The 57,523-nt window shown below is 71.3% G+C and carries 47 protein-coding genes (2 of these 47 running past the window's edge); 12 read left to right on the top strand and 35 right to left on the bottom strand.

All coding sequences use genetic code 11. The features are described 5' to 3' along the window. Positions 1–1,446 carry the final stretch of an ATP-binding protein gene (locus tag AC1ROY_RS21200; protein WP_493150872.1) on the top strand. The gene continues 1,476 nt to the left of window position 1, outside the view, so the window shows 1,446 of its 2,922 coding nt (coding positions 1,477–2,922); its start codon lies beyond the left edge, outside the window; the stop codon is at positions 1,444–1,446. A 136-nt stretch (positions 1,447–1,582) separates the two neighbouring features. Then, positions 1,583–2,683 (top strand): alkene reductase, encoded by a 1,101-nt coding sequence (locus tag AC1ROY_RS21195; protein WP_493150871.1) that lies wholly within the window; start codon positions 1,583–1,585, stop codon positions 2,681–2,683. A gap of 120 nt (positions 2,684–2,803) precedes the next feature. Here AC1ROY_RS21195 and AC1ROY_RS21190 read toward each other — a convergent pair whose 3' ends face one another. After that, positions 2,804–4,192, bottom strand: a complete 1,389-nt coding sequence (locus AC1ROY_RS21190) for an aldehyde dehydrogenase family protein (protein WP_493150870.1) — start codon at positions 4,190–4,192, stop codon at positions 2,804–2,806. Between the two features lie 507 nt (positions 4,193–4,699). Then, a complete protein-coding gene (locus AC1ROY_RS21185) occupies positions 4,700–5,515 on the bottom strand; it encodes an IclR family transcriptional regulator (protein ID WP_493150869.1) in 816 nt (271 codons plus the stop codon). A gap of 95 nt (positions 5,516–5,610) precedes the next feature. On the opposite strand from AC1ROY_RS21185, the gene AC1ROY_RS21180 reads away from it, so the two are divergent. From AC1ROY_RS21180 to AC1ROY_RS21155, 6 genes are all read left to right on the top strand, one after another. After that, positions 5,611–7,176, top strand: coding sequence for an acetate--CoA ligase (locus AC1ROY_RS21180; protein ID WP_493150868.1), 1,566 nt, complete (start codon positions 5,611–5,613; stop codon positions 7,174–7,176). A gap of 28 nt (positions 7,177–7,204) precedes the next feature. Further along, entirely contained in the window at positions 7,205–8,359 is a 1,155-nt protein-coding gene (locus tag AC1ROY_RS21175; protein WP_493150867.1) for an FAS1-like dehydratase domain-containing protein, read from the top strand. Between the two features lie 72 nt (positions 8,360–8,431). Next, complete coding sequence (locus tag AC1ROY_RS21170; protein ID WP_493150866.1) at positions 8,432–9,388, top strand: Bug family tripartite tricarboxylate transporter substrate binding protein; 957 nt, start codon at positions 8,432–8,434, stop codon at positions 9,386–9,388. 102 nt (positions 9,389–9,490) lie between these two features. After that, complete coding sequence (locus AC1ROY_RS21165; RefSeq protein WP_493150865.1) at positions 9,491–10,714, top strand: CaiB/BaiF CoA transferase family protein; 1,224 nt, start codon at positions 9,491–9,493, stop codon at positions 10,712–10,714. 13 nt (positions 10,715–10,727) lie between these two features. After that, complete coding sequence (locus AC1ROY_RS21160) at positions 10,728–12,335, top strand: carboxyl transferase domain-containing protein (RefSeq protein WP_493150864.1); 1,608 nt, start codon at positions 10,728–10,730, stop codon at positions 12,333–12,335. Positions 12,336–12,480: 145 nt separating this feature from the next. Next, positions 12,481–14,520, top strand: coding sequence for an acetyl/propionyl/methylcrotonyl-CoA carboxylase subunit alpha (locus AC1ROY_RS21155; RefSeq protein ID WP_493150863.1), 2,040 nt, complete (start codon positions 12,481–12,483; stop codon positions 14,518–14,520). A gap of 280 nt (positions 14,521–14,800) precedes the next feature. Here AC1ROY_RS21155 and AC1ROY_RS21150 read toward each other — a convergent pair whose 3' ends face one another. Genes AC1ROY_RS21150 through AC1ROY_RS21110 form a run of 9 tightly spaced genes read right to left on the bottom strand, consistent with a single transcriptional unit; the run spans position 14,801 to position 26,128 of the window. Then, a complete protein-coding gene (locus AC1ROY_RS21150; RefSeq protein WP_493150862.1) occupies positions 14,801–17,572 on the bottom strand; it encodes a hybrid sensor histidine kinase/response regulator in 2,772 nt (923 codons plus the stop codon). Between the two features lie 40 nt (positions 17,573–17,612). After that, complete coding sequence (locus AC1ROY_RS21145; RefSeq protein WP_493150861.1) at positions 17,613–18,254, bottom strand: chemotaxis protein CheC; 642 nt, start codon at positions 18,252–18,254, stop codon at positions 17,613–17,615. Next, a complete protein-coding gene (locus AC1ROY_RS21140) occupies positions 18,251–18,634 on the bottom strand; it encodes a response regulator transcription factor (RefSeq protein ID WP_493150860.1) in 384 nt (127 codons plus the stop codon). The genes AC1ROY_RS21145 and AC1ROY_RS21140 overlap by 4 nt, the downstream gene beginning before the upstream one ends. 46 nt (positions 18,635–18,680) lie before the next feature. After that, the gene (locus tag AC1ROY_RS21135; RefSeq protein WP_493150859.1) at positions 18,681–18,944 is read right to left on the bottom strand and encodes a hypothetical protein; all 264 of its coding nucleotides are present in this window, start codon (positions 18,942–18,944) and stop codon (positions 18,681–18,683) included. Further along, positions 18,941–20,842 (bottom strand): chemotaxis protein CheA, encoded by a 1,902-nt coding sequence (locus AC1ROY_RS21130; protein WP_493150858.1) that lies wholly within the window; start codon positions 20,840–20,842, stop codon positions 18,941–18,943. Before AC1ROY_RS21130 ends, AC1ROY_RS21135 begins: the two co-directional genes overlap by 4 nt. Continuing rightward, on the bottom strand, positions 20,832–21,680 hold the full coding sequence (locus AC1ROY_RS21125) for a CheR family methyltransferase (RefSeq protein ID WP_493150857.1): 849 nt from the start codon (positions 21,678–21,680) through the stop codon (positions 20,832–20,834). The genes AC1ROY_RS21130 and AC1ROY_RS21125 overlap by 11 nt, the downstream gene beginning before the upstream one ends. Beyond that, positions 21,677–22,765 (bottom strand): protein-glutamate methylesterase/protein-glutamine glutaminase, encoded by a 1,089-nt coding sequence (locus AC1ROY_RS21120; RefSeq protein ID WP_493150856.1) that lies wholly within the window; start codon positions 22,763–22,765, stop codon positions 21,677–21,679. The genes AC1ROY_RS21125 and AC1ROY_RS21120 overlap by 4 nt, the downstream gene beginning before the upstream one ends. Continuing rightward, the gene (locus AC1ROY_RS21115; RefSeq protein ID WP_493150855.1) at positions 22,762–24,195 is read right to left on the bottom strand and encodes a chemotaxis protein CheW; all 1,434 of its coding nucleotides are present in this window, start codon (positions 24,193–24,195) and stop codon (positions 22,762–22,764) included. Before AC1ROY_RS21115 ends, AC1ROY_RS21120 begins: the two co-directional genes overlap by 4 nt. A 4-nt stretch (positions 24,196–24,199) precedes the next feature. Continuing rightward, the gene (locus AC1ROY_RS21110; protein ID WP_493150854.1) at positions 24,200–26,128 is read right to left on the bottom strand and encodes a methyl-accepting chemotaxis protein; all 1,929 of its coding nucleotides are present in this window, start codon (positions 26,126–26,128) and stop codon (positions 24,200–24,202) included. A 272-nt stretch (positions 26,129–26,400) separates the two neighbouring features. Here AC1ROY_RS21110 and AC1ROY_RS21105 point away from each other — a divergent pair, with 272 nt between their 5' ends. Beyond that, a complete protein-coding gene (locus AC1ROY_RS21105; RefSeq protein WP_493150853.1) occupies positions 26,401–26,775 on the top strand; it encodes a response regulator in 375 nt (124 codons plus the stop codon). A 190-nt stretch (positions 26,776–26,965) separates the two neighbouring features. On the opposite strand, the gene AC1ROY_RS21100 is transcribed toward AC1ROY_RS21105, so the two are convergent. The 14 genes from AC1ROY_RS21100 to AC1ROY_RS21035 form a co-directional block, all read right to left on the bottom strand. Then, a complete protein-coding gene (locus AC1ROY_RS21100; RefSeq protein ID WP_493150852.1) occupies positions 26,966–28,141 on the bottom strand; it encodes a M24 family metallopeptidase in 1,176 nt (391 codons plus the stop codon). Continuing rightward, positions 28,138–29,238 (bottom strand): enolase C-terminal domain-like protein, encoded by a 1,101-nt coding sequence (locus tag AC1ROY_RS21095; protein ID WP_493150851.1) that lies wholly within the window; start codon positions 29,236–29,238, stop codon positions 28,138–28,140. Before AC1ROY_RS21095 ends, AC1ROY_RS21100 begins: the two co-directional genes overlap by 4 nt. A gap of 18 nt (positions 29,239–29,256) precedes the next feature. Further along, positions 29,257–30,006: an amino acid ABC transporter ATP-binding protein gene (locus AC1ROY_RS21090; RefSeq protein WP_493150850.1), complete on the bottom strand. Its 750-nt coding sequence runs from the start codon at positions 30,004–30,006 to the stop codon at positions 29,257–29,259. After that, entirely contained in the window at positions 30,003–30,728 is a 726-nt protein-coding gene (locus AC1ROY_RS21085; protein ID WP_493150849.1) for an amino acid ABC transporter permease, read from the bottom strand. The genes AC1ROY_RS21090 and AC1ROY_RS21085 overlap by 4 nt, the downstream gene beginning before the upstream one ends. A gap of 13 nt (positions 30,729–30,741) precedes the next feature. Beyond that, positions 30,742–31,572 (bottom strand): ABC transporter substrate-binding protein, encoded by an 831-nt coding sequence (locus AC1ROY_RS21080; protein ID WP_493150848.1) that lies wholly within the window; start codon positions 31,570–31,572, stop codon positions 30,742–30,744. A gap of 81 nt (positions 31,573–31,653) precedes the next feature. After that, positions 31,654–32,997 carry an NtaA/DmoA family FMN-dependent monooxygenase gene (locus AC1ROY_RS21075; protein WP_493150847.1) on the bottom strand — a complete coding sequence of 448 codons (1,344 nt, stop codon included), beginning with the start codon at positions 32,995–32,997 and terminating at the stop codon, positions 31,654–31,656. A gap of 73 nt (positions 32,998–33,070) precedes the next feature. Further along, positions 33,071–34,063, bottom strand: a complete 993-nt coding sequence (locus AC1ROY_RS21070) for a Bug family tripartite tricarboxylate transporter substrate binding protein (protein ID WP_493150846.1) — start codon at positions 34,061–34,063, stop codon at positions 33,071–33,073. Positions 34,064–34,163: 100 nt separating this feature from the next. Next, entirely contained in the window at positions 34,164–35,900 is a 1,737-nt protein-coding gene (locus tag AC1ROY_RS21065) for a hydantoinase B/oxoprolinase family protein (RefSeq protein WP_493150845.1), read from the bottom strand. A gap of 13 nt (positions 35,901–35,913) precedes the next feature. Further along, positions 35,914–37,974 carry a hydantoinase/oxoprolinase family protein gene (locus AC1ROY_RS21060; RefSeq protein WP_493150844.1) on the bottom strand — a complete coding sequence of 687 codons (2,061 nt, stop codon included), beginning with the start codon at positions 37,972–37,974 and terminating at the stop codon, positions 35,914–35,916. Between the two features lie 87 nt (positions 37,975–38,061). Next, positions 38,062–39,528 (bottom strand): M81 family metallopeptidase, encoded by a 1,467-nt coding sequence (locus AC1ROY_RS21055; RefSeq protein WP_493150843.1) that lies wholly within the window; start codon positions 39,526–39,528, stop codon positions 38,062–38,064. A 3-nt stretch (positions 39,529–39,531) separates the two neighbouring features. Next, a complete protein-coding gene (locus tag AC1ROY_RS21050) occupies positions 39,532–41,109 on the bottom strand; it encodes an ABC transporter substrate-binding protein (RefSeq protein WP_493150842.1) in 1,578 nt (525 codons plus the stop codon). Continuing rightward, on the bottom strand, positions 41,106–42,398 hold the full coding sequence (locus tag AC1ROY_RS21045) for a 3-isopropylmalate dehydratase large subunit (RefSeq protein WP_493150979.1): 1,293 nt from the start codon (positions 42,396–42,398) through the stop codon (positions 41,106–41,108). The genes AC1ROY_RS21050 and AC1ROY_RS21045 overlap by 4 nt, the downstream gene beginning before the upstream one ends. Next, positions 42,398–42,877 (bottom strand): LeuD/DmdB family oxidoreductase small subunit, encoded by a 480-nt coding sequence (locus tag AC1ROY_RS21040; RefSeq protein ID WP_493150841.1) that lies wholly within the window; start codon positions 42,875–42,877, stop codon positions 42,398–42,400. Before AC1ROY_RS21040 ends, AC1ROY_RS21045 begins: the two co-directional genes overlap by 1 nt. Continuing rightward, on the bottom strand, positions 42,874–43,713 hold the full coding sequence (locus tag AC1ROY_RS21035; RefSeq protein ID WP_493150840.1) for an isocitrate lyase/PEP mutase family protein: 840 nt from the start codon (positions 43,711–43,713) through the stop codon (positions 42,874–42,876). The genes AC1ROY_RS21040 and AC1ROY_RS21035 overlap by 4 nt, the downstream gene beginning before the upstream one ends. Positions 43,714–44,001: 288 nt before the next feature. Between AC1ROY_RS21035 and AC1ROY_RS21030 the strand changes: the two genes are divergently transcribed. Together AC1ROY_RS21030 and AC1ROY_RS21025 are read left to right on the top strand one after the other, a co-directional pair. Beyond that, on the top strand, positions 44,002–45,348 hold the full coding sequence (locus tag AC1ROY_RS21030) for an aminotransferase-like domain-containing protein (RefSeq protein WP_493150839.1): 1,347 nt from the start codon (positions 44,002–44,004) through the stop codon (positions 45,346–45,348). Beyond that, positions 45,335–46,585, top strand: a complete 1,251-nt coding sequence (locus tag AC1ROY_RS21025; RefSeq protein WP_493150838.1) for a M28 family metallopeptidase — start codon at positions 45,335–45,337, stop codon at positions 46,583–46,585. The genes AC1ROY_RS21030 and AC1ROY_RS21025 overlap by 14 nt, the downstream gene beginning before the upstream one ends. Before the next feature lie 412 nt (positions 46,586–46,997). On the opposite strand, the gene AC1ROY_RS21020 is transcribed toward AC1ROY_RS21025, so the two are convergent. Genes AC1ROY_RS21020 through leuB form a run of 4 tightly spaced genes read right to left on the bottom strand, consistent with a single transcriptional unit; the run spans position 46,998 to position 51,097 of the window. Then, complete coding sequence (locus AC1ROY_RS21020) at positions 46,998–47,978, bottom strand: Bug family tripartite tricarboxylate transporter substrate binding protein (protein WP_493150837.1); 981 nt, start codon at positions 47,976–47,978, stop codon at positions 46,998–47,000. Between the two features lie 23 nt (positions 47,979–48,001). Further along, on the bottom strand, positions 48,002–48,586 hold the full coding sequence (leuD, locus tag AC1ROY_RS21015) for a 3-isopropylmalate dehydratase small subunit (RefSeq protein WP_493150836.1): 585 nt from the start codon (positions 48,584–48,586) through the stop codon (positions 48,002–48,004). Position 48,587: 1 nt separating this feature from the next. Then, positions 48,588–49,997 (bottom strand): 3-isopropylmalate dehydratase large subunit, encoded by a 1,410-nt coding sequence (gene leuC, locus AC1ROY_RS21010; protein WP_493150835.1) that lies wholly within the window; start codon positions 49,995–49,997, stop codon positions 48,588–48,590. 5 nt (positions 49,998–50,002) lie between these two features. Beyond that, positions 50,003–51,097 (bottom strand): 3-isopropylmalate dehydrogenase, encoded by a 1,095-nt coding sequence (leuB, locus tag AC1ROY_RS21005; protein WP_493150834.1) that lies wholly within the window; start codon positions 51,095–51,097, stop codon positions 50,003–50,005. A gap of 156 nt (positions 51,098–51,253) precedes the next feature. Between leuB and AC1ROY_RS21000 the strand changes: the two genes are divergently transcribed. Next, on the top strand, positions 51,254–52,147 hold the full coding sequence (locus tag AC1ROY_RS21000; RefSeq protein WP_493150833.1) for a LysR family transcriptional regulator: 894 nt from the start codon (positions 51,254–51,256) through the stop codon (positions 52,145–52,147). Here the strand turns inward: AC1ROY_RS21000 and AC1ROY_RS20995 are convergent. The 6 genes from AC1ROY_RS20995 to AC1ROY_RS20970 form a co-directional block, all read right to left on the bottom strand. After that, a complete protein-coding gene (locus AC1ROY_RS20995) occupies positions 52,142–53,191 on the bottom strand; it encodes an amidohydrolase family protein (protein ID WP_493150832.1) in 1,050 nt (349 codons plus the stop codon). The two genes, AC1ROY_RS21000 and AC1ROY_RS20995, sit on opposite strands and share 6 nt — an antisense overlap. Further along, positions 53,188–54,060 (bottom strand): Bug family tripartite tricarboxylate transporter substrate binding protein, encoded by an 873-nt coding sequence (locus AC1ROY_RS20990; RefSeq protein ID WP_493150831.1) that lies wholly within the window; start codon positions 54,058–54,060, stop codon positions 53,188–53,190. The genes AC1ROY_RS20995 and AC1ROY_RS20990 overlap by 4 nt, the downstream gene beginning before the upstream one ends. 349 nt (positions 54,061–54,409) lie before the next feature. Then, entirely contained in the window at positions 54,410–55,189 is a 780-nt protein-coding gene (locus AC1ROY_RS20985) for an ABC transporter ATP-binding protein (protein WP_493150830.1), read from the bottom strand. Continuing rightward, positions 55,186–56,169: an ABC transporter ATP-binding protein gene (locus tag AC1ROY_RS20980; RefSeq protein WP_493150829.1), complete on the bottom strand. Its 984-nt coding sequence runs from the start codon at positions 56,167–56,169 to the stop codon at positions 55,186–55,188. Before AC1ROY_RS20980 ends, AC1ROY_RS20985 begins: the two co-directional genes overlap by 4 nt. After that, the gene (locus AC1ROY_RS20975) at positions 56,166–57,074 is read right to left on the bottom strand and encodes an ABC transporter permease (protein WP_493150828.1); all 909 of its coding nucleotides are present in this window, start codon (positions 57,072–57,074) and stop codon (positions 56,166–56,168) included. The genes AC1ROY_RS20980 and AC1ROY_RS20975 overlap by 4 nt, the downstream gene beginning before the upstream one ends. Beyond that, on the bottom strand, positions 57,071–57,523 hold the final stretch of the coding sequence (locus AC1ROY_RS20970; protein WP_493150827.1) for an ABC transporter permease. It continues 555 nt past the right edge of the window; 453 of the gene's 1,008 nt are visible here — the last part of the coding sequence; its start codon lies beyond the right edge, outside the window; the stop codon is at positions 57,071–57,073. Before AC1ROY_RS20970 ends, AC1ROY_RS20975 begins: the two co-directional genes overlap by 4 nt.

Genomic DNA, 57,523 nt, shown 5'->3' with positions numbered 1-57,523 from the left:
GAGGCGGGGACGCGGCCGACGGACGAATGGCTGACCGAATACGGACGCCGGATCGACGATGTCCGCGGCGCGCTGAACTGGGCCTTTTCCGAAGGCGGGGAGCCCGGCCTCGGGATCGGGCTCACCATCGCCGCCATCCCGCTCTGGATGCAGCTGTCGCTGTTGGACGAGTGCCAGGGCGGGGTCGAGCGGGCCCTGGCCGCCGGACAGCCTCTCGCCGAACGCGACGAGATGAAGCTCCTGGTGGCCCTCGGCTCGGCGCTGCTCTACACGCAGGGCCCGCTGCCCGAGACGGGGCAGGCCTGGACCCGGGCCCTCGCCATCGCGGAGCGCCTCGCCGACACCGGCTACCAGCTGCGCGTGCTCTGGGGCCTGTCGATCTATCGCGTCTATGTCGGGGAATATCGCTCGACGCTCGATCTGCTGCGGAAATATCGCGCCGTCGCCGCCCGGAAGGGGGACGCAGCGGACCGCCTGAGCTGCGACAGGCTGATGGCGACCGCGCTGTATTATTGCGGCGACCTCGCCCATGCGCGGCGCCGGATCGACCGCATGCTCGCCCGCTACGCCGTCCCGGCCGAACGGTCGCAGATCACCCGCTTCCAGTTCGACCAGCGCGTCGCCGCGCGGGGCACGCTCGCGAACATCCTGTGGATGCAGGGCTTTCCGGATCAGGCGGTCCGCATGGTGCAGGGCGCGCTGGAGGATGCCCTGGCCGCCGGGCACCCGATCTCGCTGTGCACCGCGCTGGGGCATTCGGCCTTTCCGATCGCCCTCTATGTCGGTGACCTCGCGGAGGCCGGGCGCCTGCTGGCGATGCTGCAGAATCACCTCGCGAAGCACGCGCTGACCGTCTGGAGCGCCGTTGCGCTCTGCCTGAAGGGCACCCTGCTGCTCCGGCGCAGCGACGCGGACGGGCTGCCCTTCCTGCGGAGCGGCCTCGACGAGCTTCGCGGGGCGGGGTACCGCCTGCGCTATTCTTCCCATCTCGGCGCCCTGGCCCAGGGCCTGGGCGCGGCCGGACGGATGACGGAGGCGCAGGCCACGATCGGCGAGGCATTCGAGTGGACAAAGCGCAGCGACGAGCTCTGGTTCATGGCGGAACTGCTTCGCATCCGCGGCGAGCTGCTTCAGGCGGAGGGGGCCGACGGGGCGGCCGAGGAGCAATACGGGCAGGCGCTCGACTGGGCCCGCAGGCAGGGCGCGCGGTCCTGGGAGCTGCGGGCGGCGACGAGCCTGGCCCGGCTCTGGCACGGGCAAGGCCATGCGGCCAGGGCGGAGGAGCTCCTGCGCCCCGTCCATGCCGGTTTCGCCGAGGGCTTCGACACGGTCGACCTCCGGACGGCCCGGGGACTCCTCAACGAGGTCCGGGCGCGCGCCCGCCCGAAGGAGCCGTGGGCCGCCTCGAAATCCATGCAGAGGCGAGTTCGGACACCGCCGCGATAGCCGCGGAGATCGCCTGGCCCGCCGGCTTCCGGCGCCGGGAGGCGAGAACCTGTTTTTACCTCCTTTTACCGGCCCCTGGACCCGCCGATCCCTATCCTCCCTTCCTTCCCGGAGCCGCCGCAGAAGGATGACGATGATGACGGACGCCCCCTCGCTTTTCGAGCCGACGAAGATCGGCGCGATCGATGTCGCCAACCGCATCGCCATGGCCCCGCTGACGCGCTCCCGGGCGGACGCGGACGGCGTGCATTCGGCACTGGCCGTCGAATACTATCGCCAGCGGGCCTCGGCGGGCCTCATCATCACCGAGGCGACCAACATCTCGCGCCAGGGCCGCGGCTATGCCCTCACCCCCGGCATCTACAGCGAGGCACAGACGGCCGCCTGGCGGCGGGTCACCGAAGCGGTCCACGGCGCGGGCGGGAAGATCGTGATGCAGCTCTGGCACGTGGGCCGGATGTCCCATTCCAGCCTGCAGGAGAACGGCGCCGCGCCGGTCGCCCCCTCGGCGATCCAGGCCGGCGAGCTGATCTTCCTGCAGACGGGGCTGGCGCCGCCGAGCATGCCGCGGGCCCTGGAGACCGAGGAGATCCCCGGCATCGTCGCGGACTACCGGAACGCCGCGCGCAGGGCGAAGGAGGCGGGCTTCGACGGCGTGGAGGTCCACTCGGCCAACTGCTACCTGCTGGATCAGTTCCTTCGCGACAGCACGAACAGGCGCACCGACCGATATGGCGGCTCCGTGGAGAACCGGGCCCGCCTGCCGATCGAGGTGATCACGGCGGTCTCGGAGGTGTGGGGCGCGGATCGCGTCGGCGTCCGGCTGTCGCCGATCACCCGCGCGGTCGGCGACACGCCGCTGGACAGCGATCCGCAGCGGACCTACGGCTTCCTGGCCGAGCGCCTGGGCCGGCTGGGCCTGGCCTATCTGCATTGCGTGGAGGGCCAGACCCGCGGCGAGAATGCCGCGGGCGCCTTCGACTTCAAGGCGCTGCATGCGGCCTTCGGCGGCAGCTACATCGCCAACAACAGCTACGACCGGCGGCTCGCGACCGATGCCATCGAATCCGGCCACGCCGACATGATCGCGTTCGGCCGCCCTTTCATCGGCAATCCCGATCTGGTCGAACGGCTGCGCCGGAACACGCCGCTGGCGGAGCCGGACCACGCCACCTTCTATGGCGGCGGCGCCGAGGGATACACGGATTATCCGACGCTGGCCGCGAAGGTCGCCTAGCAGCCTCCGCTCCCCGGCTAGAGTCTTTTCCGTTCGCAAAGGCTCACTACAAAGCCTCTAGCTTCTTGTTTTGAGAGCATGATTCACGCTTCCGGTGATTCCACCTGCAGCGATCATGCTCTAGCCATGCCGGAGGACGATCATCTTGTCCTCCGACATCTCCTCCATGGTCCAGGGGATGCCGCCGATCCCGTAGCCGGACTGGCGCCGGCCCGCGAAGGGCATCCAGTCCGTCCGGAAGGCGGTGTGGTCGTTGATCATGACCGCCGAGGCGTCGAGAAGCTGCGCCGCCCGCAGCGCCGGGCCGATGTCGGTCGAGAAGACGGCGGCCTGGAAAGCGTAGGGCAGGCTGTTGGCGATCCCGATCGCCGCGTCCATCTCCGTGAAGCCGTAGATGCAGGTGACGGGCCCGAAGACCTCGAGCTGCGACAGCTTCGCGTCGGCGGGCGGGTCGAGCACGATGCCGGGAATCAGCGTCGTCTCCGAGAGCCGCCCGCCGCCCAGCAGCCGTGCCCCGCGCGAGGTCGCCTCCTCGATCCAGGAGGCCACGCGCTCCGTCTCGCGCGGCAGGATGAGCGGCCCCACCTCGGTCTCCGGCAGGACGGGATCGCCCACGCGCAGCGCGGCCACCCGGGCCGCGAAGCGCTCGGTGAAGTCGCCGAGGATGTCGGCATGGACGAAGATCCGCTGCACCGACACGCAGACCTGGCCCGCATGGTAGTAGCCGCCCTTCGCGATGGGCCCGATGATCCGGTCGAGCACCGCGCTGCGGTCGACGATGACGGGCGCGGCGCCGCCGTGCTCCAGCGCGCAGCGCGTGCCCGGCGGCAGCTTGCTGCGCAGGTGCCAGCCCACCCGGGGCGAGCCGATGAAGCTGAGGAAGGCGACGCGCGGATCGGTCGCGAAGGCTTCCGCCAGCGCGTTGTCGTCGGTGACGAAGCTCTGGCACCAGGGTTCGGCGAGGCCGGCCTCGCGGAAGAGGGCGACCAGCCCCAGGCAGCACAGCGGCGTGGCCGTGGCCGGCTTCACGATCACGGGACAGCCGGTCGCGACGGCCGGCGCGACCTGGTGGACGATGAGGTTCAGCGGGTGGTTGAAGGCCGAGATGGCCGCGACGACGCCGATCGGCTCCCTGGTGGTGAAGGCCCAGCGCCCCTCGCTCGCCGGCGTGAGGCCCATGGGGATTTCCCTGCCTGCGAAATTGCGGATCTCGTCGGCGGCGTTGCGCAGCCCGTCGATCGCGCGGATCACCTCCACGGTGGCGTCGGCGAGCGGCTTGCCGCCCTCGCGCGCGATCAGCGTCGCGAATTCGGCCTGGCGCGCCTGCAGCAGATCGGCGGTGCGGCGGAGCACGGCGACGCGCTGGTGCGGCTTGAGCCATCCGTCGCGGTCGCGCATGGCGCGCGAGGCCCTGGCGAGCCTGGCGTCCAGCGCCTGCGCGTCGTCGGCGGGGACCTCCGCGATCGGCGCCCGGTCGAAGGCCTGCACCACCTCGATCATCTTCGCCATGGTCAGACCTCCTGAGGGTGAAAGGGAGCCGACGTTGCAGCTCCTCGAGCGGACTCACGGCCCGGCCGACGATGTCTCCCATCCTCAGCAGATCGATATGCCCGTTGATCTGGTCGAAGGTGGTTCCGTCCCTCCACGCCCAGCCGGGCGACGGGGCCGTGGCAAGGCAGGGCCGTAGACTTGGTGGCGTTGGGTCCGATCACAAGCACTTCGCCCTTCCTCATGGCGCCCTCCCGGGTTCGGAGTATTCGGGCTGCAGCTTTGGGAGTTGGCCCGTTCGCGACCTTCCGTTGCGGCACGAATCAAGGCGATGAGGGCGCGTCGGACGAGTAAAATTCGGTAAACCGCACCGCCCCGGGGATCTCCGGAGCGGATCGCTTCGCGCCTTGCCGAGGGATTGTCAGGGAGCCGGGAACGACGCCGCGTCTCTTCCGGCCGCCAGGTGCTCTTCGAAGAAGCCCCGGCCGGACCGTGAAAATGGAGGACCACATCGGCCCTCCACCCGCCTCATGCATCCACCAGCCGGCGCGACAGCTCGGCCGCGCGCCCGCGGAGCTCCTCGCCGAGGGCGACGTGCCCGATCCGGCGCAGCTGCTCGCTGACCCCGAGCACGACCAGCCCATGCGACATGCGGCTCCGCGGCATCACCGGAGCGGTGATGATGGTCACGCCCGTGATGTAGCGGCCCTCGTCCACGGCGTAGCCGGCCTGCCGGGTCGCCTCGACGTCGGCACGCCACTGCGGGAGCGTCGGCGGGTTGTCCCAGCGCAGCGCCCGGAAGCGCCGCTCGATCTCGCCCGCCGACGCTCCGCCGAAGGCCGCGATGCAGCGGCCGGTCGCGCTGATCAGCGCCGGGTAGCGGCTGCCGATATCGACCTGCAGGCGCAGCGCGTGGCCCGGGCGCGAGATCGCGACCACCACGATGTGGTCGAGGCTGGCGACCTCGATGCCGATGGCGGTGACGCCGTGCCGGGTGGAGAGCTCGTCGAGGACCGGCTGCGCGAGATTGCTGAACGGATCGCGCCGAAGCATGCCGCGCGCCAGCGCGACGACGCCGCTGGAGAGGCCGTAGCGCTTCGTCTCCGGATCGAAGGAGATCAGTTCCTCCGCCGCCAAGGCCCGCAGGATGTGGAGGCAGGTGCTCGGCACGAGGCCCAGCTCGCGCGCGATGGCATGCACGCCGAGCGGCGCCTGGCTCCGGGACAGCAGGCGCAGGATCTCGGCCGCGCGGGTGACCGCCGGCACCTGGCGGATCACGGGGCCGCGCGCTGCGCCTTCCTCGCTCCGGCGTTGCCTGGTGGTCCTGGTGTCGCTCTTGTTCATGTTGTCCATATACAACAAATAACTCTTATTGACAACAACAGATCGGCGCGCGGATAGTCCCCGCCACGCGGCGAAAGCCACGGGGGAAACGCGCCATGACAAAGCTCACGGACAGCACGGACTACGCCTTCGCGCAGGCAAACTTCTCGCCGGAGCGCCTCTGGGACTTCTTCGACGGCGACCGCGCCGCGCTGAACATCGCGCATGAATGCATCGACCGGCACGCGGCGGACGACCGGCGGCTCGCGGTCCGCGTCGCCCATGCCGACGGCCGCGACGAGGCCATCACCTTCCGCGAGATCGCGGACTGGTCGTCGCGCATCGCCCATTGGCTGGAGGCGCGCGGCGTCGGCCCGGGCGACCGCGTGGCCGTCATGCTCGACCCCTCCCTGCCCTTCTATGCCGCCATGTTCGGCGCGATGAAGCGCGGCGCCATCGCCGTCCCGCTCTTCACGCTGTTCGGGCCCGAGGGCGTCCGCCTGCGTGTCGCCGACTGCACGCCCAAGGTCCTCTTCACCAATGCCGAGAAGGCCGCCTCGACCGGCGACATCCCCGGCATCGAGACCGTGGTCCTGGACGAGGCGCTGATAGCGGAGCTGCGCGCGCTGCCCACGGCGTATCAGGTCACGACGCGCGCCGACGACATGGCCCTCTTCCAGTACACCTCCGGCACCACGCGGGAGCTGCCGGCCGCGGTGAAGCACACTCACCGCTCGATCGTCGTGCTGATGCTGGCGGCGCTCTACGGCACCGGGATCCGGCCCGGCGACGAGTTCTTCTGCCCCTCCTCGCCCGCCTGGGGCCATGGTCTCGCGCATGGCACGCTGGCGCCGCTGGCGCTCGGCGTCACCACGGGGACCTATGCCGGAAGGTTCGACGCTATCAGGCTGATGCGCGCCCTGCAGGACTACCGCATCACCAACCTCTCGGCCGCCGCCACGCACTACCGGATGATGCGGACCAGCGGCCGGGCCGCGGAGTTCCGCTTCGCGATCGAGAAGCTGTCCTATACCGGCGAGCCGATCGACGGCGAGACGCTCGCCTTCATCGACGCCACCTTCGGCGTGCCCGCCTGCAGCATGTACGGCACCACCGAGGTCGGCGTCGCGCTCGTGAACTATCCGGGCGCCACGGACTTCCCGGTGAAGCCGGGATCGCTGGGCAAGGCCGTGCCGGGGCTGAAGGTCGAGGTGCAGGCACCCGGCGGGCGCCCCTGCGCGCCCGGGGAGACCGGCGAGATCAAGGTCTGGCGCCGCGGCCAATGGGTGCCCACCAAGGATCTCGGGCGCATCGACGAGGACGGCTACTTCTACCATGGCGGGCGCGCGGACGACGTCATCATCTCCGCCGGCTGGACCATGAGCGCGGTCGAGATCGAGGACGTGCTGCTGAAGCATCCCGACGTGCGCGAGGCGGCGGCGATCGGCACGCCCGACCCGGTCCGCGGCCAGGTGGTCAAGGCCTTCATCGTCAGCCCGCGCCCCGGGGACGACGGCTTCGCGCGCGAGCTGCAGGACTTCACCCGCGAACGGCTCAGCCAGCACGAGTATCCGCGCCAGGTCGCCTTCGTCGCCGAGCTGCCCAAGACGCCCGCCGGCAAGATCAACCGCAAGGCCCTGCGCGACGCCGAGTCCGCCATGCGCTCGCCGGCCGCCGCCTGAACCGATCCAGAGACAGGAGAGAAACCAAATGTCCGACGCCGAGACCCTGGAGCCGAGCAACCGGCTCTTCCCGAAGATCACCGACCAGGCGCTGGACGACCTCCGCTCCCGCATCGGCAAGCCCATCGGCAACACCGTCGAGCCCTGGTGCCACGAGGCGACGCGCGACAACATCCGCCACTACGCGCACGGCATCGGCGACGACAATCCGCTCTGGTGCGATCCCGACTACGCCGAGCGCAGCGTGCACGGCGGCATCGTCGCGCTGCCCAGCTTCCTCTTCACGACGAGCCGCATCATCTCCGGCTATGTCGGCGGCCTGCCCGGCGTGCATGCGATGTGGTCGGGCGCCGACTGGCGCTGGCACCGCTGGGTCCGCCGCAACGAGACGATCACCACCGAGGCATCGCTCTCCGAGCTGGTCGAGCATGAGACCGCCTTCGCGGGCCGGGCGATCCGGCAGGTCTATCACGTGAAGTTCTACGGCGCGGATGGCGACCTCGTCGCCGACGCGGAGAGCTGGTGCTTCCGCACCGACCGCGACGCCGCGCGCGAGACGGGCACCAAGTACAAGGAGGTGAAGGCCCGCCCGCAGCGCCGCTACACGGACGAGGAGCTCGCGAAGATCTGGCGCCTCTACTCCGAGGAGCGGCCGCGCGGCGACACCCCGCGCTACTTCGAGGATGTGCAGGTCGGCGACACGCTGCCCACCATGCCCAAGGGCCCGATGACCGTGACCGGCTTCATCGCCTATGCGCAGGGCTGGGGCGGGCTCTACATCCGCGCCAACCGCCTCGCCTGGAAGCAGGTGCAGGCGCATCCCGGCCTGGGTATCCGCAACCGCTTCAACATCCCCGACTGCCCCGAGCGCGTGCACTGGGAGCCGGAGATGGCGCTGATGGTCGGCGCGCCCGGCGCCTACGACTACGGCCCCGAGCGCTGCTCCTGGCTGACGCACCACCTGACGGACTGGATGGGCGACACCGGCTTCCTGGTCCGCGCCACGAGCAAGCTGCGGCGCCACAACCCCGAGGGCGACCTGCTCTTCATCGACGGCAAGGTGACCGGCAAGCGCGTCGAGAACGGTCGCCACCTCGTCGATATCGAGCAGGAGGCGCGCAACCAGGATGGCGAGCTCTCCGTGCTGGGCGGCGGCACGGTCGCGCTGCCGTCCCGCGGCTGACCGGGCGGGACATCCGCCCGGACCAACGATCAAGCACCGCAGCGAATGCGGGCATCGCAGAGGAGGACGCCCATGCGGCGAAGGATTGTTCTGGGACTGCCCGGGCTTCTGGCCTCGGCCGTGCCCGCGGCTGCACAGAGTTACCCCGGTCGCTCCGTGCGCATCGTCGTGCCCTACCCCGCGGGGCAGGGCACGGACATCTTCGGCCGGCGCTTCGCCGAGTTCTACCAGCGCCGCTTCGGCCAGCCCTTCGTGGTGGAGAACCGCGCCGGCGCCGGCGGGAACATCGGCTCGGTGGTGGTCGCGCGGGCGGAGCCGGACGGCTACACCCTGCTCTGGGGCACCAATGCCACCCATGCGGCGAACGAGTTCATGTTCAACTCGCTGGGCTTCGATCCTGTGGCGGACTTCACGCCGATCGCCGCGATCCTCGGCCTCGGCATGGTGCTCTACACCGCCCAGGACTCGACGTTCCGGACGCTGGCCGACCTGATCGCCGCCGCGCGGGCGCGGCCGGGCCAGATCTCGATCGGCGTGCCGAGCACGACCTCGCGCGTGGCCGCCGAGATGCTGCGCCGCGCCGCGGGCATCGAGATCCAGCAGATCCCGTACAACGGCAGCGCCCAGGCACTGACCGGCGCGCTGCGCGGCGACGTGCAGGGCGTGGTGGACACCATCGCGAGCTCGCTCGGCTCGATCCAGGGCGAGCGCATCCGGCCGCTCGGCGTCTCGCTGGGCCGGCGCTCGGAATCGCTCCCGCAGGTGCCGAACTTCCGCGAGCAGGGCGTCGACTTCGACGTCACCGCCTGGAACGCCTTCTACGCGCCGAAGGGGACGCCGGCGGAGATCGTGCGGGCCCTCAACGAGGCCTCCAACGCCGCCCTCGCGGAGCCCGCGCTGCGCGCCAGCCTGATCGCGGGCGGCGCGGAGCCCATGGGCGGCACGCCCGAGGATCTCGTCGCACTGATGCGCACCGACCGCGCGAAGTGGAAGCCGGTGATCGAGAGCCTCGGCCTGAGGGGGAGCTAGAGCATGATCGCCGCAGATGGAATCACCGGAGGCGTGAATCATGCTCTCAAAACAACAAGCTAGAGCTTTTGCAGTGAGCTCTTGCGAACGGAGAATGCTCTAGTGGCCGGGGAACCAGGCTGGGGCGGCCCCCTCGCCGGCCTGCGTGTCATCGACCTGACTCGCGTGCTGGCGGGGCCGCTCGCCACCCAGTTCCTCGGCGATCTCGGGGCCGAGATCCTGAAGGTCGAGCCGCCCGGCGCGGGGGACGAGACGCGCGGCTTCGCGCCCTTCGTCGGCGGCGAGAGCCACTACTTCGTCGGCCTCAACCGGGGCAAACGGAGCCTCGTGCTCGACCTGCGCCAGCCCGAGGGCGCGGAGATCCTGCGCGGGCTGGTCGCCACCGCGGACGTGCTGATCGAGAATTTCCGGCCCGGCGTCATGGACCGGCTGGGCCTCGGCGCGGCGGCGCTCATGGAGCTGAACCCGCGGCTGATCTACTGCGCCGTCAGCGGCTTCGGCCTGACGGGGCCGCTGCGCGACCAGCCCTCCTTCGACATCGTGACGCAGGCGCTGACCGGCGTCCTGAGCGTGAACGGGGAACGAGGCCAGCCGCCGGTCAAGATGGGCCTGCCCATCGGCGACATGTCGGGCGGGATCTTCGGCGCGATCGCGATCCTCTCGGCGCTGCACGAGCGGGCGGCGACAGGACGCGGCCGGCTGATCGACGTCAGCCTCTACGACGGCACGATGTCGCTGCTCGGCTACTTCGCGCAGCTCGCCTTCCTCAACGGCCGCGACCCGGAGCCGATGGGCTCCGCGCATCCGAGCGTGGTGCCCTATGGCAGCTTCCCCGCGAGCGACGGCGCGATCATCATCGCCTGCCTGGCCGATCGCTTCTGGCCGAAGCTCTGCGATGCGCTCGGCTGCCCGGAGCTCGGCGCGGATCCCGGCCTCGCCACCATGGCCATGCGGCGCGGGCGGCGCGGCGAGATCGAGCCGCGCATCGCTTCCATTACCGCGACGCGCACGGTGGCCGAATGGCAGCAGCTGCTCACCGCCCACGACGTGCCGCACGCGCCGGTCCTCGGCGTCACCGCCGCGCTCGCCCATCCGCACGCCGAGGCGCGCGGGATGGTGACGGCGGTCGAGCATCCCACGGCCGGCCCGCTGCGCCTGCTCGGCCGGCCCATCAAGTTCCCCGGCGAGAGCCAGGCGCCGCTGGAGCCGCCGCCGACGCTCGGCCAGCACACGGCGGAGGTGCTGCGCCGCGACCTCGGCCTGTCCGAGGAGCGGATCGCGGAGCTGCGGCGCCTCGGCGTCATCGACCGCCTCGGCCCCGCCTGACAGGAATGCCCCCATGCCCGTGATCGAGACCGCGGTGGACCTCCGCTCGCCCGAGAGCCGCGCCAATGCCGAGGCGATGCGCGCCCTGGTGCGCGACCTCCGCGACACGGCGGAGCGCGTGCGGCTCGGCGGCGGCGAGGTCGCGCGCGAGCGACACCTCGCGCGCGGCAAGCTGCTGCCGCGGGACCGCATCCGCGCCCTCATCGACCCCGTCTCGCCCTTCCTGGAAGTCGGCCAGCTGGCCGCGCACGGGATGTATGGCGGCGAGGTCCCCTCGGCCGGGATCGTCACCGGCATCGGGCGCGTCTCGGGGCGCGAATGCATGATCGTGGCCAACGACGCCACGGTGAAGGGCGGCACCTATTTCCCGATGACGGTGCAAAAGCATCTGCGCGCGCAGGAGATCGCGCTGCAGAACCGGCTGCCCTGCGTCTACCTCGTCGATTCCGGCGGCGCCAACCTGCCCAGCCAGGACGAGGTCTTTCCCGGCCGCGACCATTTCGGGAGGATCTTCTTCAACCAGGCCACCATGTCCGCGCAGGGCATCGCGCAGGTGGCCGTGGTCATGGGCTCCTGCACTGCCGGCGGCGCCTATGTGCCGGCGATGTCGGACGAGACCATCATCGTCCGCAACCAGGGCACCATCTTCCTCGCGGGACCACCGCTGGTGAAGGCCGCGACGGGCGAGGTCGTGACCGCCGAGGAGCTGGGCGGGGCCGACCTGCACAGCCGCACCTCCGGCGTCACCGACCATTACGCCGAGAACGACGCGCACGCCCTCGGCATCGCCCGCCGGGTGGTGGCGAGCCTCAACACGGTGAAGCGGCCGCCGGTCGAGCTGCGCGAGCCCGTGCCGCCGCGCCTCGATCCGCAGGAACTCCACGCCGTCGTGCCCGCCGACCTGCGCACGCCCTACGACATCAGGGAGGTGATCGCGCGGATCGTCGACGGCAGCGTCCTGGACGAGTTCAAGCGCCTCTACGGGCCGACGCTGGTCTGCGGCTTCGCGCATATCTGGGGCTACCCGGTCGGCATCGTCGCGAACAACGGCATCCTGTTCTCGGAGAGCGCGCAGAAGGGCGCGCATTTCATCGAGCTCTGCGCCCAGCGCGGCATCCCGCTGGTCTTCCTGCAGAACATCTCCGGCTTCATGGTCGGGCGGAAATACGAGGCCGGCGGCATCGCCAAGGACGGTGCGAAGCTGGTCACCGCCGTCGCCACCGCCGCCGTGCCGAAATTCACCGTGATCGTCGGCGGCAGCTTCGGCGCCGGCAATTACGGCATGTGCGGGCGCGCCTATTCGCCGCGCTTCCTCTGGATGTGGCCGAATGCGCGCATCGGCGTGATGGGCGGCCCGCAGGCGGCCTCGGTGCTCGCCACCATCCGCCGCGATGCCATCGAGGCGAAGGGCGGCAGCTGGCCGGCCGAGGAGGAGGAGGCCTTCAAGGCGCCGATCCGCGCGCAGTACGAGGCCCAGGGCCATCCCTACTACGCCAGCGCCCGGCTCTGGGACGACGGCGTCATCGATCCCGCCGACACCCGGCGCGTCCTCGCCCTCGGTCTCTCGGCCGCCTTCAACGCGCCGGCGGCGGAAACGCGCTTCGGCCTGTTCCGGATGTAGTGGGGGGGTTGCCGGATGAAAGCCTCGGGTCACCCCTTCGGTCCTTTTCCGCGCAGGCGGCGTCAGCGCCGCTTCGCGATGCCGCCGCATCGCGCGTGCGGCGCTTCCTGGCCTGCACGAAAAATTCCTCGAAGGGGCTCAGCCGATGCCGCCATCCGGTAACCCCGCGATGTTCCGCAAGATCCTGATCGCCAATCGCGGCGAGATCGCCTGCCGCGTCATCGCCACGGCGCGACGCCTCGGCATCGCGACTGTCGCCGTCTATTCCGAGGCCGATGCCGGCGCGCGGCACACGCGGCTGGCCGACGAGGCCTGGCCGATCGGCCCGGCCCCGGCGCGCGAGAGCTACCTCTCGATCGAGGCGATCATCGCCGCCGCGCTGCGGTCGGGCGCGGAGGCGATCCATCCCGGCTACGGCTTCCTCTCCGAGAATGCCGGCTTCGCGGAGGCCTGCGCCGCCGCCGGCCTGGTCTTCGTCGGCCCACCCGTGGCGGCGATCCGCGCCATGGGCTCCAAGGCCGAATCCAAGGCGCTGATGGAGCGCTCCGGCGTGCCGCTGGTGCCGGGCTACCACGGCGCGGCGCAGGATCTTTCCATCCTCACCGACGCCGCGGCTGATATCGGCTATCCCGTGCTGATCAAGGCCAGCGCCGGCGGCGGGGGCAAGGGCATGCGCATCGTCGAGCGGCCGGAGGACCTCCAGGAGGCGATCGAGGGCGCGAAGCGTGAGGCCCTCGCCTCCTTCGGCGACGACCGCGTGCTGATCGAGAAGTACCTCACCCGCCCGCGGCACATCGAGATCCAGGTCTTCGCCGACACGTTCGGCCACACCGTCTCGCTGTTCGAGCGGGACTGCTCGATCCAGCGGCGGCACCAGAAGGTCGTCGAGGAAGCGCCGGCGCCGGGGATGGATCCGGCGCGGCGGCAGGCCATGGGCGAGGCGGCGGTCGCGGCGGCGCGCGCGGTGGGCTATGTCGGCGCCGGCACGGTGGAGTTCATCGCGGAGGGCGACGCCTTCTACTTCATGGAGATGAACACCCGCCTCCAGGTCGAGCACCCCGTCACCGAGATGGTGACCGGGCTCGACCTCGTGGAATGGCAGCTCCGCGTCGCCTCCGGCGAGCCCCTGCCGATACCACCGGAGGGTCTGGGCCTGCGCGGCCACGCCATCGAGATGCGCGTCTATGCCGAGGATCCCGCGCGCGACTTCCTGCCCTCGACCGGCCGCCTCGCCCATCTGCGTCAGCCGCGCGAGATCCCCGGGCTGGTCCGCATCGACACCGGCGTGCGCGAAGGCGACGCGATCACGCCGCACTACGACCCGATGATCGCCAAGCTGATCGTTTGGGGCGAGGACCGCAGCGTGGCGGTGCGGCGGCTGGCAGCGGCGCTGGCGGAGTACGAGGTGGCGGGCGTGCACACCAATCTCGGCCTGCTGCGCGCCATCGCCGACCACCCCGCCTTCGCCGCGGCGGAGCTCGACACCGGCTTCATCCCGCGCCATCAGGCGGAGCTGCTGCCGGCCGCGCCGGTGCCCGATCCCGCCGACGAGGCTGCGGTCTGGGCCGCGGCCGCGCTGGCGGCCCTGCGGGACCAGGCCGCGTCGATCCACGCCGCGGCGCGCGCCACCGGAGATCCCTGGTCGCCCTGGGCGGCGAACGATGCCTGGCGCCTTAACGGCGAGGGCTACCAGGACCTGCGCTTCCGCCGCGGCGAGGCCGCCGCCGTCACGATGCGCACGCATCCACTGCCGGAGGGCGGCTTCCGCCTCGACCTGCCGACCGGCAGCGTGCGGGCCGGCCTGACGGAGGACGAGATGGGGCCGCTGCTCCTGCTGGACGGCGTCTCCCGACGCATCAGCCTGGCGCGACAGGGGGCGGAGCTGACAATTTTCCTGGCCGGGCGCGGCCATGCGGTGGTGCAGGAGGACCCGCTCGCCCCGCCCCGCACCGAGGCGGCCGGCGGCGACCGGGTGACCGCCCCGATCCCGGCCCGCGTGACGCGCGTGCTGGTGGCGGCCGGCGACGTGGTGCGAAAAAATGCAGCGTTGCTGGTGCTGGAAGCGATGAAGATGGAGCTCGTCCTGCGCGCGCCGATGGATGGCACTGTCGCGCAGGTGCGCCATGCCGTGGGCGACATGGTCGAGGAGGGTTCCGAGCTGGTGACCTTCGCGATCGAAGCCTGAAGCATGATCGGCTCGACGCCTGGCTGACCGTCAACTCCCCGCCCGCTTCGAGCCGCTGCACCCTTCCGATCGTAGCGATACAGCCTTCGCTTGGATCGCGTTATGGCCGAGGTGGCCGAGCGGCCGCGATCGAATGGCGCGGGCGAAAATCCTCACCCAGCAAGGTCCCGGCTTAGGCGGCGTGGGGCCGGCGACTACGACCCGGCCCTTCACCGCCTAACATGCCTGCCCTCACTTTGACCGAGGTCGGCTCGCACTCGGCCACCCCCCTCCCTCCTCGTCAGGATTGGAGAGGTCGTCCGTGCCGCAGAATGCGGTTCACCCGCTGCCCCAGCTCGTCGACGGCGAAGGGCTTCGTGATGATCTCCATCCCCGCATCGAGGAACTCCGCCTGGTCCGCTGCCTCCTTGGCGTAACCGGTCATGAAGAGCACCGGCAGATCCGGACGGCTTGCCCGCGCGAGCTCGGCGAGCTGACGTCCGCTCATGCCCGGCAGGCCGACGTCGCTGATCAGGAGATCGAGGTGATGCTCCGATTGCAGGATGGGAATGGCGTCCCGCTCGTCGGCGGTCTCGATCGCGTGGTAGCCCAGCTCCTGCAGCACCTGAAGAACCAGCAGCCGGACCGCGGGATCGTCCTCGATCACCAGGACCGTCTCGCCGGTTCCGGGCAGCGCTGCCGCCTGGGCCGGCGCGGATTCGTCCGGCAGGCCGTGGTGCCGCGGCAGGAACAGCCGGATCGTCGTGCCGATCCCTTCGCGGCTCTCGATCACGACATCGCCCCGCGATTGCTGGACGAACCCGTAGACCATCGACAGGCCCAGGCCTGTCCCCTGCCCCTGCGGCTTGGTGGTGTAGAAGGGGTCGAAGGCCTTCGCGAGGACGTCGGCCGACATGCCGAGGCCCGTATCGGCCACGCGGATCTCGACATAGTCCCCGGCCTCGCCGCGGTCGCTATGCGCGAGGTCCTTGGCGGTCAGGTGCGCATTGCGCCCCGCGATGGTCAGCCGCCCGCCGTCGGGCATCGCGTCCCGGGAGTTGATCGCCAGGTTGAGGATCGCGCTCTCAAGCTGGTTGTCATCGGCGACCGCGGACCAGAGGTCCGGGCTCATGTCGATGACCAGCTCGATCTGCTCGCCCAGCGTGCGCCGCAGCAGGTCCTCGATCGACCGCACCAGGACCGCTATGTCGAGCGGCCGGTTGTCCAGGGTCTGGCGCCGGGAGAAGGCCAGCAGCCGGTGCGTCAGCGCCGCCGCCCGCTGGCCGGACTGCATCGCGGCGTCCAGGAAGCGGTCCACGTCGTCGAGCCGCCCCTGGCTCACCCGGCGGCGCACCATGTCGATGCCGCCGAGGATGCCGGTCAGCATGTTGTTGAAGTCATGCGCGATGCCGCCCGTGAGTTGGCCCACCGCCTCCATCTTCTGGCTCTGGCGCAGCTGCTCCTCCAGCAGCTTGCGCTGCGTCACGTCGCGGCCGATGCCGTAGATCATCCCGCCCTCCGGCACGACGGTCCAGCTCACCCAGCGATAGCCGCCGTCCTTGGCGCGCATGCGGATGTCGAATTCCGGCTTTGCCTCGCCGCGCAGCAAGGCCGCGAGACGCGACCGGGTGGCCGGCACGTCGTCGGGATGGGTCAGCGCCTCCAGCGAGGTCCCGATGAGCTCCGCCTCGCCATAGCCCAGCTCGGCCCTCCAGGCCGGGTTGACGGCGCGCTGCCGCCCGTCGGGGCCCATGACGTTGAGCAGGTCGCGCGAGAGGTTCCACAACCGGTCGCGCTCCTGCGTGCGCTCCGCGACACGCTCCTCCAGCGTCTCCGTCAGCAGGCGCAACGCGGCCTCGGAGCGCTTGGTCGTGGTGATGTCGTAGATGACGCCGGTGAAGATCGTCCCGCCCGCCAGGGCGGCGCGGTACTCGCCGCGCGAGGCGAGCCAGCGCTCCTCGCCCGTGTCGGCGCGGATGACGCGGAACTCGTGCGAGGCCGTGCCCGAGCTGATGCGGCCGTCGCGGTTCTGGATGAGCGCGGGATCGTCGGGATGCACCACCGAGTTGATGGTGCGGACCGGCAGGCTCTGCGCCGGCCGGAGCCCGAGCAGCCGGCAGAACTGCTCCGAGACCTCGGCCGTGCCGTAGCCCGCGACATATTCGAAGGAGCCGACCTCGCCCGCGGTCTGGGCGATGTGCAGCCGCTCCTCGACCTTCTTCTGCTCGGTGATGTCGGTCAGCACGCCGGCGAAGCGCACCGGCCGGTCGTCGGCGTCCAGGAAGGTGCGCCCCCGCGCCGAGACCCACCGGACCTCGCCCTCCACCACCACGCGGTAGTCGCGCGCGAAGACCTCGGCGCCGTGCAGCGCGCCCGCCACGGCGATCCGGAGACGCATCCGGTCCTCCTCATGGACCGGGCCGAAGAAGGTGGAGGTGGGCAGGCCGGCGGCCGCGGCCACGAGGTCCAGCCCATAGATGCTGGCGAAGCGGGCATCGGCCACGAGCCGCCGGCCCGCGATGTCCCATTCCCAGGCGCCGGCCGCGCCGGTGACCGCCTGGACCACCCGCAGCCGCTCCTGCGCCTCGGCCAGCTTGCGGCGGCTGAGCAGCAGCTCCCGGCCCGCCGCGTCGTCCTCGTACTCGCTGCTCACGTCGATCTGCGTCGCCAGGCGGAAGGCCGGCGCGCCGCTGATGTCGCGGACGGTGGCGATGCTGATGCGGTTCCAGAAGCGCTCGCCGTCGCGGCGCCGGTTCAACAGGTCCGCGGTGACGGGGCTGTCCGCCGCCAGCGCTGCCCGGATGCGCGCGCGGGTCTCGGCGTCGGCGGGCTCGGGCTGCAGGAAGCGGCAGTTGCGGCCGACGGCCTCGGCGGCGGGATAGCCGGTCAGCGCCTCGAAGGCGGCGTTCACGTAGATGATGGGATCGTCCGGGAGGTGCGGGTCGGTCACCAGGATCGCGACGCCCGAGGCCGCGAGGGCCTGCAGCCAAGGTCCGCCGAGCGCGGCCAGGGCCAAGCCCCGCGCGGACAGAATCTCGCCCGGTTGCCGCTCCGGCTTCGGGATGTCGCTCACGGCCCCCTAACGCCCAAGGCGGCTCCGGGTTCCCCCATGCTCAGATCTCGTCGCCGATCACGCGCCGGATGAATTCGGCGATCAGCACGCGCAGGGCCTGCAGCGAGGGCAGGTCCATCAGCATGGCGATGTAGCCGCGGATATCGCGGTCGTTGATGGCGAAGTTGATGTAGAGGAAGAGCACCACCCCACCCTCGTCGGCTCCGACCCGCATCAGCTCGAAGAGCCCGGTCCCGTTGCTGCGGACGACCTGGGGCAGCGACATGGTCAGCGGCCGCTGCAGCATGTTGGCCATGGTGGCGAGGCAGCTGTTGAGGACGACGTTGCCGGTCTCGGCCAGCGCCTCGTCCTCCATCTCTGCCGCCTCCGTGTCGGAGAGCGCGCCGCCCGCCACGGCGCGCACCAGCGCCATGCTGTTGGATTCGGGGAAGATGAGCAGGGCGCGGCCGGAGAAGACGCCCTGAAAATCCTGCCGCACCGCAATCAGCTCGCCGCTCTCGCGCTCGCGGATCAGCGTGGCGGCGCCGTCGCGGGTCACGACCTCCAGCGAGGGGACCGAGAGCAGCACCTGCTGGCCGGCCATCTTGCGCAGGCTCGCGGCGGCGCGGCTGACGCCGATATTGACCAGCTCGGTCAGCGCGTCCCGCTCCATCTCCTCGAGCGGGACGACATGATCGGTCATGCGCGCCCCGAGCGCAGCCGCAGCGCCGCGCCCGAGATGAAGCCCCGCGCGCCGTCCTCGGTGACGGGCTTGGCGATGAAGGTGGCGTTCGCGGCGCGGGCGCGGGCGACGATCTCGTCCTGGATATTGGCCGTGGCAACGGCGATCGGCATGCCGGGGAAGCGCGCGCGCAGCTCTTCGGCGAGGTCCAGCCCGTCGCGGCCGGGCATGTTGTAGTCGATGATCACCACGTCCACCGGCTGGGCGGCGATGACGGCGACGGCCTCGTCGGCATTTCCGGCCTCCACGCGCTGCCAGTCCGGCTGGAGCGCGGCCACGGCCTTGCCGACCACGATGCGGGCCAGCTTGCTGTCATCGACGATCAGTACCGTCGTCCCCATGAAGTCCTCACTCCTGATGCGGCCAAATATCGGCCTGTGTTGATGACTATATCTTGGGCGTGAAAGGCTGTCTCTCGCCCACGAGGGCAGGGAGCAGCAGGTCCCGCAGGAAGGAATCTGCGGGAATCCCGGTCAGCGGAGGAGCAAAGGCGAGGATCGCCTGAGCCACGGCGGCATGCAGTCCCTGACATCGGGTCAGATCAACCGTCGAGCCCGGCATTCGTTGCAGCACGGCCGTCAGCGCCTCGGCATCCTCCACCCGGCACGGGCCCTCCAGATGGATGACGGAGCCCTCCTGAGACACGCTCATGGCAGGAGTTCCGCGGGATCCAGGATCATCAGCACGCTGCCGTCGGCCAGGAGGGTGGTGCCCATCACACCCGGCGCACCGGCCAGCAGCCCGGTCATGGGGCGCACCACGGCGTCCATGCGGTCGAGGATGGCGTCCACCGCGAAGCCCACGAGCTCGCCCGCCGCCCGGGCGACGATGACGCGTTCCGCGGCGCCCGCGGCCGGCCCGGGCGCGCCCACCAGCGTGCCGAGAGAGACAAGCGGCACGGGCTGGTCGCGGAGCAGGAAAGCCCGGCCGGCCCGGACCCGGCGGATGCGGTCGGGCGTGACGCGCGTGGTCTCGACCACGCCGTCGAGCGCGAGGCCATAGCGGTCCGGCCCGCAGGCGACGACGATCACCTTGGTCAGCAGCGTCGCGACGGGCAGGACGAAGCGCACCGCCGTGCCGCGCCCCGGCGCGCCGGCGACTTCGACCCGCCCGCCCAGCGCCGCGGCGGCGGCGCGCACCACGTCCATGCCGACGCCGCGGCCCGACACCTCGCTGACCGTGGCGGCGGTGGAGAAGCCCGGCATGAAGATGAGGTCCACCGCCGCCGAATCCTCCAGCGCATCGGCGGCGCCGCGCGGCAGCAGGCCGCGCTCGACGGCGAGGTCGCGGATGCGGGCGGGATCGATGCCCGCGCCGTCGTCCGTCACCTCGATGATCACGCGGTCCGCGTCCGGCCGGGCGGCGAGGCGGATCGTGCCCGTCTCCGCCTTGCCCGCAGCCAGCCGCGCCGCCGGGGCCTCCACGCCATGGTCCACGGCGTTGCGCAGCACGTGCAGAAGGGGGTCGAAGAGCCCGTCCACGACGGACTTGTCCACCTCGACCTCGCCGCCCTCGATCTCCAGCGCGACCGATTTTCCCAGCGCGCGGGCGATGTCGCGGGCGAGGCGCGGGAAGCGGCCGAAGAGCGGCCCCAGCGGCACCAGCCGCACCTGGCCGACCGTGGCGTGCAGGTCGCTCACAAGACGGTCGAGCTGCGCCTGCCGCGCCCGCAGCGACTGGCCGAGGCCGTAGCCGCCCGCCAGCTTCTCGGCCTCGGCCGCCAGCTCCGCGAGGGCGCTTTTCGCGACCACGAGGTCGTCCGCCAGCCCGGCCAGCCGGTCGACCCGCGCCGCATCGACGCGCAGCGTCCGCCGCGCCGTGCCGCCCTCGGCAGCGGCGCCCGGCGCGGCGGGCACGAGGTCGGCGAATTCCACCTGGTCCGCGACAAGGCGCAGCGCGGCCTGGACCGCCGGCCGCGCGGCGGCCGACACCGCCTCGATCACAAGGTTGCAGGCGAAGGGGTCGTAGGATGCGAGCGGCCCCCAGGCCTCGCGCGGCAGGACGCGCAGCGCTGTCAGCGCCGGCACCGCGGCGACGATCGCGACCGGATCGTCGCCGGAGAAATAGGCATCCGCCCGCGGCACATAGCGGATGGCGGTCCCCGCGAGGCCGGCGAATTCCGGCGGGGTGCGCCACCCCCCGGGGTCGGGGGCGGGCGCCGGCAGCGCAGCCCCCGCGCCGCCGAAGCGCCCGATCGCGTCCCGCGCCACCTGCGCCGCCCCGGCGGGCAGGCCGCCATCGCGCTCCAGCGCATCGAACCAGCGGTCCATCTGGTCCACCGCCTCCAGCAGCGCGGCGAAATCCGCGGAGCTGCCGGGCCGGCCGGCGCGGATCGCGGCCAGCAGGTCCTCGGCCGCATGCAGCATCAGCCCCATGGGCGCGAGGTCGAACAGGCCGGTGGAGCCCTTCAGCGTGTGTATGGCCCGGAAGCAGCCGTCCAGCGCCGCGCCATCCGCCGGGTCGCGGGCCAGCACGGCGAGGTCCTGCGCCGCCCCGGCGACCAGCTCGCGCCCCTCGACCAGGAACTGGGCCATCAGCTCATCGGTCACGGGTCTCCTCCGGCCGCTGGAAGACGATGGCATCCTCGAAGCGGCGCACGGCGAAGCGGTCGCTGATGCGGCTCATGGATTCCGTATGGCCCAGGCAGAGGTAGCCGCCGGGCGCCAGCCGATCATAGAGGTTCCGGGCCGCGACGAGGCGCGATTCGTCGTCGAAGTAGATCAGGACGTTGCGGCAGAAGATGACGTCGAAGATGCCCTGCGCCGTCAGGCTTGGCCCGTCGACCAGGTTCGCCTGGGTGAAGGTGACGGATTCCTTGAGGTCCTGGATGATCTCGCGCCGGTGGTGCCGGATCGGGCCGAAATAGGCCTCGACCAGCCGGGGCGGCAGCCGCGACAGCGCCCGCTCGCCGAAGAGCCCCTCGCGCGCCGCCTCGAGCACCCGCGTGTCGATGTCCGAGCCGACGATCTCGATGTTGTAGGCGTCCACCAGCCGCCAGTTCTCCAGCAGCCAGATCGCGATGGAATACGCCTCCTCGCCCGTCGAGCAGGGCGCCGACCAGATGCGGATCCTGTCGCCCGGCCGCCGCGTCGTGATGAGGTCGGGCAGCAGCGAACGGCTGAGGCAGGCGAGCTGGTGCTCCTCGCGATAGAAGTAGGTCTCGTTGACGGTGACGGCGTTGATGAGCGCCTCGCGCTCCTCGGCATCGGCGCGCAGCAGGCCGTAATAGGCGGCGAAGTCCCTGATACCCGTGGCCGCGAGCCGGTCGGCGAGGCGGCGCTCGATGTAATAGCGCTTGCTCTCGCCGAAGAGCATGCCCGTCTCGCGGTAGAGGAAGGCGCAGAGGCGCTGCAGCTCCGCCGCACTCAGGAGCAGGCTCTCGCTCACGCTGCGGCGACCAGCTGGACGAGGCGCGCCGAAATCGCCTCCAGCGGGAGGACGAGGTCTGCGCCGCCCGCGCGGACGAGCTCCCCCGGCATGCCCCAGACCACGGCCGTCTCGGCGGCTTCGGCGATGGTGCGGCCGCCGGCGGCGCGCAGCTCCGCCATCGTCGCCGCGCCGTCATTGCCCATCCCGGTCATCAGCACGCCGATCAGGCGCTCGGGCGCGAGATACGCCAGTGCGCTCGCCACCAGGCGGTCCACGCTGGGATGCCAGCGGTATCCCGCGCCTGCCGGGGCCGGCAGAACGATCGGGCCTGCGGCGCGCAGGCTGACGGTCATGTCGGCGTCGCCGCGCGCGATGTAGATGCTGCCGGCGGCGATGGGCGTGGGCCGCACGACCTCCGTCACGCGAAGCGCGCAGAGCCCGTCGAGACGGCTCGCCAGCGAGGCGGTGAAGGCGGCCGGCATGTGCTGCGCCACCAGGACCGGCCAGGGGAAATCCGCCGGCAGCTCGGTCAGCACGGCCTCCAGCGCGGGCGGGCCGCCCGTGGAGGTGCCGATGATCACCACGCCCGGCGGATGCCCGGCGGGGTCCGTCTGCCAGGGCGTGGGCCGGGGCTCGGACGGCGGCAGGGAGACCGGCGCGGCGGCCCGGCGCGCGCGCAGCCGCTCCGCGAGGCGATGCGAGCGCCGGACGCGCGACACGGCGGCCGCGCGGACCTTCTCGAGGAGCAGCGGCGCGAGCTCGTCGATGGTGAGCGAGATCGCGCCGTCCGGCTTGGGCACGACATCGAAGGCGCCCAGCTCGAGCGCCTCCAGCGTCGCCGCCGCCCCCTCGGCGGTGAGCGAGGAGACCATCACCACCGGGCAGGGCCGCTCGACCATGATCCGGTCGAGGCAGGCCAGCCCGTCCATCCGCGGCATCTGCACGTCGAGCGTGACCACGTCCGGGCGGAAGGCATGGAGCTGGGCCAGCGCCTCGACGCCGTCGCGCGCGAAGGCGAGCTCGAAGCCGCCCTCCTGCTGGAAGACATCGCCCAGCACGCGCCGCATGAGGGCGGAATCGTCGACGATGAGGAGCTTGATCACGTGATCAGCGAATTCGCCGCGAGATCGCGCAGCAGATCGGCCTCGGCGCGGTCCAGCAGGGCGGCAGGATCGATCAGCAGGATGACCTCGCCGTTGCGCGCGACCCGTGCCGCCCGGTCGAAGAGGCGGCCGCCGCCTTCGGACATGTCGGGCGCCGTCAGCAGGTCGGCGGCCTCGACCTCCAGGATCTCCGAGGCCGCGTCCACGGCGAAGCCGGCCTGCAGCGGGCCGAGCGTAAGGACGACGACGCGCCCTGTCCCGGCGCCCCGGCCGTCGACCGCGAAGCGCTGCCGCTGGTCGATGACCGGGATCACCCGGCCGCGCAGGCTCATGACGCCGCTGACATAGGCGGGCGCCTTCGGCAGGCGTGTCAGGGTCTCGGGCAGGCGCACCACCTCGTCCACGGCCGCGATCGGCAGGCCGTAGGATTCGCCGCCGAGGCGGATCACGAGAAAGCGCTCGCGGCCGGCGGTGGGCGAGAGGCTGGCCATGGTCTCGTCCTTGTCCTGGTCGGTGTCCGCCAGCAAACGCGCGACGCGCTCATCCGCCAGCACGCGATCCGGCGATAAAAGCGAAACGAGGCCCCGCCCGTCGGCCAGCCGCAGCACGGCGTCGATCCGCGCCTCGCCCGCGCCGCGGTTGAACAGGCTGGGCGCGGGCGATACTCGGTCGCGCGGGGCGCGCAAGATGACGTCGATGCGGTCCACCACCAGCGCCAAGCGGTGCCCGCCGATCCGGGCGACGACGACCCGCTCGGCGCCGGTGAGCGCCCGGCCGGGCAGGCCGAGCAGCGCCCGCAGCGAGAGGGCCGGCAGCACCTCGCCGCGCAGCGGGAAGACGCCCAGCAGCACCTCCTCCGTGCGCGGCAGCGCGGTGAGGGCGGCAGGAAGCGCCACGACCTCGGCCACGGCGCCCAGCGGCAGGGCATAGTCCTGACCGGCCAGGGCGAAGGCCAGGAAGGCCAGCTCCTCCACCGCCGCCGCGGGCCGCGCCTCGGGGCGGGCCGGCGTGGCGCGGGCCTTGGTGCGGAAGGCGCCGAAGCGCTCGCGCAGGGCCACGTCGAGGTCGAGCCAGCGGGCGCCGTCCCCCTGGTCGAGCAGCAAACGCCCGTCGGCAGGCTGGGGCCCCTCGCCCTCGACCGCCCGCAGGGCCTCCACGGCATCCACCGCCAGCCCGACCGGCGGATCGTGGCGGAGGATCACGACGCGCTCCGCTGCGGCCGACAGATCCTCGGCGCCCAGCAGGCGGCGCAGCGAGACCACCGGCAGCACCGCGCCGCGCAGATGCATGACGCCGAGCAGCACGGCCGGCCCGTTCGGCACGCGCGTGATCCTGGGGCCGCGAATCACCTCGGCCACGCCGGCGGCCGCCATCGCGACCCGCGCATCGCCCGCCCTCACCGTCAGGCGATGGGTGCTTGTGGGCGGCACCGCCTCAACCTTCTGCCGAGCGGCTCAGCTCGTTGGCCAGCAGGGCGATCTCCTCGATGGCGGCGGCGAGGTCCTCGGAGCTCTGCGACTGCTGCCGCGCCGCCGTTGCCGCCTGCGCCGCGGCACGGCTGGCCTCGTCGGCCGCGGCCGCGATCTGGCCGATGCCGACGAGCACCTGCGAGCTGGCCGCCAGGATGTCCTCGCTGCCGCGCGCGATGTCGTCGGCGCCGGTGCGCAACGAGACGGTCTCGGCCGCCATCATCTCCATCCGCTCGTCGATGGCGCGGTTCTTCTCCACCTCGGCCTCGGTCAGGGCCGAGATCTGGTCCACCTCGCGGCGCACCTTGCCGATCTGCGCGACGATGGTCGTCACCAGATCCTTGGCGGCTTCCGCGTTCTGCGCGGCGTCGCGCGCCAGGGTCCGGATGTCGCCCGAGACGACGGCGAAGCCCCGGCCGGATTCGCCGGCGCGGGCGGCCTCGACGGCGCCGCTGGTGGCGAGCATCGTCGTCTGGACCGCGATGAGCGCGAGCCCGTCCACGATCTTGCCGATGGCGACGGTCTCGGCCCCCAGCCGCTCGATGATGTCCTGCACGGCCGCGTTCCCGTCCAGCGCGGTGGCCACGCCGGCGATGAGCGCGCCCACGGCCTTCCGGCCGCCGGCGATGAGCTCCGCGACCGTCGAGGCCCGGGCGGCGCTGGCCTTGGCCGTGGCGGAGGAGGCGCGGGCGGCCTTCTCGATCTGCGCCATGGCCGTGCCGGCCTGCTGCGTCGCCGCGGCCTGGATCTGCGCGCCCCGGCTGATCTGGTCCACGGCGACGAGGATCTCCCCGGCCGAGCCGGAGAGCTCCTGCACGGTCGCCGACAGCTCCTCGGCGGCGGCCGCCGCCTCCTGCACTGCCTGGGCCCCGCCGTCCCCCTTCACCAGAAGCTCGGTCATCTCGGCCAGGGCGGCGGAGGCCACCTGGCTCTGCTCCAGCGACTCGCCCTGCTGCTGGACCGCGCGCTGCGCCTCGGCCGCGGCCGCGGCCTGCTCCTCCGCAGCGCTGGAGACGCTTTCGGCGCCGCGCCGCGTCTCACTGGCGGCCGCAACCGCTTCGACGGCCCCGAGCAGGATCGCCTGGCTCTCGCCGGCGAGAGCCGCCATCTCGCGCCGGACGGTGCCGAGCGTCTCGTTGACCTGGGCGGCCGCATTCGCCTCGGCCTCCGCCTGCGTCGCGGCCTGGCGAAGGCGGCCGGCCACGTCCCGCACCATGGTCGCGATGCCCTCGGCCAGGGACTGGATGTCGAGCGAGCGCTTCTCCGCCGTCTGGGCCAGGGCCCGAACCTCGTCCGCGACCACCGCGAAGCCGCGGCCGTCGTCGCCGGCGCGGGCCGCCTCGATGGCCGCGTTCAGGGCGAGAAGGTTTGTCTGGTCGGCGATATCGGCGACGCCCTGGGTGATCTCGCCGATCCGCGCCGCGTGGGCCTCCAGAGCGCCGATGACCTCCACGCTGCCCATCTGGCGATGCGCATTGGCGCTCACGGCCCGGACGGAGGCGTCGATGGCCGATCCCACCTGCGTCAGCAGGGTCTGCATCGCCTCGGTGCGCTGGCGCGAGGCCTCGGCGCGCTCGCGGGCCTGGCCGAAGGAGGCCGTCATCGCGACGACGGAGGCCAGGGATTCATGCGCGGCGCCGGCCGCCTCCTCCGCGCCGGAGGCGATCTGCCCGAGCGCGCGCCGCAGTTCCTCGACGGCGGCAGCCGCCTGGGCGATGCCGCCGGCCAGCTCGAGGCTGGCCGCCGCCATCCGCTCGCCGGCATTCTCCCGGCGCGAGGCGGGCTTGCGGAGGGGAGGGCGTTTCGCGGGGACGCTGGCCTTGGGCGGCTCCGAGGCCGCCGCCGGGCGCGGCTTCGGTCGGCTCGCGAGCGTCGTCGTCTTCACCAGCGCCATGTCCGATCCCGTCGCCCCGTGTCCCAGTCTCCCGTCATCCAAGCACGTTTGGCGGCACACGCCCATGATCGCGACGGGGAACGCCTTCGCAAGCATCTGTATTCGATGAACTATCCTTCTATGGGAGAGATGGGGGGGGCGGCTTGATCGGCCCCGGCCGGTCCGCGATAGACTGCATCGGGACTATCGGACGCGTGGACGCGACGCCGCTTGTGCGACAGCCTCATCCTGATGGTGCCCTGCCGGACAAGCCCGCGGGTCTCGGAGACAGAATGCCAGCCGCTCCTATCGCTCCGCGGACGATCCTCTTCGTCGAAGATGAGGTCCTCATCGCCATGGTCGCCAGCGCGATGATCTCGGACCTCGGCTACGAGGTGCTGGAGGCGAACTCCGGGGCACAGGCGATGGAGATCCTGGAGAGCGACGCCGCGGTCGACCTGCTCATCACGGACTATTCGATGCCGAGGATGACGGGCGCCGAGCTCGTGACGGCCGCGCGCGGGCTGCGACCCGGCCTGCCCGTGCTGGTCGCGACAGGCTATTCGGAACTGCCCGAAGGCTTCGATGCCGGCCTCCCTCGGCTGGGCAAGCCCTATCAGCAGGAGCAGTTGAGGACGGAGATCGAGAAGCTGCTCGGCGCGCCGTGATCCGGCCGGGCGGCGCCCCGCGGAACGGAGCCGGCGCCGGGCGCATCGCATAGGGCGCGCCCGGCGCCATGTGGGCCGGCTCGGGCCACCCTCGTTTATCGGCCCGAGGCGACATGCTGCGGGAGGCGACGCCGCCCTCCTTGAAGGACCAGCTCCGCCGCCTTGTCCCGTCGCGCGGCCGGAGCGGCGCCTATCGCCGGCCGATGACGTGGATGGGGCGCGGGATCGAACCGCCGAGGACCCTGCAACCCTCTGCCGTGATCACGATCGATTCGCTGATGCCGACCGTGAAGACGCCGAATTCCCGGAGCGTGATCGGGATGTGGAAGCACATGCCCGGCTCCAGCTTCATGTCGATCCCGTCGAACAGGCTCATCACCTGCCACTCGCCCCAGTCCGGCGCGAAGCTGACGCCGAGCGAATAGCCGGAGCGCTTGCGGTAGCGCTCCGTCATGCCGGCGGCGTCGATGACTCCCTGCGCGGCGCGATGGATGTCGGCGGGGGTATGCCCCGGCCGGGCGGCGTCGATGGCGGCCGCCAGCGCCGCCAGCGTCACGGCTTCCAGCTCGCGGGCCAGTTGCGGCGGCTCGCCGAGCCAGGCGGTGCGCATCAAGCCGGAATGATAGCGATCGGAGCAGCCGGACATCTCGAGGAAGACGGCATCGCCCGCTTCCAGCCGGCGCCGGCGCCAGGTCGCGTGCGGCACGCCGGATCGCGGCCCGGAGGAGACCAGCGGCTCCATGCCCATGTACTCGGCCCCGCCGGCGATGGCGGCCTGCATCATCGCGGCGACGACGTCGTTCTCGGTCGCGCCGACCCGGATGGCGGCAAGCCCGGCGAGGATGCCGGCGTCGGATTGCGCCACCGCACGCTCGATCGCCGCGAGCTCGCCCGCGGACTTCACGCGGCGCATCTCCTCGACGATACCGGTCGCATCCTCGGGCCGATGGGGAAGGGCGTCGACCAGGGTCTCGTAGAAGGAGATCGGCAGGAACCAGCCGCCCTTCTCGATGCCGATGCGACCCCGGCTGAGACCGAGGCGCTCCAGGGCATCGAGGAGAATTCCCGCTGGCGCCGTGCCGTCGCCATAGGTCTCGAAGGCGGGAAGAAAGCTGTTGCGCAGGAAGTTGGTGAGCTCGAGCTGCCGCAGCAGGAACAGCGGCTCGCCGGCCGCCGGCAGGATCAGGCATTGGAAGGTGTAGTAACCGGGGGTCTGCTGCCCGGTCAGCCAGAAGATGTTTTCCGGGCCGGTGAAGATCGCCGCGTCCAGGCCGCGCGCCGCGAGGGCCTGGCGGGTGCGCGCCAGGCGCGCCGCGTATTCGGCGGCGGGGAAGACGGCTTCCACGCCGCGTGGGCTGGTGGTCATGGCTGGTGGTCCCACAGCATCTCGCATCCTTCGAGCCCATGTTCCGCAAGGCCGAGCCCGGGTCCAGCCGGCAGGTCCAGGCCCCCTGCCCCGTAATGGAGCCTGCCGGCCGGATCCCAGCGGAGCTGGTCGGCCCCGTAGAGCTCGCGCAGGGTCACGCCGAGCGCGATGGAGGCATGGGCGGCGGCGAGCGTGCTCGCCGCGCCCTCGTTCATCTGCCCGACCATCACGCCGATTCCGGCACCTTGCAGTCGGTGTCCCGCTGCCATGAGGCGGTCGATCCCACCCAGCTTGGCGAGCTTCAGATGCGCGAGCGGCACCGCGCGCGTCGCGGCGAGGCGCTCGACCGCCGCCACGTCGCCAAGGCCCTCGTCGAACATCAGCGGCACGGGCGACGTTTCCGCCAGCCGCGCGGAGCCTGCCCAATCCCCGGCGGCCAGGGGCTGCTCCAGGTATTCGAGCCCGAGGCGTCCGAGCTCCAGCAGCCGCGGCCCCGCCTCGGCCTCGCTCCATCGGCCGTTCGCGTCCGCGGAGAGCCTCAAGGCGGAGCCGAAGCGGTCCCGCAGCAGGCGCAGGCGGCGCAGGTCGGTGGAGAAATCCTCGACGGCGATGCGCAGCTTCAGCTCGTTGAAGCCGCGCGCCACATAGGCCTCCGCGCGCTGCATCAGGGTATCGTCGTCGCACCAGAACAGGGTCTGGTTGGTGGTGCTGCGCGGCTCGAAGCCAGCGCCGAGGAGCTGCACCAGCGGCAGGCCCGCCGCCCGCGCCGCGCCGTCCTGCGCCGCCATCTCGAACAGCATGCGCGCGGGCGCCGACAGTCCCGGCAGCGCGGCGTCCATGGCCGGGGTGAAGTCCGGCCAGGGCAGATGCCAGTCCAGCCGGAGCGCGGCATCGAGAATCTCGGCCTCCAGCACGGGGGCGGCGACGCCGGTCAGGTACTCGATGTTGGTGCGGCTGGCGCCGACCGCGGCCAGCGCGCCGTCGCGCTCCACCACGAGGCGCAGCTCGCGCAGGCCCGGCACCTGGCCGGAGGTGGCCGTGTGCAGCGCCATCCCGCCCTCATAGGCGAGCGGCACGGCGACGATGCTGATGCGCAATCCCATGCTCCTGTATCGTCAGTGCGAGAGGTGGCTGAGGAAGCGCGTCAGCCGGTCCGGGATGCCGCTCCCGGTGCCGAAGAACTCGTCGGGCGGCGCGGTGAAGACGACGGATCCGCCGTCCATGAAGACGACCCGGTCGGCGGCGCGGCGCGCGAAGCCCATCTCATGCGTCACGACGAGGCTCGTCATGCCCTCCTCCGCCAGCTCCTGCATGACCTGCAGCACCTCGCCCACCGTCTCGGGGTCGAGCGCACTGGTCGGCTCGTCATAGAGCATCAGCGCCGGCTCCATGGCGAGAGCCCGGGCGATGGCGACGCGCTGCTGCTGGCCGCCGGACAGCTCGTCGGGAAAGGCATCCGCCTTGTCGGGCAGGTGGACCTTGTCCAGCAGCGCGCGGGCCCGCTCGCGCGCCCGGCCGAGGCTTTCGCCCTTCACGCGGAGCGGGGCGAGAACGATGTTGTCCAGCGCGTTGAGGTGCTGGAACAGCTCGAAGTTCTGGAAGACCATCCCGATGTGGCGGCGGACCTCCGGCGCCTCGCGCTTGGTGCTGCCGGCGATGTCCCGGCCCTCGAACAGGATGCGGCCGTCCTCGATCGGCTCCAGCAGGTTCAGGCAGCGCAGCAGAGTGGACTTGCCGGAGCCGGAAGGCCCGACGATGCAGAGGCACTCGCCCCGGTCGACGCGGAGATCGACCCCGCGCAGCACCTTCAGATCTCCATAGGATTTGTGCAGCCCGGCGACGTCAAGCAGCGGCTCCCCGCTCATCGGACGCGCCCTCCATCCGCGGTGGCGGCCAGAAAGCGCCCGAGGAGGCCGCCCTGCGCGGGCCGGCCGCGGCGCCGCAGCGTCGCTTCCAGCAGGGCCTGCAGCACCATGAAGACGGTGGTCATCGCGAGGTAGTAGATGCCGGCGGCGCTCAGCGCCTCCAGGTAGCGGAAGTTCGAGGAGGCGGCCTGGTTGGCCACCAGCAGCAGCTCCTCGACGGCAATGACGGACACGATGGCGGAGAGCTTCAGCATGCCGATGAACTGGTTGCCGATCGGCGGGACGATGATGCGCATGGCCTGCGGCAGCACGACCCAGCGCATGATCTGCATCTCCCGCATGCCCAGCGCCCGGGCGGCCTGCCGCTGCCCGGCGCCCACGGCGCGGATGCCGGAGCGCATGATCTCGGCCATGTAGGCGCCCTCGTTCAGCGACAGCGCCAGCACCGCGCAGGCGAAGCCGGAGAGGACGAGGCCGAAGCCCGGCAGCACGTTGAAGGCGAAGATGAGCTGGAACATCACCGGCGTGCCGCGGAAGATCCAGAGATACGTCACCGCCAGCGCGCGCGCCGGCCAAAGGCGCACCTCCTGCAGCAGGGCGACCACGAGGCCCGCCAGCATGCCGCCGGCCAGCGAGCAGAGGCTGATCAGCAGGGTCATGCCGGCGGCGGTGACGAAGCGCTCGCTCGACAGGTAGCGAAGGACGAACTCCCAGGACGTCATCGGCCGCGGCGGGTCAGAACATGCTGCCTTCGCGCGGGAGGTTGTACTTCGCCATCAGCCGCAGATAGGTGCCGTCGGCCGCGACCTGCTGGATCGCGGCCGAGATGGCCGCCGCCATGTCCGTCTCGCCCTTCCGCACCGCGATGCCGATGCGGGTGCCGAATTCGAAGACCTCACCCACGGCCTGGTAGACGTCCGACAGCTCGGAGACGATGCGCGCCACGCCGGCGGTGCTCTCGTAATAGGCGTCGGCGCGGCCGTTCCGCACGGCGAGCGCCGCCTCCTGCGCGCTGGGCAGGGTCATGACCGTGAGCTCGGGCTTTCCGGCCGCCTTGCAGGCTTCGGCGTCCTGCCGCGCATAGGTCTCCTGGATGCCGCCGAGCGTCACGGCCACCCGCCGCCCGCAGAGATCCTGGCGGCCCGCGACGTTGCCCGGATTGCCGCGGCGGACGACCATCTGCTGGCCTATCAGCATATAAGGAACGAAGTCGACCTGCTCGGACCGCGCCGGGTTGATGTACATGGCGCTGTTGATGATATCGACGCGGCGGCCCTGCAGGGCCGGAATCAGGCCGCGGAACTCCATGTTCACGGGGTTGGGCTCCAGCCCCATCCTGGCGGCGACGGCCGCGCCGAACTCGATGTCGAAGCCGACCATCCGGCCGTCCTGCATGAATTCGAAGGGCGCGAAGGTCGCCGCGACGCCATAGGTCAGCTTGCCGGCGGCGACGAGGCCCAGCGATGCCGTCGCAGGCTGCGCCGCGACCTGACGCTGCAAGACCAGAACGCCGGCGGTCGCGCCGAGAAGGTGCCGGCGGCGAAGGAAGGTGCGGGAGATCGACATGTCAGTTCCTCGGATCGCGATAGCCATTGTCGAAAGCCATTGAAGCAATTCCCGTGCCGAGGGTCTCGCCGGTGGGCAGGCTCACGAATCCGCCAGGTTTTCGCGCAGCGTGCGCCCGGTATAGGCGGTCCGGAACCGGCCGCGCCGCTGCAGCTCGGGCACCAGCAGGTCGGCGATGCCGATCAGGTCCAGCGGCATGGAGGCGGCGTGGCCGAGCATGAAGCCGCCGCGGCTGCCCGTCGCCTCGAAGGCCTCCTCCAACCGGTCGGCGACATGTGCGGGGCTGCCGGCGACCGTGGTGTCGTAGTTGCAGGCGTCGCGCCGCCCATGCTCGAAGAAGTCAGCGCGGGTCATGGTGCTGTCCGGCCCGAGGCGGACGGAGAGCTCGTGCAGGAAGCCCATGGGCGAAGCGTTGCCGGCGATGATCTCCTGGTGCAGCTCGCGGATGGTGAAGCTCTGCGGCAGCTTCGAGAAGTCGTAGCCGCAATTGTAGGAGAGGTAGGCGCCCACCGCCTCGTCCGTGAAGGAGGCGGCCAGCCGGTCCAGCCGCGCCACCGCCTCCTCCGTGGTCTCCGCCACCACGATCGGCGTCTGCCAGAGGATGCCGACCTGCTCGGGGTCGCGGCCCTGGGCCGTCAGCGCCTCGTCGAAGGCCTTGCGCTGGCGGATCTGCAGCTCCAGCGGCATGTCCCCGCCGAAGACGATATCGGCGAAATAGGCGGAGGCGCGGATGCCGCGCGGCGACCCGCCCGCCTGGATCAGCACCGGCCGGCCCTGCGGCGAGGGCGGCGTGTTCAGCGGGCCGTCCACCCGGAAATGGGTGCCGTGATGGTGGACGTCATGGACCTTGCTCGGGTCGCCGACACGGCCTGTCGCGCGGTCCCAGAGCATGGCGTCCGGCTCCACGCTGGCCCAGAGCTGGCGGCAGACGTCGACGAACTCCTCCATCCGGTCGTAGCGGGCGCCGTGGTCCATCAGCTCGCCCATGCCGAAATTGGCGTAGTCCGACCGGCGCGTGGACGTGACGAGGTTCATCGCGATCCGCCCCTTGGTGAGGTGGTCCAGCGAATTCATCAGCCGCGCCGTGTAGTAGGGGTGCATGAAGGTGGAGGAATAGGTCAGCCCGAAGCCGATATGCTTCGTGACCCGGGACATGGCCACCGCGATGGGGTTGAGATCCTGGCGCGGCCAGTTCACGCCCCATTCCACGGCGGCGTCGCGGCTGCCGCGCCAGGTGTCGGGCACGCCGGTGCCGTCGCCGGAGAAGATGATGTCCAGCAGGCCTCGCTCGGCGATGCGGGCCATCTCCTCGAACATCTCGATGTCGGGAAAGGTATGGCCCGGCCAGGCGCCCGGCATGAGCCAGCGGCCGGCCATGTGCGAGTAGGAGAAGTCGAAGCCGAGGTGCATCTTCTGCTTGGGCATGCGGGATTCCAGCTATGGCGGCGCGGGCCCAGCAAGAAAGGGACCAGGGCGTCCCCCGGCCGGGCCCGGCCGTTCAATCCAGCCGGGCGCCCGAGATGCGGACCAGCTCGGCCCAATAGGGCCTCTCCTTCTCCGCGCGCTCGCGCATCTCCTCCGGCGTCGTGCCGGTCAGCTTCGCGCCCGCGACGGCCGCGCGCTGCGCCAGGTCGGGCCGCGTCGAGAGCTGCCGCAGCCGCGCCGAGACGGCCTGGACGATCGCGTCGGGCGTTCCGGCCGGGGCGATGAAGCCGGCGAAGATGGTCGTGGTGAAATCCGGCATGCCGAGCTCCGCCATGGTCGGGATCTCCGGCGCGAGCGGCGAGCGCTCGCGGTCGGTGATGGCGAGCGCGGTCACGTCGCCGCGGTCGATCAGGCCGCGCCAGCTCGCGAGGTTGTCGATCGAGAACTGCACCTCGCCGCGCAGCATGCTGGGCGTCGCCTCGCCGGCGCCGCGGAACGGCACGTGGGTGACACGGATCCCGGTCCGCAGCCCGAAGAGCTCGCCCAGCAGGTGCGAGGTGAAGCCGACGCCGCTGCTGCAGAAGGAGAGGCCGTTCGGCTGCGCCCGGCCCCAGGCGATGAACTCGGGCAGCGTGCGGGCGGGGACGATCCGCGTCGGGACGATGAGGACGTTCGGGTTCTCCCAGCAGATCGACACGCAGGCGAGCGCGCGCATCGGCTCGATCGCCATGCGCTGGTAGAGGTAGGTGTTGGTGATGAGCTGGGTGACGGTGGTGACGCCGAGCGTGTAGCCGTCGGGCGTGCTGCGGGCCACGGTCTCCACGCCGATATTGCCGCCGGCGCCGGCCCGGTTCTCGACCACGAAGGGCTGGCCAAAAGCCGTGGAAAGCTCGGCGGCGAGGATGCGGCCAATGACGTCGGAGGAGCCGCCCGGCGGATTGGGGACGATCACGCGGACCGGCCGCGTGGGATAGTCGGGCGTCTGGGCGGAAGCCTGGCCGAGGGCGGCAGCGGCGGCCGTGCCGAGCAGGGTGCGGCGAAGCAGGGGGGAACCGACGAGGGGCATGCGGCATCTCCAATTCCGGCCGCGGCAGCGGCGGAGGCTTCAGGAACCGTCGGCGATACTCCCACCCAGTCTCGCGATCTCCGCTCGTTGGCGGAGACGATCAGGCGACGCGGTAGCCCTCGCGCCGCAGCGTCGTGCCCGCTTCATCCAGCGAACCGTCCGGCATCAGGATCACGCCGTATTCATCGAGAGCCGCGGCGGCACTGACGAGGCCCGCCAGCACATCCTGCCGCACCGCCTCGGGATCGCGCGCGAGGGGATCGCCGAAGCCGCCGCCGCCCGGCAGCAGCAGCCGGATCTCGTCGCCCGGCATGAGGCGCTGGCCGGCGCCGGGGCGGACGGACCGGCCGTTCAGCGTCAGCACCGTGCCGCGGCCGGCGCCGCCGCCCTGCCGCCCCTGGATCGGATAGGTGGAATCGGGCGCGCGGGTCGAGCCGCGGAGCGTCGCGGTGACCGGGCCTGGCGGCGCGTGGCCGTCGGCAGGGATGCCGAAGATCACCTCCTGGCCGATGCCGCCGCGATGGCGACCCGGGCCCGCGGTATCGGTCGCAAACTCGCGCTTGCGGTAGACGAGGCAGGTGTCGTTCTCGGTGACCTCGACGGGGATGGCGGCGGTGTTGAAGGGGAAACACAGGCTGCCGTAGCCGTCATGGTCGATCCGCGCGCCGAAGCCGCCCGCATGGGAGACGATGGAGAGGAACTCCGTACCGTCGCTCTTGCGGCCGTTGAAGTACATGGCGACCAGCGGCGTCGAGCCGCAGGAGGCGATCACCTGGTCGGGCAGGATCTGCGCCAGCGCGCCGAAGACGATCTCCGGCAGGTTGTGCGCGATCACCGTGCGGCCCCAGGTGGGCGCCGGCGGGTTGCAGTTCATGACGCTGCCGCGCGTCGCCTTCACGGTGATGGGCTCGATGCAGCCGGCATTGTTCGGCACGTCCGGGTCGAGCAGCACCTTCACCGCATAGATCGTGTAGGAAGAGGCGAAGGGAAGCGTGACGTTCACCGCCGCCTCCACCTCGGGGCTCGATCCGTCGTAGTCGAAGGAGATGGTCTCGCCCGCGATCTCGACGGCGAGCTGGATCAGGATCGGCTCGGTCAGCGTGCCCACCGGCGGCAGGCGCACGGCGTTGCGGTAGATGCCGTCCGGCAGCTCGCGGATACGGGCGCGCATGCTGCGGCTGCTCAGCGCGATGATCGTGTCCGCCAGCGGCGCGAGGTCGGGGAAGTCGTATTCCCGGATCATCTTGCGCAGGCCGTGGGCGCAGATGCTGTTGGCCGAGAGCTGCGCGTTCACGTCGCCCAGCACCTTCGGCGCCATGCGGACATTGGCGCGGATGAAGCTGAAGACGGTCTCGTTCGGCTTCCCCGCCTCGAAAAGCTTGAGGATGGGGATCTTCAGCCCCTCCTCGTACATGTCCTTGGATTCGATCGAGGCCATGCGCCCGCCGATGTCGAGGTGGTGCACGACGCAGACGGTGAAGCCGACGAGCCGGCCCTCCAGGAAGACCGGCTCGGCAATGGTCATGTCGAGCAGGTGGCCGGTGGCGATCCAGGGGTCGTTCGTGATGATCACGTCGCCCTCGGCCAGGCTGTCGATGGGATAGGCCTCCATGAAGGCCCGCATGACGTTGGGCATCATGGCGATGAAGCCCGGCGCGGTCTGGGTCGAATGGACCAGCATGTTGCCGCGCGCGTCGAAGATGCCGACGCAGTAGTCGTGATAGTCGCGCACGACGATGGAATAGGAGGTGCGGACGAGCCCGGTCGCGGCCTCGTCCACGATGGAGATCAGCCGGTTCCAGAGGATCTTCGTCAGGATCGGGTCGAGGATGGCCATATGTCGTTTCTCCTCAGCCCAGCTCGACGAAGATGGCGCCGCTGGGATGCACCGTCAGGCGATCCCCCGCGCGCAGCACGAAGCCGGATTCGCGCTCCTGCACGACCACGGGCCCGGCCAGCTCCTCGCCGGCCGGCAGGGCGGCGCGGTTCACGACCTCGACCTCGATGAACCGGTCGCCCGCCGCGTCGTAGACCTGGCGGAAGCCCAGCCGGCGCTGCGTCGCCGGGGCGAAGACGCCCAGGCTGACCAGGCGCTGGCCCGGCCGCTCGCCGATGACGCGCAGCGTCGCGATCTCCACCGGGGATTCGTCGCCGGCGCGGCCGTAGAGCAGGCGGTACTGCTCCGTGAACCGCCCGGCCAGCACGGAAGAAAGGCCGGCGCCCAGCTCTTCCGGGGCAAACTCGATCTCGAGGGGGTATTCCTGGCCCTGGTGCCACATCTCCGCGACGAAGCGGAACCGCAGCCTTGCCACGTCGCTCGCCATGGTCGCCGCGACCTCCGCCCGCAGCGGACCGAGGATGGCGGCGACGGCGTCGGGCGGCATGTCGCGCAGCAGGCGCTTCACCGGGCGCGTGCGCTCGAAGGCGGGCGGCGCGGTGAGCAGGCCGATCGAGGACATGACGCCGGCATGGGGCGGGAAGACCACGCGCGGGCAGCCGAGCTTGCGCGCGAGCTCGATGGCATGCAGGGGCCCCGCGCCCCCGAAGGCGATGACGGAAAGCTTCGTCGGGTCGCGCCCCTTCTCGGCGATGTGCAGCCGCGCGGCGCCGGCCATGGTCTCGTTGACCAGGTCGAAGATGCCGTGCGCGGCCCGGGCCACGCTGATGCCCAGCGGCGCCGCGACCGCACCCTCGATGGCCCGCTCCGCTGCCGGGCGGTCCAGCTTCATCTCGCCGCCGAGGAAGTAGTCCGCGTCGAGGAGGCCGAGGATGAGGTCGGCATCGGTGATGGTCGGCAGGGTGCCGCCCTGGCCGTAGCAGGCCGGGCCGGGATCGGCGCCGGCGCTGTCCGGCCCGACCGACATCAGCCCGAGCCGGTCCAGCCGGGCGATGCTGCCGCCGCCGGCGCCGATCTCGACGAGGTCATAGACGGGGACCGCCACCGGCAGCCCGCTGCCGGCGACGAAGCGGTGCACGCGCCCCGCCTCGAAGCGCCGGGCCCGGCCGGCCCGGCCGTCGGCGATGACGCAGAGCTTGGCCGTCGTGCCGCCCATGTCGAAGGAGAGAGCATCGCCGATCTCGGCCTGCCCGCTCATCCAGATGGCGGCCTCGACCCCCGCCGCCGGTCCGGATTCGATGAGCTGGATGGGGTAGCGCCGGGCGATGCCGGCGGTGGTGCTGCCGCCGTTGGAGAGCATGATCTCCAGCTCGCGCGCCGCGCCGCGCGCCGCGAGCTCCTGCGAGAGCAGGGCGAGATAGGCGTCGACCACCGGCTTCACATAGGCGTCCAGCACGGTGGTCGAGCTGCGCTCGAACTCGCGCGGCTCGGGGTTCACCTCATGGGAAAGGGAGACGGGAACGCCGGGCAGGTGCTCGGCCAGCAGCTCGGCGACGCGGCGCTCGTGCAGCGGGTTGCGGTAGGCGTGGAGGAAGCAGACTGCCACCGCTTCGATCCCCTCGCGGCGCAGCTGCCGGGCCACGGCGACCACGGCGGCCTCGTCGAGCGGCTTCAGCACCTCGCCATCGGCGTAGATCCGCTCCGGGATGCCGAAGCGCAGCGGGCGGGGCACGACGGGCTCGGGAAAGCGGATGCGCAGGTCGTAGACGTTGTACCGCTTCTCCAGCTGCTGCTCGAGGATGTCGCGGAAGCCTTCGGTGGTGAGCAGCGCCGTGCGGGCGCCCTTGCGCTCCAGGATGGCGTTGGTGACGAGGGTGGTCGCGTGGTTGATGCGCCCGGCGGAGGTCAGCAGGTCGGGGATGCGCCGGGACAGGAGCTGCAGGCCGGAGAGGACGCCGCGCTCGGGATCCTTCGGGGTGGAGAGGCATTTCTCGACGAAGACGGCGCCGTTGCGGCCGTCATGGACCGTGAAGTCCGTGAAGGTGCCGCCGATATCGATGCCGATCGAAAACATGCCCCACGACCCTCGATGCCTGGTGCGGAACGATGGACACCCGCGGGATGGCTGTACAGCCCCTTTCTGCGGAAGCTATTCGCCGGATCAGAAGATCAGCCGCCCCGGCGCATCCTCGTCGAGCGGCCAGATCGGCCGCTGCACATGGCGGTAGGGGATGAGGCGGTAGTCGTCGCGCCGCAGCAGCCCGTCCGAATGGATGTGCACCAACCCTTGGATGATCGGGTCGTAGGCCGCCCGGAAGTGGTTGCTCGACTTCAGCACCAGCAGCTTCCGCGCCGTCGGATCGATGCCGACATGGGTGAAGAGCTCCAGCCCCAGCGCCTGGGTGCGCGAGCTGTTCAGCACCACCTCCACGCCGCCGATACGGATCGCCGCCAGGTCGCCCAGCGCCGACTGGGCGGCGCCGAAGGTCTGCGTCGCGTCGCGCTTCAGGCCGATGACCTGCACGATCGCGTCGATCGGATCGCCGGACGCCGGCCCCGTCTTGCCGCCGAAGCGCAGAGGCAGCTCGGCCCCCTGCCCCGCCGCGAAGCAGGTGCGCACGGCGACGGGATCGTAGAGCGGCCCGAGCGCCACATTCTCCACACCGCGCTCGATCAGGCGGCGCAGGATGGTGGTGTTGTCGGAGGAGCCGCCGCCGCCCGCATTGTCCGCCGCGTCGGTGACGGCGATGGGCATGCCCGGCAGGGCGAGTGCCGCGTCGATGCCCTCGTCCACGCCGTGGAACCTCGGCGTGGTGACGCCGCGCAGCTGCAGGAACTCCTCGCCGAGTAGGGTCGCGACGCGGTCCGCGGCCGGCTTGTTCCCGTCGGCCAGCACCAGGATCCGCGCGCTCATCTCCGGCACGTCGGCATAGGGGTAGCAGTGGCCGATGGAGACGGAGAGGATGCCGTCCTTCCCCTCCATCGCGGCGGCGCGGTCCACGAAGGCGCGCATGGCCGGATGCGTGGTCGGGAAGCTGCCGATCTGCCGGCAGTCGTAGACCGACATCACGGGCTTCAGCGTGCCGCGCAGCTGGCCGAGGAGAAAATCCAGCAGCTCCTCCGCGCGCTCCACCGTGTCGGTGTGCGGGTACTCCTTGTACATCACGAGGATGTCGGCGAGGCCCAGGCGCTTCAGCGTCAGGTGGCAGTGCGGGTCAAGCTCGCAGGCGATCGGGCGGTCGCCGACGATGGCGCGGGCGCGCTCCAGGACGTCGCCCTCCACGTCGTCATAGCCGAAGGCGGCCATCGCGCCGTGGAAGCCGAAGAGCACGGCATCCACCGGCATCGCCGCCTGGAGCTGGTCCAGGATCTCGTCACGCATCGCCTCGTAATCGGCGGCGTTGGTGCGCCCGCCCGGGCTCGCGTGGAAGCAGCTGCCCTCGATCAGCGTGAAGCCGTCGCGCGCGGCGCGGCGGCGCGCGACCACGAGCTGCGCCGTGCAGGAGAGCGGCGCGTCCGGATGCTCGCCGGGCCGCAGGCAGACGGACTGCTCGTAATCCTCCAGGCTCGTCGGCACGGGCGAGAAGGTGTTGGATTCCGTGCCGATGGAGGCGGTGAAGATGCGCATCGCTCAGCCTTTCCGGACGCCCCAGAAGGCGGGGAAGCCGCCGGGGATGTCCCGCAGCGACCGGCTGAAGGCATTGGGCTCGAAGAACTGCCCGAGCGGCACATAGGGCACGTCGAGGAAGACCTGCTCCTGCATCTGCCGCGCGAGGGCCTTCTCCTCCTCGACCGATTTCGCCGCGAACCAGGCGGCGCGCAGCTCCTCCAGCCGGGGACTCAGCGGCCAGCCGGGGTTGCTGCGCTCGCCGAGGCCGCGGGTGTTCTGGTGCGCGGCGGGATTCACCGCCTCGTTGCCCGCGACGGAGGTGAAGTAGATGCTCCACCCGCCCTGGTCGACCGGGTCCTTCTTGAGGCGCCGCTGCTGGATGGTGCCCCAGTCCACCACCTGCAGGTCCACGTTGAAGCCGATGCGCCGCAGCAGGTCCGCGCCCACCTGCGCCATGGCGTTGAACTGCGCGTAGTCGCCGGGCGAGAGGATGACGACGCGCTCGTTGGCGTAGCCCGCCGCCATCAGCTCGCGGCGCGAGCGCGCGAGGTCGCGCGGGGCGCGCATCGCCTCCATGCCGGCGTCGTTGGCGAGCGGCGTTCCGTCGGTGAAGACGCCGACATTGTCGCGCCAGATGGAGCGGTCGTCGCCCGCCACGGCGCGCAGGAAATCGGCCTGCGTGACCGAGCGCAGCAGCACCCGCCGGATCTCCGGGTTGTTGAACGGCGCCTGGAGCTGGTTGACGCGCAGGATGGGCAGCGCGCCGTCGGGATCGAGCAGCTTCACCTCGAGGCTGCGGTTGCGCCGGAGCATCGGCAGCAGGTCCACCAGCGGCCGCTCCACCCAGTCCACCTCGCCGGCATTGAGCGCCGAGGCGGCGGTCGAGGGATCCGGGATGACGACCCACTCGACCCGGTCGAGATGGACGATCTTCGGACCGGCCGTGCGGCTCGGCGTGCCGTTGCCGCGCGGCACGTAGCCGGCGAAGCGCTCGTAGATCAGCCGGTTACCGGGCACGAATTCCGCGCGGTTGAAGCGGAAGGGCCCGCTGCCGATGAGCTCGGGGATCTGCCGGTCCGGCGGGCCGCTGGCGATGCGCTCGGGCATGATGGCGGGCATGTAGCTCGACGGCTTGCCCAGCGCGGCCGGCAGCAGCGCGAAGGGCCGCTTCAGGCGGAACTGCACCACCTTGTCGGAGACCGCGGAGAGCTCGTTCGTCGCGGCGTTCAGCTCCTGGCCGAAGGCGTCGCGGCGCCACCAGCGCTGCAAGCTCGCCACCACGTCGCGCGCCAGGACCGGCGTGTCGTCGTGGAAGCGCAGGCCGTCGCGCAGCGTGAGCCGCCAGGTGAGGCCGTCATCCTCGGTGGTCGTGCCCTCGACCATCTGCGGGCTCGGCGCGAAATGGTCGTCCACGCCGAAGAGCGTGTCGAAGATCATGTAGGCGTGGTTGCGCGTGACATAGGCGGTGGTGAAGGTGGGATCGAGCACGCCCACATCGGTCTGCGGCACGAAGCGCAGCAGGCGCGATCCCTGGGCCTGTGCGATCGCCGGCGCGAGCAGGGCGCCGCCGGCGGCGGCAAGGAGGCTTCGGCGCTTCATGTCGTCATCTCCAGGACAGGGTGACCAGAATGGGGACTGAGGGTTCGGGGATCGGTGAGGCGGCCGGTCACCGCGCTCGCGGCGACGGTGGCGGGGCTGGCCAGGAAGATCGCGGCCTCGCGGCTGCCCATGCGGCCGGGCGCATTGCGCGAGCCGGAGGAGACGCAGGTCTCGCCGTCGCCCAGCAGGCCCTGGTGCAGCCCGGCGCAGGCGCCGCAGCCGGGCACGGTGACGACGCAGCCGGCCTCGAGAAAGGTCTCCGTCAGCCCCTCGCGCATCGCGGCGAGCTGCACGGCGCGCGAAGCGGGGGTGACGACCATGCGCACGCCGGGCCCGAGGCGACGCCCCTGCAGGATGGCGGCGGCGGCGCGGAGGTCTTCGATGCGGCCGTTGGTGCAGGTGCCGAGGAAGGCCTGGTCGATGCGCGGCGCGCCCATCTCCGCGACCGGCGCCACGCGGTCCACGGCATGCGGACCGGCGACCATGGGCACGAGTCTGTCCAGATCGAGGCGCAGGCTGCGCTCGTACTCCGCGTCGGGATCGACCGATGGCCAGGTCTCGTCGCTGATGATGCCGAGGGCGGCGTAATGCGCCTCGGTCACGGCGTCCGGCGGCACCATCGCGGCCTTCGCGCCGAGCTCCACGGCCATGTTGCAGAGGGTCATCCGCGCGGCCATGCCGAGCCGCGCGACGCCGGCGCCATGAAACTCGATCGCGCGGTAGGCGGCGGCGCGGGGGCCGATGTCGCGCAGGAGCGTGAGGCAGACATCCTTGGCGTCGCAGCCTTCGGGCAGGCGCCCCTCCAGGACCACGCGGATGGTCGTCGGCACGCGCAGCCAGATGCTGCCCGTGGCCCAGACATAGGCCGTCTCCGTCGCTCCGATCCCGGTGCCGAAACAGCCGGCCGCACCCAGCGTGGTGGTGTGGGAATCCGCGTTGAGGGCGAGCTCGCCCGGCCGGACCAGCCCCTTCTCCACCGCGAGCTGGTGCGAGATGCCCTCGCCGACGTCGAAGAGCTGCGCGATGCTGTGCTCGGCGGCGAAGCGGCGGCCTTCGGCCTGGGCCGTGGCGCTGCCGATCGTCTCGGCCGGGGCGAAATGGTCGTAGAAGATGCCGATCCTCTCGGGGATGGCGAGCCGCGTGATGCCGGCACGGCGCAGGTGATGCAGGACCAGCGCGATCGTGTCGTCCGGGACGAAGCACCGGTCGGCCCGGACCTCCACGAGATCGCCGGCGCGGACCGGGCGGGACGCGGCACGGGAGAGGATGGCCTCGGCCAGGGTGCCCATCACGCCGTCTCCCGGAGGCGCGCCAGCAGCCCGCCATGCCGAAGGATGTCGAGCAGCATCCCCGGCAGCGGGGGCACGGCGAGGCGCGCCCCGCCGGCGTCCAGCCAGCCTTCCGCGAGGTCGGCGGCGACCGCGGCGCCGGTCAAAAGCGCCGGCAGCGCCTCGCAGGCGACGGCGGGCAGGCCGTTGTTGATGCAGTTCCGGAAGAAGAGGCGCCCGAAGGAGCGCGCGACGACCAGCGTCACGCCCGCGCCCTTGAGGGCCGTCACCGCCTCCTCGCGCGCGCTGCCGCCGCCGAGGTTCCATCCCGCCACCAGCACCCGGTGCGCCGCGACCCGCGCCGGCCACTCCGGGCCGAGCCCCTGCAGGGCGTGCCGCGCCTGCGCCGCCGGATCGGCGATGCCCATGTGGCGCGCGGGGTAGAGCAGATCGCTGTTCACCTCGTCGCCCACCACCAGCGCGGTGCCGGAGATCCTCATGCGCCATCGCCGCGGTAGCGCGCGTCGAGCGCCGCGACCCGCTCCAGCCCGAGGAGGTCGTTGAACTCGGCGAAGCCGGCCATGCGGTCGGCCATGGCGGCGTAGGTGCCCTCGCGCCGCACCTCGCCATAGAGGTCGCCCAGGATGCGCGTGACGGCGAAGACGACGTCCGGATTCTGCACGAAGCGGTAGCCGAGGCGCTCGATCTCCGCACCGCCGGGCGTGGGCGAGCGGCCGCCGAGGGCGAAGTTGAAGACCGTGGGGCAGTCGAAGAGCCTCGGCACCTCGGCCATCTGCTCCAGGGTCTCCAGCGCCTCGACGAAGATCATGTCGGCGCCGGCCTCGCGATAGGCCTGGGCGCGGTCGAGCGCGTCGGCATAGCCGGTGACGGCGACGGCGTCGGTGCGCGCCAGGATCACGAAGTCCTGGTCCTGCCGGGTGTCCGCGGCGGCGCGGATCTTCGCAACCATCTCCGCCTTCGGCACCACGCGCTTGCCGGCCATGTGGCCGCAGCGCTTGGGCGAGACCTGATCCTCCAGCTGGACGCCCGCGACGCCCGCGCGCTCGAGACCCCGGATCAGGCGGCCGACGTTGAGGTGGTTGCCGTAGCCGTCATCGCCGTCGCAGAGCACGGGGATGCCGATGCGATCGGCGATGCGGGCGGCGTTTTCCACCACCTCGGTCAGCGTGAGGTAGCCGACGTCCGGCAGGCCGAGCCGGCCCGCGGCGACGCAATAGCCGCTGACATAGGCGGCCTCCAGCCCCGCGCGCTCCAGCAGGCAGGCGGAGAGCGCGTCGTAGACCCCGGCCAGCGGGACGAGGCGCGGCTGGCGCATGAGGTCTCTCAATGCGGTGGTCGGCCGAGTCATTTGCAGAGATGCCGCACGCAGAAATCCTAGGACAATTCTTCCGGTGTCCGAGCATGGCATAATCGCCGGATAGGCAGCAATGGGCTCGGAAAATCGGCAGTCTGCACCTGTTCTTGCGCAATGAATCGGCATCACCAATGTGCCGTACCATCCTATTGTACTAGTATTTTGACCGAACCTCCGTTCGGACGCCTGGAAATCCGGCCTGCCATCCGCTAGAGCGGTTCCGCAACCACACGGCGCGCGCCCTACGACATGGCACCGAAGTACCAGGCTCTCGTCGACGATCTGGAAGAGGGGATCGCCTCCGGCCAGTTCCAGCGCGGCCAGCGCCTGCCGTCCCAGCGCGACCTCGCGGTGCAGTACGGCGTCACGATCGCCACCATCACGCGGGCCATCGGCGAGGCGGCACGCCGCGGCCTCGTCGTCGCGCGGCCCGGCAGCGGCACCTTCGTCCGCACGGCTTCAGGCAGTGCCACGCATCTGCGCTCCGAGGCCGACGGCGCCGACCTCCGTCTCAACAGCGTCCCGATGCCGCCCGGCATCCGGGCAGCACTGGCCGACGCCATGTCGGGCATCGCGAAGGAGGCGCGGACCGAGGAGATTTTCGGCTATCAGCCCGCCTCCGGCAGCGCCCGCCACCGGGCCATGGCAGCGCAATGGCTGCGGCCGCGCGGGCTGGAGGCCTCGGCCGAAGGGCTGATCCTGACGCATGGCGCGCAGCACGCGCTCTCCGCCTGCCTCGCCGCGCTGACGCGGAAGGGCGACACCGTGCTGTGCGAGGCCTGGACTTATCAGGGCTTCCACCGCCTCGCCGCCGAGGCCGGCGTCGTCCTGCGCGGCGTCGCCATGGATGCGGAGGGCATGGTGCCCGAAGACCTCGCGCGGCAGCTCGCCGCCACGGGCGCGTCGGTCGTGCTCTGCAGCCCGGCCGTGCACAATCCGACGATGATCACCATGCCGCTGCAGCGCCGACGCGATCTCCTCGCGGCCTGCCGCGGCACCTCCGCGCTGATCCTGGAGGACGACGTCTACGGCCATCTGGCGGGGGACGAGATCCCGCCGCTCGCCGCGCTCGAGGCGGATCGCGCCATCTACGTCACCGGCCTCTCCAAGGCGGTGGCGCCTGCCTTCCGCCTCGGCATCGTCCAGGCGCCGGCGCGCATCCGCTCCGCCGTGCAGCAGGCGCTGAGCGTGCAGCACTGGGTCGCGCCCAATTTCTACGCCGAGCTGCTGGCGCGCCTCGTGGAGAGCGGGGCCGCCGCGACCTGCCGGCGCGAGCACCGCGAGGAGATGCGCCGGCGCCTCGCCCTCGTGACGGCGGCGCTGGGTCCGGGCCGCTTCGTGCCGCCGGCGCTGCCGAGCTACCATCTCTGGCTTCCCGTTCCCGAGCCCTGGCGGCTGGACGACGTCGTGCGCGGGCTGGAGCGGCGCGGCGTGCGCGTGCTGCCCTCCACACAGTTCGCCGCGGGCGGGGCGGAGCTGCCGCCGCATATCCGCGCCTGTCTCGGTGCGCTGGAACCCGCGGCGCTGGAGCCGGCCTTCGCCGCCATCGGCCACCTGCTGACCGAGCAGCCCTGGACGCTCGATGCCATCACCTGACCTCTGGACCGACTTCCAACGCATCTGCGGATTCGGCGGCCGCCTCCAGGGCACGCCCGGCTGCGACGCCGCGTTCGATTTCGTGAAGGCCCGGCTCGGCGAGCTGGGCGGGGTGCAGGACGTGTCCACCCGCTACCACGGCTGGACGCTCGACGAGCTGCGCGTGACGGCGGGGGGCATGGAGCTTCCGGCGCTGGCGCTGCTCGGCTCTGCGCCCACGGCCGGCGAGGTGGCGCTGGAGGTCCTCGACCTCGGCCGCGGCACGCCGGACGAGATCGAAGCGGCCGGCGCGGCGGTGCGTGGCCGCGCGGTGATGGTGCGCCACGAATACACCTTCGCGCCCGGCGCCATGCACCGGCGTTACAAGCTGCGCGCGGCGGCCGAGGCCGGCGCCGCGGCGGTGATCCTGGTGCAGCCCATGCCCGGCGTCGGCGCCGTCTCCGGCTGGGCCAATGCCTGCCCGGTCCCGGTGATCGGCCTCGGCGCGGAAGCGGCGGAACGGCTGCGCGCGGCGGGACGGGCGCGCTTCCTGCTGCGGGCGCGCCATCACCTGTCCACGGCGCGCAATCTTGTGCTCGACCTGCCGGGCGGCGGTCCCGGTCGCGTCGTGCTCTCCGCCCATCTGGACGGTCATCCGCCGGCCGAGAGCGCGATCGACAATGCGACGGGCGTCGCCGCGCTGCTGGCCCTGGCGCGCGATATGGCGCCGCGCCTGAGCGGCCTCCCGCACGGCCTGACGGTCTGCGTCTTCGGCGCGGAGGAATGGTCGCTCTCCGGCTCGCGCGCCTGGCTCGCGGGCCTGCCGGCGGAGCGGATCGCCGCGATGGCGGCCAACCTCAACCTCGACAGCATCACCGGCAGCCCGAATCTCACCGCGCTGACATCGGGCTTCCCGGCGCTGTCCGAGGAGGTCGGCCGGGCGTTGCCCATCGCGGTGCACGAGCCTCTTGCGGTCAGCTCCGACCACGCAAGCTTTGCCGCGCATGGCGTGCCTGCGATTCGATTGATGGCCGGTTTCGGCGAGCCTGACAGCCTGGTGGCACGGATCCTGACGGCCGCCGACACGCGCGGGCTTGTGGCGGAGGAGGAGTTGCGCGCGGCCACGGCCTCTGCGGGTGCCCTGCTGACCCACTTCCTATCGTTACCGGAGGACCGAGCCGCCGCACTGCGCCGGGGCGCGGCGGATGCGAGGCCGGCGGTGAATGCACTGGCGGCGCTCCCGGCGCTGAATCCCTGACCAGATCGTAGCAACAGGAGCACGCCTCAACTTCGGGTGCGGAGAGCGCCTGGGCCCGGCAGCCCGGTAAAAATACCGAGCGGTCATCGTCCGAAATCGCAGGGAGGAGCTTGAGCAGCTCCTCCCCGCCACTGAGGAAGCGCCCGTCTCCGGAGCGCGGGGAGCCGCAACCATCAGAACCTGCGGTCGCGGAAGGGCGGATCGGCCGGAATGGCCCTCCTGCGAGACTTGGTGTCACGATTTGAGATGGCCGTGGAGCTTCGCAACCATCTCAGATCGTTCTCGAGAGTAGCGGCCTAGTTGCCAGCCTTCCGATACAGCAGAGAATGAATTGCCGGATATCGGGCGGAGCGGCGATTGTTGGCTGCTGCAGCCTCTTCCGCCCGACCAAGGCTGCACTGGCGTCCTAGCGTCACCGGCGTACGGAGCGCTGCCAGTTCCGGATCGATTCCGTCAGTATGATCCGTTCATGCGCGATCTTGGCCGCGAATTCCGTGGGCGTCGTCGGGTCCGGCTCGAAGCCCGCCGCCATCAGCCGCGTGCGCGCGGTCTCGTCGCGCAGCGCCGCGCCGACCGCGGCATTCACCTTCCCGACGATCTCCGCCGGCAAGCCTGCTGGACCGAAAAGCCCGACCCAGCTCGTCACGTCGAAGCCCGGGAAGCCGCTTTCCGCAAAGGTCTGCAGCTCCGGCAACGCCACGGAACGGCGCGCGCCCGTGCTGGCGATATAGCGCCCCCTGCCCGCATTGATCGCCGGCTGCGCCGAAGAGACGGTGATGCAGGCCACCTTCAGGTTGCCGGCCGCCACGTCGTTCCCCGCTTCGGCACCGCTGCGATAGGGCACGTGCTCCACCGGCAGGCCGGTGCGCTGTCCCAGCAGCTCGCCCGAGAGATGGCCCGCGCTGCCGATCCCCGAGGAGCCGAAGATCACCGGCCCGCCCCGCTCCCGCGCCTCGGCGATGAAGCCCTGCAGGTCCGTCGACCGGAAGTCGGTCGAGATGATCCAGACCCAGGGCTGGATGGTGACCCCCGAGATGTAGCTGAAGCTGGTTTCGTAGTTGATGGGGATGTTGGGCTGCAGCAGCGGGTTGATGATGTGGTTCGGGCTGTCGAACATCAGCGTGTAGCCGTCGGGCTCCGAGCGGGCCGCTGCGACCGCGCCAATGGTGCCGCCCGCTCCCGTGCGGTTCTCGATGATGAGCGGCTGGCCCAGTGCTTCGGACATCCTGGGCTGGATCAGCCGCGCCACGGTGTCGGCGGCGCCTCCCGCGCCGAAATTCACGATCAGCCGCACCGGACGGCTGGGATAGGGGCCTTGGGCACGGGCCGCCGGCGCCGCCAGCGACGCGCCGGCCCCAAGCAGCGCCGTGCGCCGCGAAAAACGGATGTTCATTGGATGTTTCCTCGGTCGTGCAGTCAGCGCGCGGCTTCGAAGGCCGCGATCTTGTCCTCGAAGCCCAGCGTGAAGCCGATCTCGTCCACTCCGGCCAGCAGCAGCCGCTTGCGGAAGGGATCGATGTTGAAGTGCCGTGCCACGCCGTCCACGCCCGTCACGGTCTGTGCCGCGAGGTCGATGGCGAAGGGCGTGCCCTGCATGGTGCCGGCCTGGGCGCGCAGCTCCGCGACCTCCTCGGCCGGCAGCACGATCGGCAGCAGGCCGTTCTTGAAGCAGTTGTTGTGGAAGATGTCGCCGAAACTCGGCGCGATCACGCAGCGGATGCCGTAGTCGTGCAGCGCGAAGACGGCGCTCTCGCGCGAGGAGCCGCAGGCGAAGTTCTCGTTCGCCACGATGATCCTGGCCTCGCGGTAGGCCGGCTGGTTGAGCACGAAGCCGTCGTTCTCCGTGCCGTCCTCGCGGAAGCGCAGGTCGCGGAAGAGGCATTCGCCGAAGCCCTCCTCGCGCTTCCGCCTCAGGAAGCGTCCGGGGATGATGGCGTCGGTGTTGATGTCGCGCTGCTCCATGGGCGCGGCGGTGGCGAGGAGGGTGTCGAATTTCGGCATCTCAGCCTCCGATCGTGCGGTGGTCGGCGAAATGGCCGGCGATGGCGGTCGCCGCCGCGGTCGCCGGGCTCACCAGATGGGTGCGCGCCTCCGGCCCCTGCCGCCCGACGAAGTTGCGGTTGGAGGTGGAGGCGCTGCGCTTGCCGGGCGGCACGCCATCGCCGTTCACGGCCAGGCACATGGAGCAGCCCGAATAGCGCCACTCGAAGCCCGCCTCCGTGAAGACGCGGTCGAGCCCCTCGGCCATGGCCTGCTCGCGCACCAGGCCGGAGCCGGGAACCGCGATGGCCTTCACGCCCGGCGCCACGCGGCGGCCGCGCAGCACCTCGGCGGCGGCCCGGAAGTCCTCGATGCGGCCATTGGTGCAGGAGCCGATGAAGACGTAGTCCACGGGCACCCGGGCCAGCGGCGTGCCGGGCTTCAGGCCCATGTAGTCCAGCGCGGCCTGCAGCACGCGGCGCTGGGCCGGGTCCTCGACGGTGCTCACATCAGGGATGCTTCCCGTGACGGGCAGCGCCTCCGAGGGACGGTTGCCCCATGTCACCATGGGCTCGATCGCCGCCGCGTCGAGGAAGACCTCGCGGTCGAAGATGGCGCCGGCGTCGCTCGGCAGGGCACGCCAGCGCTCCAGCGCCGCGTCCCGGTCGGCGCCCTTCGGGGCGTGGGGCCGGCCCTCCAGATAGGCGAAGGTCGTCTCGTCCGGCGCCACCATGCCGGCGCGGGCGCCGGCCTCGATGGACATGTTGCAGATGGTCAACCGTCCCTCGACGGAGAGCGCCCGCATGGTCGAGCCGGCATACTCGATCGCATGGCCGGTGGCGCCGTTCACGCCGATCTGGGCAATGAGCGCGAGCACCACGTCCTTGCCCGAGACGCCCGGCGCGAGCTCGCCCTCGATCGTCACGCGCATCGTCTTCGGCTTGCGCTGCCACAGCGTCTGCGTCGCCAGCACATGCGCAACCTCGGAAGCGCCGATGCCGAAGGCCAGCGCGCCCATGGCGCCGTGGGTGGAGGTGTGGCTGTCCCCGCAGAGGATCAGCATGCCCGGCAGGCTCAGCCCCTGCTCCGGGCCCATCACATGGACGATGCCGTGGCGGACGTCGGTCAGCCCGTATTCCGTGACGCCGGAGGCCTGGGTGTTGCGCGTGAGCGAGGCCACCATGTCCTTGCGGTCCTCGCCGTCGACATCCTCGAAGGCCCGGCTGGTGGTGGGCACGTAGTGGTCCGGCGAGGCGAAGGTCAGGTCGGGCCGGCGCACCTTCAGCCCGCGATCGGCGAGCTGCTTGTAGGGCGTGCGCGAGCCGTCATGGATGAAGTGGCGGTCCACGTAGAGGAGGCTCATGCCGTCCTCGTCGCGGAACACCTCATGCGCGTCCCAGATCTTCTCGAAGAGGGTGAGAGGGCGGGCCATGGCGGTCACGCCGCCGCGGCGATGGCCTCGGCCACCGCGTCGCCCATTTCCCTGGTGCCCAGCCGCTTCGCGCCGGGCTCCATGATGTCGCCGGTGCGGTAGCCCTGGGCGAGCACCTGGCGCACGCCGTTCTCGATGCGCCGCGCCTCGTCTTCCAGCTCGTAGGTGTAGCGCAGCAGCATCGCGGCCGAGAGGATGGCGGCGAGCGGGTTGGCGATGTCCTTCCCGGCGATGTCCGGCGCGGAGCCGTGGATCGGCTCGTAGAGGCCCTTGAGGTTGGTGCCGATCGAGGCCGAAGGCAGCATGCCGAGCGAGCCCGTCAGCATCGCCGCCTCGTCCGAGAGGATGTCGCCGAACATGTTGCCGGTGACGATCACGTCGAAATGCGTGGGCCGGCGCACCAGCTCCATCGCCGCGGCGTCCACGAAGAGGTGGGTGAGCTCCACGTCCGGATACTCGCGGCCGACCTCGATCATGATGTCGCGCCAGAGGCCCATGGTTTCCAGCACGTTCGCCTTGTCCACCGAGCAGAGCTTCTTCCGGCGCTTCTGCGCGGCCTTGAAGCCGGCATGCGCCACCTGGCGGATCTGCGGCTCGGTGTAGCGCATGGTGTTGATGGATTCGCGCGCGCCCAGGGTCTCGTTCACCATGCCGCGCGGCTCGCCGAAATAGATGTCGCCGTTCAGCTCGCGGATGATGAGCAGGTCGAGCCCGCGGATCACCTCGGGCTTCAGCGTCGAGGCGTTCTCGAGCTCGGGGAAGAGGGTGATCGGCCGGTAGTTGGCGAAGAGCTTCATGTCCTGCCGCAGCCGCAGCAGCGGCGAGCCGCGCGGGTTGCTGCGCTTCCAGGCCTCGTATTCCGGCCCGCCGATGGCGCCGAAGAGGATCGCGTCGGAACGCTCGATGAGGTCGAGCGTGGCCTGGGGCAGCGCCTCGCCGGTCTTCTCCACGGAGCTCCAGCCGATCTCGCCCTGGCCCAGTTCGATCGAGAGCTGGCCCTTTACGGCGTTCACGGCCTTCACGGCCTGGGGAATGATCTCCTGGCCGATGCCGTCGCCGGGCAGGACAGCGATCTTGATCTTGCGGTTGCTGAGCGACACCGACGACTCTCCTCCGACTGGTTGCTTCGACGTTGGGCTGCCCCGAAGGTTCGGGCAAATGGCGAGAGGCCAAGGGGGCTTCTCCGATGGAGAAATCATCGCCCCGGCTGGCTCTCCTATGGACAAGGGCAGGATGTTCGGGAAAGCCTGGGACGCATGGACCTCAAGACGCTCCGCCTCTTCGTGGCCGTCATGGAGACCGGCTCGATCACCAAGGCGGCCCAGCGCGAGAACATCGCCGTCTCGGCGGTGAGCAAGCGGCTGGCCCTGCTGGAGACGCGGCTGGGCAACAAGCTCTTCCACCGCCAGCCCGAGGGGCTGGAGCCGCTGCCCGCGGCCACGGTCCTGCTGCGCAACGTGCACAACGTGCTGCGCAACCTGGCCCAGATGCAGATCGAGATGGCGGAGTTCACCGAGGGCGTGCGCGGCACGGTCACCATCGCCGCCAGCACCTCGGTCGCCGCCTGCTACCTGCCGGACGAGCTGCGCGCCTTCTCGCTGCTGCATCCCGGCATCACCATCGCCGTGCGCGACGCGCTCAGCCGCGAGGCGGTGCAGATGGCGGCGGAGGGCACGGCGGACTTCTCCATCTTCGCCGAGCCCTATTCCGCGGGGGCGCTGCGCACGCTGCCCTACAAGACCGAGAAGCTGGTGGCCGTGCTGCCGGCGGGCCATCCGCTGGCCACCCGCCGCTCGCTCACGCTGAACGAGATGCTGCCCTTCGACTTCGTGGTGGGTCGGCCGGGCAGCTCGCTCAACACCATCCTCGATCGCGCCGCCGAGGCCGCCCAGCTCGAGATCCGGTCCCGCGTGCAGGTGGTGGGCAACGAGACCATCGCGCGCATGGTGGAGGCCGGGCATGGGCTCTCCATCCTGCCCGCCTCCCTGGCGCGGCCGCGGCGGTCCGGCGGCATGGTGGCGCGGGCTCTGCGCGAGGCCTGGGCCGCGCGCCACCTCCGCCTCTGCTTTCAGCCGCGCGAGAACATGACCCGGCCCGCGCGCCTCCTGGTGGACCATCTCACGGCGCAGGACCGGATCGTGGACCTATGAGGCGGCCGGATCGGGGATGCGATAGACGCGCGCGGCGGTGCCGCTGAACAGCGCGCGCTTCTCCTGGGGCGATGCGCCGGCCGCCAGGCGCTTGAAGGCGTTCCACAGCACGCCGTAGCCGCACATGCCCTTGTCCACGGGGAAGTTGCTCTCGAACATGCAGCGCGCCGCGCCGAAGGCCTCGATGCAAGTCTCGATATAGGGCTTCCAGGCCGCGGCGAGCTGCTCCGAGCCCGGCGGCTTCGGCAGATGGTGGAAGTCGAAGCCCGTGCATTCCATGGCGAGGCCGCCGAGCTTCATGTCGAGGTTGGGCAGCTTCGCCAGCTCGCGGATACTCTCGCGCCAGATGGGGAAGACCTCGGCCTGCCGGCCCTGGAAGGGCCCCGTGCCGATGGGGCCGCCGACATGGTCGAGGATGAAGCCGTTGTCCGGGAAGGCCTTCACCAGATCCAGCACCTCGTCCAGCTGGGTGTGATAGACCCAGAGATCGAGCGTCAGCCCGTATTCGCGCAGCCGCGCCACGCCATCGCGGAACTTCCCGTCCATCAGCGCGTGCGGGCGCAGCTTGATCGGATTGGTCCGGACGCCGGGATCGGGATGCCAGGCCGTGTTGTTGCGGATGCCGCGGAAGCGGGAGCTGGCGCGCAGCTGCGCCTCCAGCACCGGCGCCACCTCGTCGCCCAGCGCCAGCTCGGCCGAGCCGACGATGGCCTGGCAGGCGCGGATCGGCCCGTGGATGCCGCTGGCGCTCTGGGCGGCCGCGCCGTTCACGTATTCCGTCTCGCCGAGGCAGCGGAAGGGCTCCGGCCCATCCGCGCGGAACATGGCGTTGCACTGGACGAAGACGGTGGCGCGAATGTCGTGGCCGCTGCGCGTGTCCTCCAGCAGGTCGGGCAGGTGGTAGACCGCGTTGGGCCGCTCCCAGAGGTGATGGTGCGGGTCGATGATCGGCAGGCCGGGCTCGAGAGCCTTCTCGGTGACCTGCGCGAGCCAGTCCGGCCGGACGCCGAGATGCCGGACCTGCGCGACCTGGGAGGCGCTCATTCCGGACGGATTCCGGCGGAGCGGACCAACGGCAGCCATTTGTCGAACTCGCCGCGGACGAAGCGGGCGAAGTCCTCGGCGGAGCCACCCACCACCTCGGCGGCCTGGACGTCCGCCCAGCCTTCGCGGAACTCCGGCGTCGCGATGGCGGCGTTGCCGAGCTGGTTGATCCGCGCCACGAGGTCCGGCGCCATGCCGGCCGGGCCGAAGAGGCCATGCCAGATAGCGACGTCGAAGCCCGGAACCGCCGAGGCGATGGGCGGGATCTGCGGCATGAAGCGCGATGGCCGCGCCGAGCTGATCGCGATCGCCTGGACGTCGCCCGTGCGGATGGACTCCAGCCCCGAGGCACCGGTGCGCAAGGTGAGGTCCACGTCGCCGCGCATGATCGCCGACATCATCTCGCCGCCGCCGCGATAGGGGATGTGCACGAAGCGCGCGCCCGATTTCTGCGCCAGCATCTCCATCGTCAGATGGGCCGTGGAGCCGACGCCGGCGGAAGCGTAGGTCAGGCCCTCGGGCGAGCGCTTCGCGAGCTCCAGCATCTCCGGCAGGGTCCTGGCGCTCAGCGTCTTCCGCGCGACCAGCACCAGCGGCACGTCCACGATGTGCAGGATGGGCGTGAAGGCGGTGGCCGGGTCGTAAGGCGCGCTGCGCAGCACTTCGCCGGCCACGATGTTCGGCCCTATGTCGCCCATGAACAGCGTGTACCCATCCGGCCGGGCGGTCGCGACCACGGCGCCACCGATCGTGCCGCCGCCGCCGGTGCGGTTCTCCACCACCACGGGCTGGCCGTTGGCGAGGGGCTGCAGGCGCTGAGCGAAGGCACGAGCCAGGCTGTCCAGCGTCCCGCCGGGCGACAGCGGCACGATGCAGCGGACTGCACGGCCGGGCCAGCCGGGATCGGCGCGGACGGGTGCCGTGGCACTGGCGGCAATCGCCGCGGAACATGCGAGGAGGCCGCGGCGCGAGGCCCTCATCTGAATACGGCCCGACGGCCGGTGCTCCGTGCCACCCAAGTCGGCGTTCCTCCCTTTTCCCCGCGACGCTAGGGGGCGGCAAAAGGAACGGACAAGCAGCACTTCGATAACGGGCTTTCTCCGATCGAGAACAGGTGCGGAGGCCCGAGACGGATCGCCCGGATGTCAACAAGGCGTGCGGCGGCCAGAAGCCGGTCGGGTCGTCCTCATCCGGCCGGGCGGAGGCAGGCAGCCGGGATCAGGCGTCCCCGTCCAGCCGGCTCACGCCCGGGGGCAGCACGGAGGCGATCAGCGCGCGCGTATAGGCTTCCTGCGGCGCCTGCAGGATCTGGTGCACCGTGCCCTGCTCCACGATAGCGCCCTGCCGCAGCACCGCCACCTCCTCGCACAGCAGCTGCACCACCGCGAGATTGTGCGAGATGAACAGGAAGGCGAGCCGGTGACGCTCCCGCAGCCCGCGCAGCAGCGCGATGATCTGCGCCTGCACCGAGACGTCGAGCGCCGAGGTCGGCTCGTCCAGCAGCAGGGCGCGCGGGCCCGGGGCCAGCGCGCGGGCGATACAGACGCGTTGCTTCTGCCCGCCCGACAGCTCGTGCGGATAGCGCCAGAGGAACTCCTCGCCGAGGCCGACATCCTCCAGCAGTTCGCCGACCCGCGAGCGGATTGCCCGGCCGGTCAGGCCGCCCTGGATCTCCAGCGGCTCGGCCACGGAATCATGCACGCTCATCCGCGGATTCAGCGCTGAATGCGGGTTCTGGAACACGACCTGCACGTCGCGCCGCAAGGCCTTCAGCCGGGCCTCGCGCAGGCCGGTGATGTCGATGCCGTCCATCAGCACATGCCCGTCGGCGACGCCCTGCAGCCGCAGCAGCACGCGCAGCAGCGTGGACTTCCCGGAGCCGGATTCGCCGACCAGCCCCAGCGCCGCGCCGGGCCGCAAGGCGAGGCTGACGTCGCGCACCGCCTCCTGCGTCCCGAAGCGGACGGTGACGCGCCGGACCTCCAGCAGCGGCGTCATGCCGGCACCGTCGACGAGGTGGCCGGGATCATGTGGCAGGCCACGCCATGCGTGCCGCCGCGCAGCACCGGCCGGCGCTCGCAGCAGATCGCCTCGGCCATCGGGCAGCGCGGGTGGTAGCGGCAGCCGGTGGGCGGCGTGCGGAGGTTGGGAATGCTGCCCGGAATGCCCTGCGGCATGTGCCCCGGGCGGCCCAGATCGGGCATGGCGGCGAGCAGCCCGCGCGTGTAGGGGTGCCGCGGCGCGCGGAAGAGCTCCTCGGCCGGCGCGTCCTCCACCACATTGCCCGCATACATCACCACGATGCGGCGGCAGACCGCGCCGATCACGCCCAGGTCGTGGCTGATCAGCAGCAGCGTCAGCCCGAGCCGCTCCACCAGATCCGCGATCAGCGCGAGCACCTGGCGCTGGATGGTCACGTCCAGCGCGGTGGTGGGCTCGTCGGCGATGAGCACGCGCGGCTGGCCCGCCAGCGCCTCCGCGATCAGCACGCGCTGGCGCATGCCGCCGGAGAGCTCGTGCGGGTAGCGGTCGAGCAGCGCCGCCGGCTGTGGCAGGCGCACGGAATCCAGCAACTCGATGCAGCGGTCGCGGCGCGCGGCGCGGGAGAGGCCGGGCTCGTGGGCCCGCAGCACCTCCTCCATCTGCCGGCCGATGGTGAAGACGGGGTTGAGGTAGGTGACCGGGTCCTGGAAGACCATGCCCACCGTGCCGCCACGCAGGCGACGCAGGGCCGCGGCGTTCATCGCCAGGATGTCCGCGCCGTCGAAGCGGATCGCGCCCGAGACCACGCGGGCCGGCGGGGCGGGATTCAGCCGCAGGAGGCTGCGCGCCAGCACGGACTTGCCGCAGCCGGTCTCGCCCACGATGCCCACGGCCTCGCCCGCCTCGATCGACAGGTCGATTCCGTCCAGCACATGCACCCGCCCCTCGAAGCCGTCGAAGGCGAGGCGGTAGTCCTCGATCTCGATCAGGCTCATCCGCGCGCGCTTCGCGGGTCGAGCGTGTCGCGCAGCCCGTCACCGAAGAGGTTGAAGCCGAGCACGGTGAGGAAGATGCACAGGCCCGGAAAGGCCGAGTACCACCACCAGTCCGGCATGTAGGTGCGGCCGGTGGCGATCATCGCGCCCCATTCCGGCGCGGGCGGCTTGGCGCCGAGGCCGATGAAACCGAGCGAGGCGGCGGCCAGGATCGCCATGCCCATGTCCATGCTGGCCTTCACCACCAGCGGGCCCATGCAGTTGGGCAGGATGTGGCGGAAGAGGATGCGCGTGTGGGAGGCGCCCATGGTGCGCGCCGCCTCGACATAGGCCTCGGAGCGCAGGGTCAGCGCCTTGGCCTCGATCAGCCGCACATAGCCGGGCCACCACACCACCGCCAGCGCCAGCACGCCGTGCAGGATGCCCGGGCCGAGCGAGGCCACGATGGCCAGCGCCAGCACGAGGCCGGGCACGGCGAGGAACACGTCCGTCACGCGCATGATGAGCGAGCGGATCCGCCCGCCGAAATACCCCGCCGCCACGCCCAGCGGCACGCCCACCAGCGCCGCGAGGCCGGTGATGGTCAGCCCGATCCAGAAGCTGGTACGCGTCCCGATGACGACGCGGGTGAGGATGTCGTTACCCATCTCGTCCGTGCCGAACCAATGCACGGCGGAGGGGGGCTGCAGCCGGTTCGCCAGGTCCACGGCGCCGCGCGCATGCTCGGGATAGGGCACGATCCAGGGGCCGATCGCCGTCAGCACGCAGAAGAGCAGCACCAGCGCCAGGCCCAGCAGCGCCGAGGGGCTGCGGGCGAAGGTCCAGGCGAAGAAGCGCGCCTGGCGGATGCTGCCGGCATGCTCCAGCCGCAGGCGCGCGAGACGGGGCAAGGCCATGTCGCTCATGCGCTGCGGGTCCGCGGGTCGAGCCAGCCATAGGCGAGATCGACCAGCAGGTTGCTCAGCATGAAGATCAGCCCGATCACCAGCGTGACGCCCATCACCGGCTTGAAGTCCGAGGCGATGGCCGAATTCACCGCGTAGAGGCCGATGCCCGGCCAGTCGAAGACCGTCTCCACCAGCACGGTGCTGCCCAGCATCCAGCCGAAGCGCAGGCCGATCATGGCGAGCGTCGGCAGCATGGCGTTCTTCAGCGCCAGGAGACCCACCACGCGGCCCGGCGCCACGCCATGCGCTCGGGCGGCCGTAACGTGGTCGGAGCCCAGCACCTCGATCATCTCCGCCCGGTTCACCCGCAGCACGGAGGCGAGGCAGGGCAGCGACAGCACGAAGGCCGGCAGCACCGCATGCGACAGCGCATCGCCGAAGACAGCCCAGTCGCCGGCCAGCAGCGC

The sequence above is a fragment of the Roseococcus sp. GW821-FHT12F05 genome, from assembly GCF_058806835.1.
This window is presented reverse-complemented; position numbering and strand designations above follow the sequence as displayed.

Bases quoted from the DNA above. Each gene is read 5' to 3' on its own strand.
- AC1ROY_RS21050 (WP_493150842.1), bottom strand. From the start codon at position 41,109: ATGAAGCGCCGAAGCCTCCTTGCCGCCGCCGGCGGCGCCCTGCTCGCG.
- AC1ROY_RS21070 (WP_493150846.1), bottom strand. From the start codon at position 34,063: ATGCCCCTCGTCGGTTCCCCCCTGCTTCGCCGCACCCTGCTCGGCACG.
- AC1ROY_RS20985 (WP_493150830.1), bottom strand. From the start codon at position 55,189: ATGACGCCGCTGCTGGAGGTCCGGCGCGTCACCGTCCGCTTCGGGACG.
- AC1ROY_RS21000 (WP_493150833.1), top strand. From the start codon at position 51,254: ATGGACCTCAAGACGCTCCGCCTCTTCGTGGCCGTCATGGAGACCGGC.
- leuD (WP_493150836.1), bottom strand. From the start codon at position 48,586: ATGCCGAAATTCGACACCCTCCTCGCCACCGCCGCGCCCATGGAGCAG.
- AC1ROY_RS21145 (WP_493150861.1), bottom strand. From the start codon at position 18,254: ATGACCGATCATGTCGTCCCGCTCGAGGAGATGGAGCGGGACGCGCTG.
- AC1ROY_RS21190 (WP_493150870.1), bottom strand. From the start codon at position 4,192: ATGGCGAAGATGATCGAGGTGGTGCAGGCCTTCGACCGGGCGCCGATC.
- AC1ROY_RS21175 (WP_493150867.1), top strand. From the start codon at position 7,205: ATGTCCGACGCCGAGACCCTGGAGCCGAGCAACCGGCTCTTCCCGAAG.
- AC1ROY_RS21185 (WP_493150869.1), bottom strand. From the start codon at position 5,515: ATGAACAAGAGCGACACCAGGACCACCAGGCAACGCCGGAGCGAGGAA.
- AC1ROY_RS21155 (WP_493150863.1), top strand. From the start codon at position 12,481: ATGCCGCCATCCGGTAACCCCGCGATGTTCCGCAAGATCCTGATCGCC.
- AC1ROY_RS21195 (WP_493150871.1), top strand. From the start codon at position 1,583: ATGACGGACGCCCCCTCGCTTTTCGAGCCGACGAAGATCGGCGCGATC.
- AC1ROY_RS21180 (WP_493150868.1), top strand. From the start codon at position 5,611: ATGACAAAGCTCACGGACAGCACGGACTACGCCTTCGCGCAGGCAAAC.
- AC1ROY_RS21110 (WP_493150854.1), bottom strand. From the start codon at position 26,128: ATGGCGCTGGTGAAGACGACGACGCTCGCGAGCCGACCGAAGCCGCGC.
- AC1ROY_RS21045 (WP_493150979.1), bottom strand. From the start codon at position 42,398: ATGGGCACCCTGGCCGAGGCCATCCTCTCCCGTGCCGCGTCCCGCCCG.
- AC1ROY_RS20980 (WP_493150829.1), bottom strand. From the start codon at position 56,169: ATGAGCCTGATCGAGATCGAGGACTACCGCCTCGCCTTCGACGGCTTC.
- AC1ROY_RS21060 (WP_493150844.1), bottom strand. From the start codon at position 37,974: ATGTTTTCGATCGGCATCGATATCGGCGGCACCTTCACGGACTTCACG.
- AC1ROY_RS21135 (WP_493150859.1), bottom strand. From the start codon at position 18,944: ATGAGCGTGTCTCAGGAGGGCTCCGTCATCCATCTGGAGGGCCCGTGC.
- AC1ROY_RS21025 (WP_493150838.1), top strand. From the start codon at position 45,335: ATGCCATCACCTGACCTCTGGACCGACTTCCAACGCATCTGCGGATTC.
- AC1ROY_RS21170 (WP_493150866.1), top strand. From the start codon at position 8,432: ATGCGGCGAAGGATTGTTCTGGGACTGCCCGGGCTTCTGGCCTCGGCC.
- AC1ROY_RS21160 (WP_493150864.1), top strand. From the start codon at position 10,728: ATGCCCGTGATCGAGACCGCGGTGGACCTCCGCTCGCCCGAGAGCCGC.
- AC1ROY_RS21020 (WP_493150837.1), bottom strand. From the start codon at position 47,978: ATGAACATCCGTTTTTCGCGGCGCACGGCGCTGCTTGGGGCCGGCGCG.
- AC1ROY_RS21100 (WP_493150852.1), bottom strand. From the start codon at position 28,141: ATGACCACCAGCCCACGCGGCGTGGAAGCCGTCTTCCCCGCCGCCGAA.
- AC1ROY_RS21035 (WP_493150840.1), bottom strand. From the start codon at position 43,713: ATGCGCCAGCCGCGCCTCGTCCCGCTGGCCGGGGTCTACGACGCGCTC.
- AC1ROY_RS21055 (WP_493150843.1), bottom strand. From the start codon at position 39,528: ATGCGCATCTTCACCGCCTCCATCGGCACGGAATCCAACACCTTCTCG.
- AC1ROY_RS21065 (WP_493150845.1), bottom strand. From the start codon at position 35,900: ATGGCCATCCTCGACCCGATCCTGACGAAGATCCTCTGGAACCGGCTG.
- AC1ROY_RS21085 (WP_493150849.1), bottom strand. From the start codon at position 30,728: ATGACGTCCTGGGAGTTCGTCCTTCGCTACCTGTCGAGCGAGCGCTTC.
- AC1ROY_RS21105 (WP_493150853.1), top strand. From the start codon at position 26,401: ATGCCAGCCGCTCCTATCGCTCCGCGGACGATCCTCTTCGTCGAAGAT.
- leuC (WP_493150835.1), bottom strand. From the start codon at position 49,997: ATGGCCCGCCCTCTCACCCTCTTCGAGAAGATCTGGGACGCGCATGAG.
- AC1ROY_RS21040 (WP_493150841.1), bottom strand. From the start codon at position 42,877: ATGAGGATCTCCGGCACCGCGCTGGTGGTGGGCGACGAGGTGAACAGC.
- AC1ROY_RS20995 (WP_493150832.1), bottom strand. From the start codon at position 53,191: ATGAGCGCCTCCCAGGTCGCGCAGGTCCGGCATCTCGGCGTCCGGCCG.
- AC1ROY_RS21030 (WP_493150839.1), top strand. From the start codon at position 44,002: ATGGCACCGAAGTACCAGGCTCTCGTCGACGATCTGGAAGAGGGGATC.
- AC1ROY_RS21075 (WP_493150847.1), bottom strand. From the start codon at position 32,997: ATGCCCAAGCAGAAGATGCACCTCGGCTTCGACTTCTCCTACTCGCAC.
- AC1ROY_RS21090 (WP_493150850.1), bottom strand. From the start codon at position 30,006: ATGAGCGGGGAGCCGCTGCTTGACGTCGCCGGGCTGCACAAATCCTAT.
- AC1ROY_RS21080 (WP_493150848.1), bottom strand. From the start codon at position 31,572: ATGTCGATCTCCCGCACCTTCCTTCGCCGCCGGCACCTTCTCGGCGCG.
- AC1ROY_RS20975 (WP_493150828.1), bottom strand. From the start codon at position 57,074: ATGAGCGACATGGCCTTGCCCCGTCTCGCGCGCCTGCGGCTGGAGCAT.
- AC1ROY_RS21140 (WP_493150860.1), bottom strand. From the start codon at position 18,634: ATGGGGACGACGGTACTGATCGTCGATGACAGCAAGCTGGCCCGCATC.